Below are 53,821 nucleotides of genomic sequence, written 5' to 3'. Positions count from 1 at the left end.
GTGTTCATCGGCAACGGCGTGTCCGAGATGATCACGATGGTCCTGCAGGCCCTGGTCGACGACGGCGACGAGATCCTCGTCCCCTCGCCCGACTACCCGCTGTGGACCGGCGCCACCACCCTGGCCGGGGGCCGGGCGGTGCACTACCGCTGCGTCGAGGAGGAGGGCTGGGAGCCCGATCTCGAGCACATCGAGTCCCTCATCACGGAGCGCACCAAGGGCATCGTCCTGATCAACCCGAACAACCCCACCGGCGCGGTCTACTCCCGCGCCGTGCTGCAGGGCATCGTGGACGTGGCCCGCCGCCACAACCTCGTCCTCATGGCGGACGAGATCTACGAGAAGATCACCTACGACGGCGCCCGGCACATCAACGCCGCCGGCCTGTCCGACGACGTGCTCACCTTGACGTTCTCCGGCCTGTCCAAGGCGTACCGGGTGGCGGGCTACCGCTCCGGCTGGGTGGCCGTGTCCGGGCCGAAGCACCGGGCCGCCGACTTCCTCGAGGGCCTGACCCTGCTGGCCAACATGCGGATGTGCGCCAACGTGCCGGCGCAGCACGCCATCCAGGTGGCACTGGGCGGCTACCAGTCCATCAACGACCTCGTCCTGCCCGGCGGTCGACTGCTCGAGCAGCGCAACCTCGCCCAGGACCGCCTGAACGCCATCCCCGGCGTGTCCGTGCAGCCGGCTCACGGCGCCCTCTACCTGTTCCCGCGGCTGGACCCGGAGGTCTACGCGATCGACGACGACGAGGCGTTCGTCATCGAGCTGCTGCGGGCGAAGAAGATCCTCGTCTCGCACGGCGGGGCGTTCAACTACCCGCACAGCGACCACTTCCGGCTCGTCACGCTGCCCAGCGTGAAGGACCTGAGCGTGGCCCTGGACCGCCTCGAGGACTTCCTCGAGGACTGGAGGGAGCGCCATGGCTGACACCCCGGCCACCGCGGCGGGCCGGCCCGCCCGCGCCACCGACGACGACGGCGTCTTCGACGCCCCCGCGCGGGAGCTGTTCGCCGCCCGCCGCGGGGACGAGGTCCGGGGCCCGGCCGACGTCGACGCCGCCGCGACGCCCGGCTACGGCGGGGACAAGGCGAAGGGCAAGAAGGACCTGGCCGCGCGCGGCCGGGCGCTCGCCGACCTGCAGGAGCTGCTGTTCGCCCAGTCGGTGCGCGACGCGCCCGTGGGAGAGGTGCCGTCCCTGCTGGTGATCCTGCAGGGCATGGACACCGCCGGCAAGGGCGGGATCATGCGCCACGTGATCGGGGCGATGGACCCGCAGGGCGTCCACCTGCACGCGTTCAAGGTGCCGACCCCGGAGGAGCGCGCCCACGACTTCCTGTGGCGCATCCGACCGCATCTGCCGCGGCCCGGCCTGGTCTCCGTGTTCGACCGCTCGCACTACGAGGACGTGCTCGTGCACCGCGTGCGCGGGCTCTCCCCGCTGGCCGAGGTGGAGGAGCGCTACGGGGCGATCCGCGAGTTCGAGGCGGCCGTGCGCGCCGCGGGGACGCGGATCGTCAAGGTGATGCTGCGGATCTCGCCGGAGGAGCAGGCCGAGCGCCTGCTGGCCCGCCTGGACGACCCCACGAAGCACTGGAAGTTCAGCGAGGGCGACCTCGACGACCGCGCGTACTGGGACCAGTACACGGACGCGTACCGGATCGCGATCGAGCGGACGGACACCGAGGACGCGCCGTGGTTCATCGTGCCGGCGGACCGCAAGTGGTTCGCGCGGCTGGCGGTGCAGCAGCTGATCATCGAGACCCTGCAGGGGATGGGGCTGGACTGGCCGGAGGCCGACTTCGACGTCGCGGCGGCCCGCCGTCGCCTGCTGGCGGGCTGAGCGCCGCCGTCGTCGCGGTGGGCGGTGCAGTGGTGGTCGGACCTTGCCAAGCCCGGGGCCGCGGTGAGTGGATGGAGGAACACCGGGCGCCGCAGAGGCGCGCCGGACCCGATCCGAAAGGTGCACTCATGACTGAGAACGCTGTCCAGAACGCCCCGCTGTCCGGCAAGACCGTCGCGTTCCTCGCGACCGACGGTGTCGAGCAGGTCGAGCTGACCTCCCCGTGGGAGGCCGTGATCGCCGCGGGTGCGACCCCCGTGCTCGTCTCCCCGAAGTCCGGCACCATCACCGCGATGAAGTCCGACTGGGAGCACGGCGAGTCCTTCGAGGTGAACACCACGGTGAAGGACGCCAAGGCCGAGGACTTCCACGGCCTCGTGATGCCGGGCGGCACCCTGAACGCGGACGCCCTGCGCATCGACACGGACGCCCAGGCATTCGTGCGTGCCTTCTTCGAGCAGCACAAGCCGGTGGCGGCCATCTGCCACGCCCCGTGGACCCTGATCGAGGCCGGCGTCGTGGACGGCCGCCGTCTGACCAGCTACGCGTCCCTGGAGTCTGACCTGAAGAACGCGGGCGCCCAGTGGGTGGACGAGGAGGTCGTCGTGGACAGCGGGCTGACCACCTCGCGCACCCCGGACGACCTCGACGCCTTCAACGCCAAGCTCGTGGAGGAGCTGGGCGAGGGCAAGCACGAGGACCAGACCGCCTGACCGACGTCGGGAGCAAGCCGCGTGGGCGGGGGCCGTTGGCCCCCGCCCCCGCCGTTTCTCGAACGAAAGCGCCGCGGAGGCCGCCGTTTCTCGAACGAAAGCGCCGCGGAGGCCGCCGTTTCCCGAACGAAAGTGGGGGGCGGGATCAGTCGGCGTCGGGGGCGGCCTCGCCGCGCACCTGGTCGAGGCGGGCGCGGGCGCCGTCGAGCCAGGCCTGGCAGCGGTCGGCCAGCGCCTCCCCGCGCTCCCACAGGGCCAGGGACTCCTCGAGGCCGGCGCCACCGGCCTCCAGCCTCCCCACGGTCTCCACCAGCTCGGCGCGCGCCTGCTCGTAGCTCATGCGGGCCACGTCCGAGACGTCCGCGGAGGTGAAGCCCTCCACACCGCTGGGGCGGCCCGCGTCCTGCGTCTGCTCCATGCCCTGTTCACTCATGCCTGTCGTGTCCTCTCGTGGGATGGGGTCGGGGTGGTCCGATGCGTCGCGACGACGTCCGCGGCGATCCGCCCGGCCGCCACGAGGATGTCGAGCCGGTCGTCCGGGGCGACCTGGTCCGCGTCGCGCACGACCTGCCCGGCGTGCTGGACCACGGCGTAGCCGCGGTCGAGAGTGCGCTGCGGGGACAGGGCGCGGACGCGGGCGCGCAGCTGCGTGAGGGCGTCCTCCTCGCGGACGAGCCGGTGGCCCAGGGCGGACCGGCCGCGCTCGCGCCACCGGTCCGTCTCCTCCTGCCGCGTGTCCACCATCACGTGCGGGCGGGCCAGCACGGGCCGGGAGCGCAGGGCCGCGAGCCCCTCGGCCTCGGCGTGCACGCGGCGCTCGACGGCCGAGGCCAGCCGCAGGCGCGCGTCGGCGAGCCCGGCGGCCTCCTGGGCCGCGTCCGGGACGATCCGTTTGGCCGCGTCCGTGGGCGTGGAGGCGCGCAGGTCGGCGACGTCGTCGAGGACCGGGCGGTCCGCCTCGTGGCCGATCGCCGAGACGACGGGCGTGCGCGCCGCCGCCACGGCGCGCACCAGTGCCTCGTCCGAGAAGGGGAGCACGACCTCCTCGAGCGCGCCGCCGCCGCGGGCGATGACGATGACGTCCACGGCCGGGTCGGCGTCGAGCTCGGCGAGCGCGGCGGCCACCTGTCGAGGGGCCTCGGCGCCCTGCACGGCGACCTCGCGGATCTCGAACTCGGCGGCGGGCCAGCGCAGCAGGGTGTTGCGCAGCACGTCCTGCTTCGCGTCCGAGTCGCGGCCGGTGATGAGCCCGATCCGGTGGGGGAGCAGGGGCAGGGGCCGTTTGCGCGCGGGGGAGGTCAGCCCCTCCTCGGCGAGGGCCCGGCGCAGCAGCTCCACGCGGGCCAGCAGATCGCCGAGGCCGACCGGGCGCATCTCCTGCACGTTCATGGACAGGCGCCCGGCCTTGAGCCAGAAGTTCGGCTTCACGCGCGCCACCACGCGGGAGCCCTGCTGGACGGTCCCGTCCAGGGTCATGGCGACGTTCCGCCAGGCGGTGAGCGGCAGGGAGACCTCCTCCTCGAGGTCCCGCATGGTCATGTAGACGTTGCCGCGGTTGTTCTTGAACTCGATGAGCTGGCCCTCGATCCACGTGGCGGGGGCACGCTCGATGTGGGCCTTGAGGTTCTCGGAGAGCCGGCGCAGGGGCCACGGCCGCTCAGCGGAGGTCTCGCCCGCGCGGGCGGGTGCCGAGACGGGCACGTCCGACGTCGCCGAGGCGCCCTCGGTCACGGGCTGGTCCATCCGGGTCCCTCCTGTCCGCGCCCGGTCCGCCCGGGCACGGGCCCACCGTACCGCCCTCGCCGGACGCGCAAGACGGTGCCCCGGTGTCCCCCCGGGGCCGCCGCCGACCCGGTCGGGTGCTCAGACCGGGGAACCTCCGGCCAGGATCGGTACGCTCGACGGGGTCGGAACGGAATGGAAAGGACCCCATGCGCACCACCCTCAGCCTCCTCGTCGCAGCCCTGGCGGGCCTGCTGGCGGTGCTCGCGACGGCCGGCGCCCTCGTCGACGAGGCGACGCACCGCCCGGAGCTGCTGCGCGGGGTGACGGAGCAGGTCGCCGTGGACCCCGAGGTCCGCGCCGCCGTGCCGGGGGTGATCGACGACGTCGTGCACGACGCCGTCCCCGAGCAGGTGCCGGGCCCGCTGGCCCAGACGGCCGAGGACCTGCTGCGCCCGCTGGCCCAGCGCGTGGCGGACGACCCGCAGGTGGTGCAGGGCTGGTCCGACACCGCCGACGAGGCCCGGCGCGCCTGGCTCGCCCAGCTCGAGGACCCGGAGGGCGCGGACGAGCCCGGCTCGGGCGCGGACGTGACCATCCCGTTCGGTCCCGTCGCGCAGTCCGGGATCACCGCCGCCCTGGGCGACATCGAACGTGACCTGCGCGAGGACCGGTTCGACCTGCCCGGGCAGGCGCTGCTGGAGACGATCATGGGCGCGGACGTCGGCGACTGGGCCGCGGACACCCTGCTGGCGCCCCTGTACGACCGCGCCGCGGAGCTGCGGGACAGCACCGCGCTGCGCATGGACGCGCGCATCGACGCCCTGGCCGGCACGGACCGGGCCACCGTGCACCGCTGGGTGGACGCCTCCACGCACTGGCGCTGGGCCGCCGCCGCCTCCGTGCTGGCGCTCGTGGGCGCCCTGCTGCTCGCCCCCCGACGACGGCGGGGCCTCGCCCTGGCCGTGGCGGGTGCGGTCGCCCTGGCCGGCGGGCTGATCGGCGGCGCCCGCCTGGGTCCGGACGCGGTCCACCTCACGGCGCCCGAGGGGGCCTCCCCCGGGGTGGCCGCGTTCGTCCAGCAGATGGAGGACGCCGCGCGCCCGGCGTTCGCGGCCGCCGTCGCCCCCTACCCCCAGACCCTGACCACCCTGGGCTGGATCGTGCTGGCCGCGGGCCTGCTGCTGGCCCTGGCGGAGCTGTGGGTCGCTCGGCGTGGGCGGGTCCGCGCGGCCCGGGCGGACGGTTCCCCCGTGGTGGGCCGCTCCCACACCGCGGCCGACGTCACGTCGCGCTGAGCCCGCGGCGAAGCCCGGGCCCGGTCGGCGTCCCGGCCGATAGCATGGAGGGCATGTCCGCTCCCTCCGTCTCCGCCCGTCCGTCCGCCGTCGGCCTCGGGATGCCGCAGGTCCCGCGCGTCCGTCGTCCCCGTGAGGAGGTCGAGGCGGCCGCGCCCGTGTCCGGCGAGAAGCGCGTGCTGCTGGCCGCCCCCCGTGGCTACTGCGCCGGCGTGGACCGCGCCGTCGTCGCCGTCGAGAAGGCCCTCGAGCACCACGGCGCCCCCGTGTACGTGCGCAAGGAGATCGTCCACAACCGGCACGTCGTGGACACCCTGACCGAGCGTGGCGTGGTGTTCGTCGACGAGCTGGACGAGGTGCCCGAGGGCGCCCTGACCGTGTTCTCCGCGCACGGCGTGTCCCCGGCCGTCGTCGAGGAGGCCGCCCAGCGCAACCTGCGCACCATCGACGCCACGTGCCCGCTCGTGACCAAGGTGCACCGCGAGGCCGTGCGCTTCGCGAAGCAGGACAAGCAGATCCTGCTGATCGGCCACGAGGGCCACGAGGAGGTCGAGGGCACGTTCGGCGAGGCGCCCGAGCACACCACGGTGATCAACGACGTCGCCGAGGCCCAGACCATCCAGGTGGAGGACCCGGACAACCTGATCTGGCTCTCCCAGACCACGCTCTCCGTGGACGAGACCCTCGAGATCGTCTCCGTGCTGCGCGAGCGGTTCCCGAACCTGCAGGACCCGCCCTCGGACGACATCTGCTACGCCACCTCCAACCGGCAGGCGGCCATCAAGTCGATCTCGCCGGAGTGCGACCTGGTGATCATCGTGGGCTCGGCGAACTCCTCGAACTCGGTGCGCCTCAAGGAGGTCGCCGCGGAGTACGGGGCCTCCCGCGCCGAGCGCGTGGACTTCGCCAACCAGGTGGACGAGTCCTGGTTCGAGGGCGTGGCCACCGTGGGCCTGTCCTCGGGCGCGTCCGTGCCCGAGGTGCTGGTCCAGGAGGTGCTCGCGCTGCTGGCCGAGTACGGCTACGGGCAGGTGGACGAGGTGGTGACCGCCGAGGAGGACATCATCTTCTCCCTGCCCAAGGAGGTGCGCGCCGAACTCAAGCGGGTGGGTGACGAGTCCCGCTCGCTCGGCGGACGCCGTCGCGACGCCGAGGCCTGACCGCGCCCCTCGTCTCCTCGCTGAGGCCCGCAGACTCGCCGTCACGACGCCGGCGAAGCGGCGCGTCTGCGGGCCTCGGCGTGCCGGGCCTCGGCGTTCCGGGCCGGCGGGTGGTCAGGGACTCAGAGCCCGAAGACCCAGACGAGCAGGGTCATCGACGCGATGGAGATCAGCACGGCGGCGATGATGTTCAGCCACACGCCGCCCTTCACCATCTGGCCGATGGACACGTAGCCGGAGCCGTACGCGATGGCGTTCGGCGGGGTGGCCACGGGCAACATGAACGCGCAGGTCGCGGCGAGGGCGACGGGTGCGGCCAGCATGAGCGGGGCGACGCCGGTGCCCAGGGCCACGCCGGAGGCGACGGGCAGGAACGTGGCCGCGGTGGCCGTGTTCGAGGTCATCTCGGTCAGCAGCAGGATGCCGACGGCGGCGATCACCACGAGCACCCACACGGGGATGTCGCCGAGGCCCTTGACCTGCTCACCGAGCCACGTGGACAGGCCCGACTTGGAGAACTGACCGGACAGGGCCAGGCCGCCGCCGAACAGCAGGAGCACGCCCCACGGCAGCTCCTTCGCGGCCTCCCAGTCGAGCAGGCGCACGCCGCGCCCGGCCCCGCCACCGGCCGGCAGGAGGAACAGGATGAGTCCGACGACCATGGCGATGGCCGCGTCCGAGAGCAGCGGGGACGTCAGGTCCAGGACGTACTCGGAGATCAGCGGCACGGTGATCCAGGCCAGCGCGGCGAGGACGAAGACGGCGAGGACCTTGGCCTCGGGGGCGCTCATGCGGCCGAGGCGGGCCAGCTCGGTGGCGATCAGGTCGCGGCCGCCGGGGACCTCGTCGATCTCCGGGCGGAACAGCACGCGGGTGAGCAGGAACCAGCACGCGAAGAGCAGGACGACGGCGATCGGCACGCCGACCAGCATCCACTGGCCGAAGCCGATCTCCACGCCGTGCTCGGCGGCCATGTGGCCCGCGAGCAGGGTGTTGGGCGGGGTGCCGATGATGGTGCCGAGCGAACCGATGGACGCGGCGTAGGCGATGCCGAGCATGAGCGCGGTGCCGAAGTTCGTCTTCGTGAGGGAGCGGATCTCGGCCTGCGTGGGGGCCTCGCCGGGCGCGGATGCGGGCGCGGCGGGGCGGTCGGCCTGGCCCGCTGCCTCGTCCGCGGTCAGGGCGCCGTCCGTGCCGTAGCGCTGGACGAGCACGAGGATGGACACGCCGATGGGGAGCATCATCACGGCAGTGGCGGTGTTGGACACCCACATGGAGATGAACCCGGTGGCGATCATGAAGCCCAGGACGAGGTTCACGGTCCTGGCGCCCATGAACTTCAGGACGCCGAGCGCGATGCGCCGGTGCAGGTTCCACCGCTGCATGGCCAGGGCGAGCATGAAACCGCCCATGAACAGGAAGATGATGTTGTTGCCGTAGCTCGCGCCGACGGCGTCGAAGGTGATGCCGCCGTCGGACTCCTCGGCGGGCACGCCGAGCGGGAAGACGACGAGCGGCAGCAGGGCGGTGGCGGGGATGGGCAGGGCCTCGGTCATCCACCACACGGCCATGAGCACGGCGGTGGCGGCGACGAGGCGGGGCCAGACGCCGAGGTCGCCCGGCATCAGCAGGAACAGGGCGACGGCGAGCAGGGGGCCGGCCACGAGGCCGATGATGCGCTTGACGTTCTCGCCGCCGGACAGCGGCTCGTCACGCATGCCCGGGGAGAGCTCGTGCTCGAACTCCTGGGCGGCCGCCCGGGGGTCGAAGCGGGAGACGTGCTCGTTGACGTTGCTCGGCGGGGGGAGTGGACGGGACTCCATGGGGCCTCCTCATCAGGTCAGGCCCTTGGCATGGCCTGGCAATTCTCTGTGAGTTTCACGGTAGCAAGTGGCCCGGGGCGCGGAAAGACGACGTCGGGGCCGCGACGGCCCACCCGCCCGGCCCCCGCTCACGCCTCCCGCGCCGACTCCGCCCGACGACGGCGCAGCTCGTCCTCCTCCACGCCCGCGACCAGTTCCGGGGCGGCCAGGGGCCGGGGCGCGGACTCGAGCGTGCGGATGTCCGGCGTGGGGGCCAGGCCCGGGTCGGCGTCGCGGAGGCGCCGGGCGGCGGGGAGCACGCGCGACTCGACGTTGCCGACGAGCTGGTTGTAGCGGTCGACGGCGGTCTTGAGGGAGCCGCCCATGCGGTCCAGGTGGGTGCCGAGCGTGCCGAGGCGCTCGTAGAGGTCCTTCGCGCTGGCCACCACGGTGTGGGCGTTCTCGGCCAGGGTGTCCTGCCGCCACGCGTAGGCCACGGACTTCAGGGCGGTCAGGAGGGAGACGGGGGCGACGAGCGCGACGTTCCGGGAGAACGCGTGGTCCAGCAGCCCGGGGTCTGCGTCCAGGGCCGCGGCCAGGAGCGACTCGGCGGGCAGGAAGCACAGGACCAGCTCGGGGGAGTGCTCGAGGCCGGCCCAGTAGGACTTCGCGGAGAGCTGGTCCACGTGGCGGCGCACGGCCGCGGCGTGCTGGGCGGCCAGCGCCTGGCGCCGCTCGTACGCCTCCTCGCCGGGCTCGTCCGCGAGGGCCTCGGCGGCCAGCGCGTCCCCGATGGGGGCCTTGGCGTCCACGGCCATGGCCTTGCCGCCGGGCAGGGACACCACGAGGTCCGGGCGGAGTCGCTCGCCGTCCTTGCCGGACAGCGTGGCCTGCTCCGTGAAGTCCACGTGGTGGAGCATGCCCGCCGCCTCGACGACCCGCCGCAGCTGCGCCTCGCCCCAGTGGCCCCGCGCGGAGGTGGACTTGAGGGTGGCCATGAGCGACGTGGTCTGGTTCAGCAGGTCACGGTCCGTGGCCGCGGCGGCGCGGAGCTGCTCCCCGAGCCGGCCGAACTGGGACGCCCGGTCCCGTTCCAGCACGCTCACCTGCTCCTGGAGCGCCGCCAGCCGCTGGCCCAGCGGCGCGAGCGTGGACATCACCTGGGACTCCGCGCGTTGGCGTTCGGCGTCCTCGGCGCGCGCGGCCGTGAGCGCGCGCTGCTCCGCCCGGGCGGCCGCGAGCTCTTCTCGTGCCCCCTGGTGCTCGGTGCGCAGCGCGGCCAGCTCGGCCTGGGCCCGGCGGGCCTCCTCACCGCCGCCGGCCGCCCGGCGCCACATGAGCCACGCGCCCACCAGGGCGCCCAGCACGAGTCCGAGGATGAGGGCGAGCAGCAGGCTGAGGATCTCCATGCCCCCACCCTCGCAGGCCGCAGGGACACGTTAGGCGGCGGCGCGCCGTCGTCGTGGTGGGCGGCTCAGCCGAAGAGCGGGTTGGGGCCGTTGGCCACGACCTGCGGGTCGCCGTCGACGCGGGCGGCGATGCCCGCCGCGGCGACGCCGGGCAGATACGGGAAGACCATGCGGGTCGAGGCCAGGGCGGCGGCGTCGAAGGCCTCCACCGCGACGGCCGGGCGGGGCCCGTCGGCCGTCTCGATCTCGCCGTCGAACACGGCCACCGCCCGCGTGGGGCGCGGGCTGATCTTCGCGACCGTGGCGGCCGCCTGCTCGGGCTCGAGGTCCGGGTGCTCCCACATGCCGCGCTGGCCGTCGGCGGCGACGGCGAGGATCGTGGGGGCGAACACGGACTGCCGGCCGAGCGTGTCGAACACGTGCTCCACCGCGAGGCTGATCAGCGGCAGCAGCTCGCCGCCGGGAGGCGTGGGGGTCGGTCCGGTGGGCGTCGGGGTGCTCATGGGGCCGAGGCTACCGGCCCTGTCCGACGGCGCCCACCCGCGCCTAGCGTGAACCCATGCAGCTCACCCTCGCTCCCGGGGACATCACGGCCACGCACGCGGACGCCGTCGTCAACGCCGCCAACTCCACCCTGCTCGGCGGCGGAGGAGTGGACGGCGCCATCCACCGGCGCGGCGGCCCCGAGATCCTGGCCGAGTGCCGCCGCCTGCGCGAGACCGACCTGCCGGAGGGGCTGCCCGCCGGGCAGGCCGTGGCGACGACGGCGGGGCGCCTGCCCGCGTGCTGGGTCATCCACACGGTGGGCCCGGTGTGGGCCAAGACGATCGACAAGTCCGACACCCTTGCCTCGTGCTACCGCGAGTCCCTGAAGGTGGCGGCCGGGCTCGGCGCCCGGACGGTCGCGTTCCCGGCGATCTCCGCGGGGATCTACGGCTGGCCCATGGAGGACGCGGCGCGGATCGCCGTCGAGACCTGCCACGCGATGGCGGACGAGGTGGGCGACACCGTGGACGAGGTGCTGTTCGTGCCCTACGGCGAGACGGCGGAGGCCGCGTTCCGGACCGCCCTGGACAGGGTTGAGCGGGGCTGACTCAACTCCGTGGAATACCCCGTGGGGGGACGGCGTTGCACAGGATAGTCGCCGCTCAACCGGAGCGGCCCGCCCTGCATGAGGAGTGATCGACCATGGCTCGTCCCATTGATCCGTTCCGCGAGATGGAGCGCCTGATGACCGGCTTCGCCCGCACCTCCGGCGCCGCCTCCATGCCCATGAACCTCTACCGCGAGGGCGACGTGTTCGTCGCCGAGGTGGAGCTGCCGGGCGTGGACCCGAGCTCGATCGACGTGGACGTCGAGGAGCGCACGCTCACCGTCCGCGCCGAGCGCAAGGAGGCCCCCGCCGGGGAGGACCGTCGCTGGCTCACCAAGGAGCGTCCGGCCGGCACCTTCGCCCGCCAGCTCAACCTCGGCCAGGGCCTGGCCCTGGACAAGATCGAGGCCGACTACAGCGACGGCGTGCTGCTGCTGACCATCCCGGTGGCCGAGCAGGCCAAGCCGCGCAAGATCCAGGTCAAGCACACCGGCTCCGCCGCCCAGGTGGAGGGCGAGGCCGTAGAGGGTGAGGCCGTGGAGGGCTCCGCCGCCGAGACCTCCGGCGAGTGATCGCCCTCTGACGGAGCCGCGCGTGACCGGCGCGCGGCCCGCCCCCGAACGCAGTTGCGGCGGGTCCCCACCGGGGGGCCCGCCGCATCTGCGTGGTGGTCAGGCGCGGTCGGCCAGGATCAGTTGTGCCGCCTTCTCGCCGATCATGAAGCACGTGATGTTGGGGTTCACGGTCACGTGCTCGGGCATCACGGAGGCGTCGGCCACGCGCAGACCCGTCACGCCCTTGACGCGCAGGCGGGCGTCCAGGGGGCTCATGGCGTCGTCGTCGGCGCCCATGCGCACCGAGCCCACCGGGTGGTACACGGTGTTGTGGGTGCGGCGCACGTAGTCGGCGATCTCCTCATCGGTCTGCACGTCCACGCCCGGGGCCAGCTCGCGCCCCGCCCACGCCGCCATGGCCGGCTGGGAGACGATCTCCCGGGCCAGCCGGATGCCGGCCACCGCGACGGCCATGTCATGGCCCTCCGGGTCGGTGAAGTAGCGCGGGTCCACGGCCGGCTTGTCCCGGTAGTCGTTGGAGCGCAGGCGCACGGTGCCGCGGGGACTTGGCGTGGGGTGGACCCGGTGGCCCTGCGGTCTCGGCTGTCGTCCTCTGGTCGGCAGACACAGGTGTGCTTCCTCTCGTCGGGGTCTGGGCGGCCCGCCCACCCTACGGATCGGTCATCTGGGCGGGGATGCGTGCTGGGTGGTGCGGGTCTCTGGGTTCCGTGGGCGCGTGGGGGCGGGGGGCTGGGCCTCTGGGTTCCGTGGGCAGGAGAGCGAAGGTTTCTGCCCCCGGGAGGGAAAACCCTGCCGGTTCTGCCCCCGAAACAGGGGAGAGCGCGCTTCCTGCCCACGGAGCGGGCGGGGATGCTGGTTCTGCCCACGGAGCGGGGCCGGTGCGGGACGCCTCCGCCGCGGCGGGCCCGCCGGTAGACTGCCGGACTGTGGCTTTGACAATCGGATTCGTGGGACTGCCCAACGTGGGCAAGTCGACCCTGTTCAACGCGCTGACGCGCCAGACCGTGCTCGCGGCGAACTACCCGTTCGCGACGATCGAGCCGAACGTGGGCGTGGTGAACCTGCCGGATGAGCGCCTGCCGCAGCTGGCTGAGATCTTCGGCTCCGAGCGCATCCTGCCGGCCACGGTGTCCTTCGTGGACATCGCCGGCATCGTGAAGGGCGCCTCCGAGGGGGAGGGCCTAGGCAACCAGTTCCTGGCGAACATCCGTGAGGCCCACGCGATCGCCCAGGTGGTGCGCGCGTTCGACGACGGCGACGTCGTCCACGTGGACGGCAAGGTGGACCCGGCCTCGGACATGGAGACCATCAACACCGAGCTGATCATCGCGGACATGCAGACCGTGGAGAAGGCGATCCCGCGCGTCGAGAAGGAGGTCAAGGGCAAGAAGAAGGAGCCCGCCGACCTCGAGGCGCTCCAGGCCGCGCTCGCGGTGCTGGAGCGGGGCGAGACGATCTTCGCCGCGAAGGACAAGGACAAGCTGGACATGGACCGGCTGCGGGAGCTGAGCCTGCTCACCGCCAAGCCGTTCATCTACGTGTTCAACTCGGACGAAGGTGTGCTGGGGGACGAGGCCAAGCAGCAGGAGCTGCGCGATCTGGTGGCCCCCGCCGACGCCGTGTTCCTGGACGCCAAGCTCGAGTCCGACCTCGTGGAGCTCTCCGAGGAGGAGGCCGCCGAGATGCTGGAGATGGCCGGGCAGGACGAGTCCGGGCTGGACCAGCTGGCCCGCGTCGGCTTCTCCACCCTGGGCCTTCAGACCTACCTGACGGCGGGGCCGAAGGAGACGCGAGCGTGGACCATCCCGGTCGGCGCGACCGCACCGGAGGCCGCCGGCGTGATCCACACCGACTTCCAGCGCGGCTTCATCAAGGCCGAGATCGTCTCCTTCGACGACCTCGTGGCCGCCGGCTCCATGGCCGACGCCAAGGCCGCCGGCAAGGTGCGCATGGAGGGCAAGGACTACGTGATGAAGGACGGCGACGTGGTGGAGTTCCGTAGCGGATTAACGTCTGGAGGTAAGAAATGAGCATCGACCCTCCGTCCCCTGGGGCGTCGACCGACGCAGAGCTTGAAGGCGACGGGGTGGGGCTTATGAGCGGTGGTCCCGAGGTGCTCGGGCAGCGACGATCTCCTCTTATTATCAACAGTGTCCGTATTCGAAATTTTAAGCGAATTGCGGACACTCGAATCGAGTTGGGGCCCATCACGTATTTGGTCGGAGGGAACAACTCTGGCAAGAGCAGCGTTCTGCAGGCCATCCATACCGCAGTCAGCTGTGCGCAGGCCTCGGTGGAGTTGGGCCAGCAGGTCATTGCCGAGGCTAGTTTACGGTATTCTCCCGTCGCTGAGTTTCCCTTCTTGGTCATGGGGCCCAGTACTCCAATCGCGGAGATGGCCTTCGGGGGTCGGTCTTGTTTGAGGGGGTGCCTGCTGATAGCGACTTAGCGTCAGAATTTCGGATCGAGATGTACAAGGCTCGGAATCACAATAATGTTGGCGTCGACCGTTCCGGTACTTCTCCAGGTTTTGGTCAAGTGATTAGCGACCCCAAGAAATTATTTAGCGTCTACGTTCCTGGCCTTGCGGGTGTGCCACATCGTGAGGAAATGAGCGGTTATGCTGCCGTCTTCCGCAAGGCCGCAAGTGGTGACGCCAACCTTGTCTTTCGCAATATTATTCGCCTGCTCTCGGAGCGGAATGAGCTGAGAGATCTAGAGACCCTTTTGGAGTCAGTACTGAAGACTCCGGTATCTTTCCTGGTTCGCTATGACCCAGATCGGGATCTTTACGTGGACGTTCGACTTGCGACGGGGGAGTCAACTACGGCTAAGGACCATCTCCCCGTGGACCTATGGGGAACGGGAATCTTGCAGATCACTCAGATTTTCGCCTACGTGCTCCTGTTCAAGCCGGCGCTTCTTCTGGTGGATGAGCCGGACAGCCATCTCCATCCGTCGCGCCAAAAGGCGCTCGGTGTTGCGCTAGAGAAGATTGCGACGGTTAAGAAGTGCAAAGTTATTGTCAGTACACACAGCCGTCATTTGATCACGGGCGCGTCTGATGCTGTCAAAGTCGTATGGATGAAGGATGGAGACGTCGAAACCGATGATCGACGGGATCTGACCGCGCTTTTGATGGACCTTGGTGCACTTGACCAGCTCGATCTGCGAAGTCAGGTGATCATCTGTACTGAGGACGAGGATCCTTGGGCGCTTCGACTTGCATTGCGCGAGTCGGGCTTTCATGATGAGAAAGTCAAGATTGCGTCATTCAATGGGCTTGGGAACAAGTATACAGCGGAGGCCTTCCGTGAGATGTCTGACATGATGGTCAGTTCTCCGCGCGTTATCGTTCATCGCGATCGGGACTTTCTTACCGATGACGAACTGGAAGAATGGTCACGGGTGTTTATCGAGCGAGGAATTGAGGTCTTTTGTCCGAAAATGTGCGATACGGAAGCATATCATGCCACGGTCGAACACATAGCTAAGGTCACTAATCTAGACGTGGAAACCGCTACCCAAGTTCGTTCTGATGTCGTTGCCGAATGGCTGCCTCAGCTTAGGGCGAAGCATCGCGAGAAGCGTAGAGCGATCAACAGGGTCCACCTGGATGGCGGCACCCCTCGCACCGATGAATTGTGGCCCGAGAGCGCGGGCCCAACCGATGACGTACTTTATGGCAAACTGCTGCTTACTCAGGTGGAGAAGCGCCTGAAGGAGCTCCGATATCTTGACAAGACGGAGTCCCTTCAAGATGAGGCCAGCGCGTCGCTTTCGCGCGAGTTGAAGGCGTTTTTGGATAGCGACGATGGTGTGGAGTTCAGTAGCGAATTTACCTCGGGTGCCGAGAAGTGACAGGTTGGCTGGCTGTTTCCTTGCCCCTTCTCTCCGCGGCCTTCGGCGCCATCGTCGGCGGTCTTCTTGTGCACCGGCTGACGCTCCAGCGCGAAGCCCTGGGTGCCAGGCGTACTCAGCGTGTGGACTTCCTGCTGAGCGCTTACCGGCGTCTCATCCGGGCGTCTAACCGAGAGCGTCTGACCAGAGAGCATCGGGACGACTTGGAAGCGGCCTTCTCAGACATCATGCTGCTGGGCGGCAAGGAAGAGATCGATGCGGCTTCGAAGTTCATGGTCCAGTTTGAGGAGACCACGGAAGGCTCGCTAGGACCCGTGATTTTCGCTCTGCGCAAGAGCCTCCGAAACGAAATTGGGCTGAATGACGTCCCGATGCCGCGCCCTTACAATTTGCGGCTCCACCTGAATGACGACTGAGGCCGCAGGTCTACCCGGCCACGCCTTGTGCCCGCCGCCCGGGGCGCCGACTTTCAGGCCACTCCTGACGGGGTGGCATAGGGCCCTGGCCGCTTCATCGCGCCGCTCATAAGGCTGCGACTCACCCCCGCTTCGCGGGCCACTCGCGAGAGCGGAACGCCTGCGGCCACCCGCTGGGGGGCCTCCTCCACCTGATCGAAGAGAGGCTGCGGCTTGGGCCTCGATAGACACCTTTGCCTCCGTCTGGGCGATGCCATCGGCCTGCCACTCCCGAATCAGCGAGCGCTCGAACTCCGCGACCGCTCCCAGTACGCCGAGAGGGAAGCGGCTCATGGAGGACGCGGAGCCCAGCTCGAAGGTCTGCCCCTCTTTGAGAAAGCGGACGGTCACCCCCCCCGGCCAGTTAAGCCGTCTACCAGCGCCAACAGGTCGGGGACTGACCGTGCGAGCCGATCCATCAAGGCAACCGCGACCTCGTCCCCCTCCCGCACGTGCGCGAGTAGGGCGTCCAGACAGGGGCGGTTGGTGCTGCCACCCGATCGGTGGCACACGCGATGCCCACACCGAGGTGCTCGGCGCTTGCGAGGATCGCTCCCGCCGCGGTCTCTGCGCGTCCCCCCCCCCCCCCCCCCCCCCCCGGAGCGCAGTTCGCGCCAGGGTCTTCCAGCCCCCGGTTCCTTCGGTCAACCACGCCTCCAGGACGCGGGAGGGCGTGCCTGAGTTCCCGGCCAGGGCGCGCGCGATGCGGAGGTCTCGCAGTCGGTCCAGTTCTCCAGCCATCGCCTCCAGCGCCACCGCCGGGGTGGCTGGGTGGCGAGCGACTGCTTCGCGTACACCCTGATCCTCATACGCGGTTAGCGCATCCAGCGTCCTGGGGGGGGGCTGCGGAGGATTGGCGGCTCCACCTGACATACTCCGAACATGGAAGGGAGAAGGCATGTCACGGACTGACCACCTCAGGAAAGAAATCACGAGTCTGGAAACAAAGGTTTCCCGGCTCCAGAAAGACCAGACGAAGGCGCAGAAAACCGTGGACGACGCGGCAGCGGCGGCCCGCAAGAAGAGAGACGAAGCCGGACGCACCAGGAGCGACTCGACCCGTCGCATGGCACTGTCCACCGCCGAGCGCAAGGAGAAGGAGGCGACCACCGCAAGCGCCAAGGTGGCGGATCTGTCTCGCAAGATCGCGGACGCGAACAAGTCGATTGCCTCTAAGCGTACTTCGCTTCGTAGTGCCGAGGAAACCGAGCAACGAGAACGCGATCGTGCAGAAGATCGTCGGCGTCAGAAGGAGCGGAGTGAGCAGCGCGCTCGGGACCGCGAGGATGATCGCCGTCGACAGAAGGAGAAGGACCACGCTCGCGAGGTCGCGCGTCTGAGTAGCTCCACCAATCAGATTCGCTACGTGGAGGTGCAGCCTCCGAAACCGGAGCCCCTCCGCGTGCTCTACCTCACCGCCAATCCTTACGCCATTGAGACGACCATCGAACTACCGGACGGCTCCGTCGAGACGCAGGGGGTGTGGCTTCGAGTCGACCAGGAGGTGCGGCAGGTCAAGCAGTCGCTCCGTGCCTCGAAGTGGCGTGATCTCGTAACCGTCGAGCACCTCCCCGCCGCTACCGGCATGGACCTGATCGACGGCCTGAACGACCACCGTCCGCACGTCGTCCACTTCTCTGGCCACGCCTCCGCATTGGGTCTCCTGCTGGAGGACGATGCGGGTTCGCAGGACGGGGCGGGGATCGAGTTTGCACTTCTTGCTCGCGTCCTGGGCGCGACGGACGAGCCGCCCAGGCTCGTCGTCCTCAATGCCTGCGAGAGTCTGGAAGGGGTCGAGGATCTGCTCCAGACGGTGCCCACGGTCATTGGCATGTCGGAGTCAATCACCGACTTGGCGGCGATCACGTTCGCGGCCAAGTTTTACGCCGCCATAGCCTCCGCACAGTCAGTCGGCATGGCGGTGGAGCAAGCGAGGGCCGCCATGCAGTTGGCCTCGCTGGAGGACTCCCATTTGCCAGAGGTCCGCACGCGTGACGATGTTGACGCCTCAACACTTGTGCTGGTGCAGGCGACTGGCTGAGGGTCCGATCTGGGAAAGGGCGGGACGCTCGACCGCTCCCAAACTCGGACATCCCGCCCCCAGCCTGCACCGTCGCGCCCGCAGCAAGCGTCTTCGGGGTTCCAGAAGCCTCGGCAGGCTCCAGCCAGCAGCTCCCAGCAGCCCTGCCCGGCGGCAACCACTCGGGTTCCCGGAGCCTGAAGACGACGCGGATGCCCTCGCCCGGCAGCCGACTGCTCGCCTTAGGTCGAGTAAGGCTTGACTGGCCAGCCGCGGCGCTCGGCCTCCGCGATGCAGTCTCCTCGCTGATCGTCGATGGCCAGGCCGTCCATCTCGCTGTTCTGGCTGACTCGCAAGGAGATGGCGGCGCGGACAGGAGGCGGAGTGCTCATGAGGCGAGTCTATTAGCGAAAGATTATTCGGCTACGGAAAGTAGTAGAGTTCCGGTTCAATGTGTGGATCGGATCCCGAATTTAATAGCTTCGTAGAACCAAAGGAACTCAAAAATATTGGAAACATCCCGCTTTTCCAAATACCCGGTCCGATAGATTTCATGGCGGATCATCCAGTGCTGATCGAGTCTTTCCGTCGTTTCCAAGTGTGTGGCAAGTTCATTCTCCAATTCGCAGAAGGCTCGGACATTATTGGCCGCCTGCAACCGTGGATCACACAGCAGCGCACCGTCTGCCGGTGTCGCGGTGCTCAGAATGATCTGGGCTCCCGCATAGAGTCCATCGGACTGGACCCGTCGATCTCCACGGAGGTGCACCGATGCTCACCGAATTCGCCCGCGACCATGCATTCACGATCGCGTGGTTCGGCGCCATGTCCTTCGTCTGGTTCGGATGGGGACAGGAGGACCCGCCGAGATCCGGCAGAGAGTGGCTGGGAGCGGGTTCCGCTGTCGGGCTCATCGTGGCCGGGATCTTCGGCTTCGCCGTCTTCACCCGCTGGAGCGACGGGTCAGCACTCGACGGTCAGTACGCCTGGTTCGGGGTCGTGGTCGGACTGGAGGTGCTGCTCGCGGCTGTCGGCTGCTTCGTCCTCGCGCGGCGGGGCCAGGGGCGCTGGATGGCGTGGTGGGTGGCAGTCGTGGTCGCGTTGCACTTCCTGCCATTGGCCGTCTTTCTCCGGGATCCGTCACTGGCGGGCCTGGGGGTCGTCCAAGCCATCGGCCTCGCTGTCCTGGTCGGCCGCCTGGGGAGAACGCAGGTACCGACAAGTCGGCACGTGGGGCCCTGGATGGGGGTGACCCTGCTCGTGTTCGCAGGGATCTCCATGGCGATCTTCCTGGCAACCATCGGGTCCCCCTGGTGAGGGGCGAGGTAAGACGCAGGTGCGAACAGCCCTGTTGATCTGGCGTCCATGCGTAGAGGTGCGCTCGGCTCATCGGGCGCGGTTCCTCGCGGCAATCACGCGTCCGGTCGGACTCACGCTGCCGTCTCTGTCGGGGCTGGCCACGCGCGACGGAAACGTACCGGCGAGCAGTGAGCTTTTCTGCGGCAGGGCCCGGCGCGCTCTTCGACCGCAACGCGGGTGACGGACTGCGCGCCGCACGGGCGTGTCAGATGGTCTGTGTAAGCCGTACCGAGAGGAACGGTAAGAATCATGACCATGATCGACGAGAAGAACCCAGGCGAGCCCTCGGGCCAGGACCTGGTCGAGCAGCTGAAAGCCTCAGGGCAGCTTGATGCCCTGTTCGCGCAGATCGACGCGGGCGGCGTCGAGCTCACCGGTGACGGCGGGTTCGTGCCCGCGCTGGTCAAGGCCGCGCTCGAGCGGGGCCTGCAGGCCGAGCTGACCAGCCATCTGGGCTACGAGAAGGGCTCGAGCGAGGCGCTGAAGCACGCCAACTCCCGCAACGGGACCACCCCGAAGACCGTGGAGTCCGAGGTCGGGCCGATCGAGCTGGACGTCCCGCGAGACCGGGGCGGGTCGTTCACCCCGCGCCTGGTGCCCAAGGGCCAGCGGCGCCTCGGGGGCCTGGATGACATGATCATCAGCCTCTATGCCGGCGGAATGACGATCCGGGACATCCAGCACCACCTGGCCTCCACGATCGGCACGGACTTGTCGCACGAGACGATCTCCAACATCACCGACGCCGTGAGCGAAGAGGTCCTGGCGTGGCAGTCGCGGCCGCTGGAGGAGTTCTATCCGGTGATCTATCTCGACGCAATCCGGATCAAGATCCGAGAGAACAGCCAGGTCCTCAACCGTGCCGCCTACATCGCCGTCGGCGTGGACCTCGAGGGCATCAAGCACGTGCTGGGGATCTGGGTCCAGGACACCGAGGGCTCGGCGTTCTGGGCCCACGTCTGCGCCGATCTCGCCAACCGGGGCGTGCAGGACGTGCTGATCGTGTGCTGCGACGGGCTCAAGGGCCTGCCGGAGGCGGTCGAGGCGACGTGGCCGGACTCGATGGTCCAGACCTGCGTGGTTCACCTGATCCGGGCCGCGATGCGGTTCGTGGCCTACCAGGACCGCAAGAAGGTCGCCGCCGCGCTGAAGCCGATCTACACCGCCCCCAACGAAGAGACCGCGAGGAAGGCGCTGGCCGAGTTCGAGGCCTCCGAGCTCGGCACGAAGTACCCGTCTGCAGCCGCGACCTGGGCGAACTCCTGGGAGCGGTTCATCCCGTTCCTGCAGTTCCCACCCATGCTCCGCAAGGTCATCTACACGACCAACAGCATCGAGTCGCTGAACTTCCAGCTACGGAAGGTGACCAAGAACCGCGGCCACTTCCCCTCGACCGAGGCGGCGGTGAAGCTGCTCTGGCTGGCGATCTGCAACATCGAAGACAAACGCGCCGCCGAACGCGCTCGGGACCGGGGCAAACCCGCCGGCCAGCGCAAAGCCCAGGGCCGGCTCGTCGAAGGTCAGGCCGTCACGAACTGGAAGCAGGCCCTCGCCCAGCTCGCCGCGGCCTACCCCGACCGGATCAACCCCTACCTGTGACCACCCCGCTTACACAGACAAGTTGACACGCCCCGCCGCACCCCGCCATGCAACACCAGGTGGGGACGCCGTGGCCGGGCCCCCGGCGTCGCCGTCGTCTCCGTCGTCGCCGCGCCCACGGACCACGAGGGCAAGAAGTTCTGCATCCGGCAGGGTGCCTCCTGAGTTCCACCTCACCGACTGGTACCATAAGCAGGTGCCACATCGCGCCCGAGGAGGCCCGCATGTCCATCAGTGCCAGTGAAGCCCGCAAGACCCTGTTCCCGCTCATCGAGCGAGTGAATGCGGACCGCGACGCCGTGGAGATCGTCTCCCGCAGGGGCAACGCCGTCCTCATGCCCGCGGACGAGTACGCCGCCTGGCAGGAGACCGCCTACCTGTTCCGCTCCCCGGCCAACGCCCGCCGGCTGCTGGACGCTTACGAGCGCGCCCGTGCAGGGAGCGTTGAGGAGCACGCACTGGACCGCCTGGACGGGGACGCCTGAGTGCGCCTCGTGTGGGACCGCTCCGCCTGGGAGGACTACATGCACTGGCAGACCACGGACCGCAAGGGCCTCACACGGATCAACACCCTCGTCGACGCCGCCCTGCGTGATCCCTTCGAGGGGATCGGCAAGCCCGGGCAGCTGAAGTACGGCGCGGCCGGGGCATGGTCCCGGCGCATCACGGAGGAGCACAGGCTCGTCTACCTCGTCGACGGCGAGGACCTGATCGTCCTCCAGGTGAGGTATCACTACTGACATGCGCTTCACCCAGGCCGAGCTCCAGCAGTTCCGCGACCGCACCGTCCCCGACCTGCTGCCGGACCCGCTGCGGCTGCTGTTCATCGGCATCAACCCCGGCCTGTGGACCGCCGCCACCGGTGCGCACTTCGCCCGCCGCGGCAACCGCTTCTACCCGGCCCTGCACCGCGCCGGGCTCACCCGGCACCTGATCGACGCCTCCGACGGCTACAAGGCCGAGGACCTCGCCGAGCTGCATGCCCGCGGCATCGGGATCTCCAACCTCGTCCCGCGTGCCTCCGCCCGCGCCGACGAGCTCACCGCGGAGGAGCTCGCCGCCGCCCCCGCCCGCCTGGACGCGCTCGTGGCAGCGCACGCGCCGGCTGTCGTCGCCGTGTTGGGGGTGACGGCCTACCGGCAGGCGTTCGGACGTCCGAAGGCCGCGCTGGGGGAGCAGCAGACGCCGTGGCCGGGCACGCGGCTGTTCGTGGCGCCGAACCCCAGCGGGCTCAACGCTCACGCCACCCTGGACTCGCTCGCCGCGGACTACCGCGCGGCCGGTGCCGCGGCGGGGCTCGTGGACTGAGTGCACCCGCCGTCCCTGCGGCCGCGCTGACGCCTCAGGCCCGTCAGAAGAGCGGCCAGGGCACGGCCGGCGTCAGCCCGCTCGGGGCAGGGAAGATCCCGTCGTCGAGCAACCGGGCACAGCGTTCGGCAAGGGCGTCGACTTCCTCGGCACTGAGCAACCCCGCCAGCCCCCGCCCCAGCTCGCCAGCAAGTCCCTCGAGAACCCGGCCGACGCCGTCGCGCTCCTCCTCGCTCAGCACCTCGCCCAACCAGCCCCACAGCACGGTCCGCAGCTTGTCCGCCACATGGAAGGTGAGCCCGTGGTCCACGCCGTGGCGGTGCCCGCCGGGCATGGCGAGGATGTGGGCGCCCTTGCGGTCGGCGTTGTTGACGATCACGTCGAACACCGTCATGCGGCGCAGCGCCGCCGAGTCCTCATGGGCCAGGGCCAGCCGATTCCCGTCCTCGTCCTCGCCCTCCAGGATGGTGAGCCACCCCGCGGCCGGCACCTCGTCCGCCGGGAACAGGTCCACAGCATCCTGCTCAGGGTCCTGCTCCTGCCAGAGCTGCACCATGCCCTCGCCGAAGGGCCCGTCGCGCAGCCAGGTGCGCGGCACGATGTCCCAGCCCAGCGCCTCGGACACCAGGTGCGCGGCCACCTCGCGGCGGGCCAAGGTTCCGGCAGGGAAGTCCCATAGCGGGGCCTCGCCGGCCACCGGCTTGTAGACCACCGGGGTGTCACCGATCGCGCCGAGGAACGTGGCGTTGGACGCCGTCGTGATGCGGCCGGTGAGCGTCAGCTCCCCGGCCATCAGCTCGTCGGCGGGCACGTCCGCGGCGCGCATCAGGAGTCGGGGAGAGTGCAGTCGTGGCCGTCGGGGTCGATGGGCTGGCCGCAGTCCGAGCAGATCGGACGCCCGGCGTCCACGACCTCCCGGGTGCGCCGGGCGAACGCCCGGGCGGCGCCGACGGGCATGCGCACGCGCACGGCCTCGGCGTCCGCCTCGAGCGCCGGGTCGGCGTCGTCGTCGGAGAGGGGGTGCGCGTCGATGAGCACCTGCGCGGTGGTGGGGTCCCAGCCCAGGCCGATAGCCCCCACCCGGAACCACTCCTGCACCGGGTCCAGCGGATCGTTGTCCACGAGTTCCACGGGCGTGCTGGCCGGGACGCTGTGCGGGTTGCCCTCCAGCGCCATGAGATCGTCGAGGATCTCGTCGATCATCTCCGCCATCAGGGCCGACTGCTGCTTCTCCAGCGCCAGGCTCACCAGCCGGGGCCCGGTGCGCACCTGCAGGTAGAACGTGCGGGCTCCGGGACGCCCGAGCGTCCCGATCACGACCCGATCCGGCCAGTCGAACTCATGGGCGGGGGCAGGTGCATCAGTCATGCCACGATCCTAGGCGTCTGCTCGTCGACCGCGCCGGGGCCGGTGCCCGCGCCGCCGCCCACCGGGGCGTCGTCGGACGGGCGGAGGGTCGCCAGCCAGGACAGGTCCCCGGCGTCGGTGTTCATCGCCCAGACCCGCGGGCGGCTCGGACCGTAGCTCACGATGGAGACGGAGGCGGGCCCCACCTCGATCCGCTGGAACAGATCCAGGTGCGTGCCGAGCGCGTCGGCCAGGATCGACTTGATGACGTCCCCGTGGCTCACCGCCACCCACACCGCCCCGGACCCGTGTTCGGCCTCCACGGCGGCGTCGTGCCGGCGGATCGCCGCCACCGCGCGGGCCTGCATGCCCGCCATGGACTCCCCGCCGGGGAAGACGACGGCGGACGGCTGGGTCTGCACCGTCGCCCACAGGGGCTCGGTGGCCAGGTCGCTGAGCGCGCGCCCCTGCCAGTGGCCGTAGTCGCACTCGGTGAGGTCGTCGTCGACCAGCGAGGGCACCGTCCCCGGCTGGCGATCGAGGAGGGCGCGTGCCGTCTGCGCGCACCGCTCCAGGGGACTGGCCACCACCGCGGCCACGGGCACGGCCGCGATCCGGTCCCCGGTGCGGGCCGCCTGCTCCCGTCCGTGGTCGTCCAGGCTGACCCCGGGGGTGCGGCCCGCCAGCAGTCCGGTCGCGTTGGCCGTGGTGCGGCCGTGCCGCACGAGAAGTACCGTCGCCATCACTCCAGCCTACTGACGGGGTGGACGTGCCTCAGAGGGACGGATCACGGGGCAGGGGAGTCCACCGCAGGGTGAGGCCCCCGACGGCGGCCAGCGCCGCGTGGGCGTCGTCGGCGGCGTCCTCCAGCCCGTCCGCCACGTCTTCACCGGCCGAGGTGAGCAGCAGGACGGCGTGGTCGTCCGCGTCGGGCTGCTCGCCCGGGTCGGCGCGCCAGCCGCCCCTGCCCCGCACGCCGTCCTCGTCCCCGGGCAGGGAGCCCAGCCATGCGGCGGCCGCCCGGGCCGCCCCGGGGCCGACGACGTCCAGCCGCAGGGTCGCGGGGGAGCCGTCGTTGCCCGGCGGGGTGCCCCACAGCCAGTCGAGGTCCACCTGCCACGGCTGGGCGCCCGCGGGGCCGCCCGGGGACGGGGGCTGCATCACGCGTCGGCGTCCGACTGCTCGGAGGTCCAGCCCGCCTCACCGATCCACCGCAGGGCGCTGAGCGAGGGCATGAAGAGGTACTCGCCCCCGGCCATCCGGTTGAAGGTGGTGATGCCGTCGATGCGCTTGCGGGCCGGCTCGGCGGGGATGGTGAACCGTCCCTGCGTCGGGTCGTCCTCGTGCAGACCGACGATCGGATCCCGCTCGGAGCCGAGGTCGACGAAGTTGCCCCCGTTGATCCACTCCTGCTGCATGAACTCGATCGTGTCGAAGGCCCGGGCGCTGATGAAGATGAAGTAGATCCCGCGATCCTCCTTCGCGTCGTCGGCCGAGGTCACCTCCGGCGACCACCCGGGACCGTAGGTCGAGGAGCGCCGGATGATCCGCTTGATGTTCACGTCCGTCATGATCGACAGATCGCTGTCCCGCGGGTTGAGGCGACGCATGTGGCTGGAGTGCGGGCACATCAGGCCCTTCGGGTCGTCCTCGAAGGTGAAGTCGTTGCGCCGCTGCGGGTCGTTGCCCAGCTCCTCGTCGTCGTGGTCCGGGGAGAGCACGAGCGGGGCGCCGCTGCGCCAGCGGCCGAACATCTTCGCGGCGATCCGGTGCTGCTCCTCCGGGTCCGGGCTCTGCGAGGCCAGGTACTCGTTGAAGGCGCCCACCCGACTGGCGAACTTGCGCAGCACCACGTAGGTCCCGTTGCGGCCCAGCACATCCGGCTGCGGCACGGCCAGCGGGGAGCCGGTCTCGCTGTTCTCGCCCAGGATGAACTCGCCGGCGGAGATGGAGCGCTCCTGGCCCGGCTGGGGCCGCACCCCGCTGCCGGCCACCGTCGGCTGCGAGATGGAGTCCCGGAAACCGAAGGGGTTCTTGTTCAGCTCGTCGACCCCGAACCGGTGGGTGGCCACCAGGGTCACTCCGGTGGAGTGCTCCAGCACCTCCTCCGCCTGGTCCAGGGCCGCGTCCAGGGCGTCGGCGTCGGCCGCGTAGATCGTCAGCGCGATGTGGCAGGCGTCCTGGGTGAACGCCTCGTCCCAGTGCTCCGGGGCGTTCGGCCCGGTGTCCATGAGCTGCTGAGCGCGGGCCGCCATCCCCTGCTGGTAGGGCAGCGGGAAGCTGGCCAGAGAGTCCTCGGGCAGCCCCAGGGCGCGCAGGCCGGCATAGCTGATCGCCACGCCGGTCCAGGACTGCAGGTCGTCGGCCCAGTCCTGCGCGGAGGTCACGTGCTCGGCCAGGCGACGGACGAAGTCCCGGCCGCCTTCGGCCTCCTCCACGGTCAGCATGGCGTGGGCGCCGACGTAGGGCTCAGGCCGCGACCGCAGCACCAGGCCCTGGATGTCGTCCAGGCGCAGCTCGACCCGCTCCCGATCGAAACGTTCCTTCAGGTCCTTGAGCACGCCCATCTCAGTAATCCACCGCCTCGGGGGTGGAGATCGTGTCGGTGAGCTGCTTCAGGGCGGCCGCAGTGTCCTCGTCCAGGTCGGTGCGCCCGGCCATCTGGTCCAGGAAGGTGTTCACCGCGTCCTCGGTGCGCTGCAGTCGGCGCGTGTCCACCACGGTGACCTGCGGGTTCGCCACGAACCACCCGGAGGCGGTGATCTGGTGGTCGGCGATGAAGTCCTTCACGGTCGGGCTGTCGATGCCCGGCCACCCCTCCACGTTCTGGAAGAGGAGGTCCATCAGCTCGGGGATCTTGGTGGCGAAGTCGTTGATGTACGCGTCCCAGTCGCCGTCGTAGGCCGTGGCGAAGAGGATGCGGGTGTTGTCGTCGAAGAAGACGAAGCGCATGTCGTGGAGCGTGGACACGCGCTGGGCGCCGTCCATGTTGCCGCGAGTCAGGTCGAAGATGCGCTGCAGCCGTTCGGCGCCGCCCGGCTTGAGGCGGGCGATCGCGGTCAGCTCCGAGACCTTGCCCGAGCGCATCCCCACGCGGCCGGCGGAGTCGGCGGTGCCGGACAGGTCCGGGTTGTGCTCACGGATCATCGCCTCGAGGGCGATCTTGGCCAGCGTGGGGGCGTCCTGGGCGACGTCCTCGACGGCGCGTTTGACGGCGTCGAGACGGCTCTCGTCCTGGAGCCGGGGGTCTGAGCGGTCAGTCATGAGGTCCTCCTTCGAGAATCCTTTGGGGTGAATGGTGAGGGGTGGGGCCGGGATCAGTCCGGGATGTCGTCGAGCGACGACGGCTCGGGGGCCGGGCGGTCGTTGAACTCGTGGCGGAAGCGAGTGGACTGCTCATAGGCGCGCTTGCGGACGCGCATGATGGAGCCCAACGGCTGGTGCTCGACCACGCCGTTCCAGGGGTTGAAGGTGAGGGCGTCGTCGCCGTAGACGCGGCGGGGATGGCTGTAGCTCTCCTGCGCCTCGATGCGCAGGGTGGCGACGGGCTGGTGCGGGGCCTCCTCCTCGTCCCACAGGACGGAGGCGTCCTCCACCGGCATGCGCTCCGGGTCGGTCGCCAGCTGCGCCCGCAGGACGTACTCTGCGCTCTCACGCGAGAAGAAGTCGGCGACGATCTCGCTGATCGAGGAGAAGTCCTCCACCTTCATGTCCTGACCGGTCAGGGCGCGCACGTTCTCGGACGCCGGGGCCAGCGAGATCTTCGCGACGTGGTCCCCGTAGCGCAGGGCGCCCTGGGTGAAGTACGTCTCGCCGAGGACGTGGGCGTTGTCCCGCCCCAGGCCCTCCAGGGTGGCGCTGGGGGTCCCCCCGACGGTCTCCACCGCACCCCGGACCACGCGCGCGGCGCCCGTCGTCAGGCGCTGCAGCAGCTCGGGGGACTGGGAGTTCTTCTCCAGCAGGCTCAGCATCTCCTTGTAGCGGGCCACGGTGCCGAAGGCGAGCGTCGGGAAGTTCACCATGAGGAAGTCCTGATTGTGGCTGTCCAGGTCCGGCAGCAGCCGCTTGCCCTCCACCCCCAGCACCTTCAAGGCCCAGCCCCGCGGGGCGGGAGTGCGGTCGGTGTGGATGTCCCCGGGTGCGGAGGAGAGCCGCGCCACCGCCTCGTAGGTGCCCGGACGGGCGAAGATGCCCTGCGCCAACTCGGGAGCCAGGCCCTCATGGACCTCCAGCGTGGCCTTGAGGACGGCGTGGCTCTTGGCGTGGGCATCGCGGTGGGCGTGCTTGTGCTCTCCCGCCGCGCGGCGCTGTGACGCGCCCATCTGGGCCAGGATCTCGCGGGTCAGGTCCTCCTCGCGGTCGACCGAATGCTCGATGTCGGGCGTGTACTTCACCGGTTCAGTCATCAGTGCTCTGCCTTCTCTCTGGAGCGCCGTGTGCGCCGCGCGGAGCCGCGCACCTGACCCTGGCGACGCTATGACTCTTCCCATGTCAGGGCAAGGAAGGAAACGCGCCGCAGGTCTGGGAGTCGGTGCCCGGGGGCGGTGCCCCGGGGGATCTGTGACAGTGTGGCGGTGACCCGCCCCAGGGAAGCGCACTCGAGCCAGGAGAAGCATGACCGCCACCCTCGTCGCCTCCGGCCTGGCCGGCGGCCACGGCCATCGCACGCTGTTCGACGCGCTCGACCTCACCGTCGCGCCGGGGGACGTCGTCGGCGTCGTGGGGGCCAACGGCGCGGGCAAGTCCACGCTGCTGCGCATCCTCGGCGGGGACCTGGCCCCGCAGGCCGGCACGGTCAGCCTGGCCCCGGCCGACGCCTTCGTCGGCTGGCTCCCGCAGGAGCACGAGCGCGTGCCGGGGGAGACGGTGGCCGGGTACATCGCCCGCCGCACCGGCTGCGCCGAGGCCACCCGCGAGATGGACGAGGCCGCCGAGGCCCTGGCGGACCCGGACGTCACCGACGCCGCCGCGGACCGCTACAACACCGCCCTCACCCGCTGGCTGACCTCCGGCGCCGCGGACCTGGAGGAGCGCATCCCCGCCGTCCTCGCCGACCTCGGCCTGGACCTCTCCGCCTCCCCGGAACAGGTCCTCATGACCTCCCTCTCCGGTGGGCAGGCCGCCCGCGTCGGCCTCGCCGCGCTGCTGCTCTCCCGCTTCGACGTCGTGCTCCTGGACGAGCCCACCAACGACCTGGACCTCGACGGCCTGACCCGCCTGGAGGCCTTCGTGCAGGAGCTGCGCGGCGGCGTCGTGCTGGTGAGCCACGACCGCGAGTTCCTGGCCCGCTGCGTCACCCGCGTCCTGGAGCTCGACCTCGCCCAGCGCACCAACCGCGTCTACGGCGGCGGCTACGAGGCCTACCTCGAGGAGCGGGCCACCCTGCGCCGCCAGGCCCGGGAGAGGTACGAGGAGTTCGCCGAGCAGAAGCAGGACCTCGTCTCCCGCGCCCGCACCCAGCGGGAGTGGTCCAGCCAGGGCGTGCGCAACGCGATGAAGAAGTCCCCGGACAACGACAAGCTGCGCCGCAAGGCCAACAGTGAGTCGAGCGAGAAGCAGGCCCAGAAGGTCCGGCAGATGGAGAGCCGCATCGCGCGCCTGGAGGAGGTGGAGGAGCCGCGCAAGGAGTGGAGGCTGGAGTTCACCATCGGTGCGGCGCCGCGCTCCAGCTCGGTGGTCGCCACCCTCAACGACGCCGTGTTCCGGCAGGGCGGCTTCACGCTCGGCCCGGTGTCCCTCCAGGTGAACGCGGGGGAGCGGATCGGCATCACCGGGCCCAACGGGGCCGGCAAGTCCACCCTGCTGCGCGGGCTGCTGGGCCGCCAGGCCCCGGACGAGGGCATGGCCGCCCTGGGGTCCAGCGTGCAGATCGGGGAGATCGACCAGGCGCGCTCGCTGCTGGTCGGGACCGTCCCGCTCGCCGCGGCCGTCGAGGCGCTCGTGCCCGAGATGGCCTCCGGGGAGGTGCGCACCCTGCTGGCCAAGTTCGGCCTCAGGGCCGACCACGTGAACCGCCCTGTGGACGAGCTCTCGCCCGGCGAGCGCACCCGGGCATCCCTGGCCCTGCTCCAGGCCCGCGGGGTGAACGTCCTGGTGCTCGACGAGCCCACCAACCACCTGGACCTGGAGGCCATCGAGCAGCTCGAACAGGCCTTGGAGACCTATGAGGGCGCCCTGCTGCTCGTCACCCACGACCGCCGCATGCTGGACACCGTCCGCACCGACCGCCGCTGGCAGGTCCAGGACGGGCGGGTGACGGAGCGCTGATGTCCTGGGCGCGGCGGCCGCGGCGTGAGGCCGGTGGGCACCGTCACCCTTGCCCGAGATTCGGTTGCGTACGACCATGAGAGTGCAGTCCCCACCGACGAAAGGCCCCCAGACATGTCCCGCATCCTGATGATCCTCACCTCGCACGACCAGCTGGGCGACACCGGCCGCAAGACCGGGTTCTGGCTCGAGGAGTTCGCCTCGCCCTACTACGTCTTCACGGACGCCGGCCACGAGGTCACCCTCGCCTCGCCCCGCGGCGGCCAGCCGCCCATCGACCCGACGAGCTCGCAGCCGGAGATGCAGACCGAGGCCACCCGCCGGTTCGACCAGGACGAGGAGGCCAAGGCCGCCCTGGCCCACACCACGCCCCTGGCCCAGGTGGACGTGGACGGGTTCGACGCCGTCTTCTACCCGGGTGGTCACGGCCCGCTGTGGGACCTGGTGTCCGACGCCGACTCCACGCGGATCATCCTCGACAGCGACGCGGCCGGGCGCCCGCTCGGCCTCGTCTGCCACGCGCCCGGGATCCTGCACCCGATCACCGCCGCCGACGGCACCCCGTTCGTGCGCGGCCGTCAGGTCACCGGGTTCACCAACGGCGAGGAGGAGGCCGCCCAGCTGACGGACGTCGTCCCGTTCCTCGTCGAGGACTCGCTGATCGCCGCCGGCGCGGACTACCGCAAGGGCCCGGACGGGGAGAGCTTCGTGGTCACGGACGGCACCCTGGTGACCGGCCAGAACCCGGCCTCCTCCGCCGACGCCGCCCGCCGCCTCCTGGACCTGCTCGCGCGCTGATCCTCCACCGAGCCCGCCGCCCCGACCCCGAGGAGACCACCATGAGCACCCCCACCCGCACGCGCGAGATCCACCTCGCCTCCCGCCCCCACGGCGCCCCGACGCCGGAGAACTTCCGCCTCACCGAGGTCGAGCTCCCCGAGCTCACCGAGGGCCAGGTCCTCGTGCGCAACACCGTGATGTCCGTGGACCCGTACATGCGCGGCCGCATGAACGACGTCGAGTCCTATGTGCCTCCGTTCCAGCTCGACGCCCCCCTCGACGGCGGCGCGGTGGGCACCGTGATCGCCTCGCGCCACGCGGACGTGCCGGAGGGCACGTCCGTGCTCCACGGCCTCGGCTGGCGCGAGCACGCCGTCCTCGACGGCGACACCGTCCAGGCCGTGGACACCTCCCAGTTCTCGGACAGCACCTACCTGGGCGTGCTGGGCATGACGGGTCTGACCGCCTACACCGGCCTCGTGCACGTGGCCGAGATGCAGGAGGGCGACGCCGTCTTCATCTCGGGCGCCGCGGGGGCCGTCGGCTCGGTCGCCGGCCAGATCGCCCGCCTCCTGGGCGCCTCGCGCGTCGTCGGCTCGGCCGGCACGCCCGAGAAGGTGGCGTGGGTGAAGGAGCTGGGCTTCGACGCCGCGTTCGACTACCACGACGGCTCGCCCACGGACCTGCTGGCCGAGGCCGCGCCGGAGGGGATCGACGTCTACTTCGACAACGTGGGCGGCGACCACCTCGAGGCCGCCATCGCCGCGCTGCGGGTCGACGGCCGCGTGGCGATGTGCGGTGCGATCGCCCAGTACAACTCGACGGAGCCGCCGGCGGCCCCGCGCAACCTCGCCCTGGCGATCGGCAAGTGCCTGACCCTGCGCGGCTTCGTCCTGCAGAAGTACGCGGCGCAGGTCCGTCCCGAGTTCCTCGAGCGCGTGGGCCCGTGGGTCGCCGACGGAAAGATCCAGTGGGACGAGACCGTCCGGGAGGGTCTGGAGAACGCGCCCCAGGCGTTCATCGACCTGCTCGAGGGCGCCAACACGGGGAAGATGGTCGTCCGGCTGTGACGAGCGACGGCGCACTCGGGGGCGGCATGGACACCTTCCGGCATCAGGGCCTGACCTTCGATGTCCGCGACGGCGGGCCGGCCGAGGGGGAGGTGGTCCTGCTGCTGCACGGCTTCCCGCAGGACGCCACGTCCTGGAGGCACGTCGAGCCGCTGCTGCACGCCGCGGGGCTGCGCACCCTCGCGCCGGACCAGCGCGGCTACTCCCCGGGGGCCGCGCCGCGGGCGACGGCGGCCTACCGCCTCCCGGCGCTCGTGGGGGACGCCGTCGCGCTGGCGGACGCGGCGGGGGCGCGGCGCGTCCACGTCGTCGGCCATGACTGGGGCGGCGCCGTCGCCTGGGCGCTGGCCGCCGCCCACCCCGAGCGCGTCGCGTCCCTGACCGTCCTGTCCACGCCGCACCCGGCCGCCCTGGCCCGCGCCCTGCGCGGCCCGGACCAGCTGCGCCGCAGCTGGTACATCGCCGCCTTCCAGGCACCGGCCCTCCCCGAACGGATCCTCTCGCGACGGCTGGGCTCCCTGCTGCAGCGGGGGCAGGTCCCCGGGGCGGAGCACTACGCCCGCCGGTTCTCCACCCCGCAGAGCCTGCGCGGCCCGGTGAACTGGTATCGGGCGAACCCGGATCTGGTGACCACCACGAGCAGCGCGCCCGTGTCGGTCCCCACCACGTATGTGTGGGGCACCCGGGACGCGGCCCTGGGGCCGCGGGCCGCCGAGCTCACGGCGGGGCAGGTGGCGGGGGAGTACCGGTTCGTGGCGCTCGACGCGGACCACTGGCTGCCCGAGCGCGAGGCGGACGCCGTCGCCCGGGCGATCCTGGACCGGGTGCGCTGACCCGCGCTCCGCGCGGGCCGCTCCCGCCGTTTCAGCGCGGCCCGGCGGCCTCGGTGATCCGGTTCAGCAGGTCCATGAGGACCTGGCGCTCGGTGGTGTCGAGGGGGATCCGGGTGAGGGCGTCCACCGGGACCGTCCGGGCGGACGCCCGCAGCGCTCGTCCCTCGTCCGTCAGCCGGACCAGCACGCGTCGCTCGTCGTGGACGTCGCGCTCCCGCGTGACGAGCCCCATGCCGGCCAGGCGCCGCACCAGGGGTGTGATCGTCCCGTTGTCCATGCCGAGCCGGTCCCGCAGCGCGCCGACCCCCAGCGCGCCGGCGGCGTCCGACGTCGACGCCTCCGTCTCAGCCGAGGCGTCACTCTCCACCTGCCACAGGGTGAGCATCACGAGGTACTGCGGGTAGGTGAGGCCGAGGCGGGAGAGCAGGGGGCCGTAGCCGCGCGTGACGGCGCGCGCCGCCCGGTGCAGGGCGAAGCAGAGCTGGTCCTCGAGGGCGAGGCTGGGGGTCGGCGCGGCATCCATGGGAGCGATTCTAGTGGTCGCTGGGGAGCGACTTGGTTGCGCGCGACCTAACCGGGTGGCAGGCTGGAGCCGACTCGTCCCGCACGGGGCGGGCGGATGAAAGGACCTCTCATGGAGACCATCTACACCGCCGAGGCGCTCAGCACCGGCGCCGGCCGCGACGGCCATGTCCGCACCACCGACGGGCGGGTCGACCTCGACCTCGCGGTGCCCACCGAGATGGGCGGCTCCGGCCAGGGCACCAACCCCGAGCAGCTGTTCGCCGCCGGCTACGCCGCGTGCTTTCACTCGGCCCTGCAGATGGTCGCCCGGGCCTCCCGTGCCGACATCACCGACTCCTCCGTCGGCGCGCGCGTGGGCATCGGCCGCCAGGGTGAGGGCTTCGGCCTGGAGGTCACCCTCGAGGTCGTGCTGCCCAACGTCCCCGCGGACCAGGCCCGCGCCCTCATGGAGCAGGCGCATCAGGTGTGCCCCTATTCGAACGCCACCCGGGGCAACATCGACGTCGTCCTCGAGCTCGGGGAGGCGTGATGACGAAGCGCCGGCAGTCCGCCCCCCTCTCCCAGACCGCCGCCCGCCTCGGCCTCGGCGGGTTCATGACCGCCGCGGGGCTGTCCCACCTCACCGTGGCGCGCCGTGAGTTCCGCGCCCAGGTGCCCTCGTGGGTCCCGCTCCCGGCGGACCTCGTGGTGCTCGGATCCGGCGTGGCCGAGATCGGCCTCGGGGCCGCTCTGCTGGCGCTCCCCGGGCAGCGCCGCCTGACCGGCACCGCCCTGGCGGCCTTCTACACCGCGATCTACCCCGGGAACATCGGGCAGTACGCCGAGCGCAAGGACGGCTTCGGGCTGGACACGGACGGTCGCCGCCTGGCGCGGCTGTTCGGCCAGCCCGCCCTCATCGCGGCCGCCCTGTGGGCCGCGGGAATCCCCGAGCGGGAGCAGGGCGGGCGCGGCTGACGCCGTCGCCGGCCCCGCGGGCCTGGGCCGGCTCCGGGCACGTGCCCGGAGCCGGCGTGATCTCACCCTGCCGCGAGGCGCGGCCCACTGTAGGGTGCCCCGTCGCAGGTGTCCCGCAGGTGTCCGGTCCGGCGGGCCGTCAGCCTTGACGCATCGTCCCGGTCTCGAGGAAGCGCTGGTGCCAGGACAGGGCCTCGCCCAACAGGTGCGGGGTGTGCAGGCCGTCCGACCCGCGCATCGCGCGGTCGAAGTAGTCCCGCAGCTGCTCCCTGTAGTCCGGGTGCGCGCACGTGTCGATGATCGTGCGGGCGCGCTGCTTGGGGGAGAGGCCGCGCAGGTCGGCCAGCCCCTGCTCGGTGACCACCACGTGCACGTCGTGCTCGGTGTGGTCCACGTGCGAGACCATCGGCACGATGCAGGAGATGTCCCCGCCCTTGGCCGTGGACGGGGTGAGGAAGAACGAGGTGAACGCGTTGCGGGCGAAGTCGCCGGAGCCGCCGAGACCGTTCATCATCTTCGTGCCCATCAGGTGCGTGGAGTTCACGTTGCCGTACAGGTCGGCCTCGAGCATGCCGTTCATGGCGAGGATGCCGAGCCGGCGCACGAGCTCGGGGTGGTTGGAGATCTCCTGGGTGCGCAGGATCAGCTTGTCCCGATACTTCGCGGCGTTGTCGTTGAACCGTTCGGCGGCCTCGGTGGACAGGGAGAACGCGGTCGCGGACGCGGTCGCCAGGGTGCCGGAGTCCAGGGCGTCGAGCATGCCGTCCTGCACCACCTCGGTGAACGCGGACAGGCCCGTGAACCGGGACTTCACGAGCTCGGACATCACCGCGTTCGCGATGTTGCCCACGCCCGACTGCAGCGGCAGCAGCCGCTCGTCGTACCGGCCCTGGGCCACCTCGTGCTCGAAGAACTCCACGAGGTGCTGGGCGATCGCGATCGAGTCCGCGTCGGCGGGCTTGAACGGGGAGTTGCGGTCCGGGGCGTGGGTCTCGACGACGGCCACCACCTTGGCCGGATCGCACCGCAGGTACGTCTCACCGATGCGGTCTGCGGGGTGGGTGAGCATGATCGGCGAGCGGTGCGGGGGCAGCGCGGTGCCGTAGTAGACGTCATGCAGACCCTCGAGGTCCTCGCTCTGCCACGAGTTGACCTCGAGGATCACCTGATCCGCCAGGTCGATCCAGGACTTGTTGTTGCCCACGGAGGAGCTGGGGACGAGACGGCCGTCCTCGCGGATCCCGGACACCTCGATCACCGCCGTGGTCATGGGCCCGTAGAAGCCGTTCCACACGGCCTGCGCCAGGTGGGACAGGTGCGTGTCGATGTACTCGATCGCGCCAGCGTTGATCTTGGCGCGCATCGTCGGGTCCGACTGGAACGGGGTGCGCAGCGCGACGGCGTCCGCCTCGGCCAGCGCGCCGTCCATCTCCGCGGAGGTGGACGCCCCCGTGTGGAGGTTGATGCGGAACTCCTCGCCGCGCGCGTGCAGCGCCTTCGCCCGCTCGGCCAGCGCCATCGGCACAGCCTTCGGGTAGCCGGACCCCGTGAACCCGCTCATGCCCACGGTGGTGCCGTGCTGGATGAACGCCGCCGCCTCCGCGGCGGACATCACCTTCGACCGGAGGCCGGGGTGGTGGATGCGGGACGACATGGGTGAGGCCTCCGTGCGGGTGAGACGAGTCGAGCGAGAGCGCTGTGACGTGGAACAGCGATCAGCGTACCCGCGTCACGGGTGGCCGTGGGGATGATCACGCCGGAGGTCACGGGGCCCGCCCTGCGTGATCGACGACGGCGAACAGGGCTCGGCACACCGGGTCGGCACCGCCTCGTATCCTGGCCTCGTGCACCCGTCTGTGAGCGAGCCCCTCACCCGACTGCCGGACGGCACCGTCAAGCAGCGCAACCCCTTCACCGGCACCGAGGTCTGGACCGTGCCCGGCCGCGGCCACCGCCCGCTCGGCCTCGTCCGGCCCGCCCCGCAGCCGCTCGACCCCGCCCAGCAGGGTCGGCACTGTGCCTTCTGCGAGCACCGCCTGCTGGAGACGCCGCCGGAGAAGTCACGCATCGTCTCCACGAGGGCCGACGACGGCGCCCCGGCTTGGCAGATCCTGCGGCATCCGGCCGCGGAGCGGCTCGGGGAGACGACCCCGGCCTTCCGCCGGGTCCCCAACCTCTTCGAGATCCTCAGCTACGACTACTGGCGTCTCAACCACGGCTACGAACTCCCCCCGGACGCGCGCCGCCGCCGTGACGAGTACCTGGCCACCGAGGCCGGCCGCGCCCACGTGCGCGCCGTCGTCGCCGCGAAGCTGCGCGCCTCCGGCCGCTCCGCCGAGGAGGCGGCGGCGATGTCCGAGGCGGAGCTGATCGCGGCGTCGGCCGCATTCTTCGGCGGCACGCACGACGTGGTGATCGCCCGGCGGCACTTCGTCTACGACGCCGTGGACGACCACCAGCTGGCCTCCTCGGGCACCCTCACCCCGGACGAGCACCACGCCTTCCTGGCCCTCACCGCCGACGCGATGCGGGACCTCTACGCGACCACGCCCGCCGTGCGGTACGTCTCCGTGTTCCAGAACTGGCTCAAGCCCGCCGGTGCCTCCTTCGACCACCTGCACAAGCAGCTCGTGGCCATCGACGAGGTCGGCGCGCAGAACGCCGCCGTCCTGGACCGGCTGCGCGAGGACCCGCAGGTGTTCAACCACGCCGCGCTGGACGTGGCTGTGGCGCACGACCTCGTGATCGCCGAGAACGAGCACGCCGTGATGTTCGCCGGCTTCGGCCACCGGTACCCGACGGTCGAGGTCTACTCCACGAGCCCGGTGGGGCAGCCGTGGCGGCAGTCCGCGGCCGAGCTGCGCGCCGTCTCCGACCTGCTGCATGCCGCCCACGCGGCCACCGGCCCGGACGTCCCCTCCAACGAGGAGTGGCACACCCGCCCGCCCGGCGTCGCGGACCCGATGCCGTGGCGTGTGATGCTCAAGTGGCGCGTCTCCACGCTCGCCGGCTTCGAGGGCGCCACCAAGATCAACGTCAACACCCTCAGCCCGTGGGACGTGCGGGACCGGGTGCTGGCGAGGCTGCGGGAGCTGCGGGCGGCGGGCGCGCTCGCGGACGGGATGCGGATCGGGGCCGACGCGCGGGTCCGGCCGGGCATGCTCCGGTACGCGGACTGAGCGGCGGGGCCCGTCCCTCCGCGCGGTCGGTAGCGTGGGCGTCATGGCCCTCCACCTGCAGCGCTACCGCGAGATCGCCCACGTCATGGCCCGCAACGGCCTCATGGCCACGGCCGTGCAGGCCGGGCTCTCCCGGTGGCTGCCCCTCGAGGAGGGGGAGCCGCACCTGGGCATCGACGCCGAGGCCCGCCCCGAGCTGTTCGTGCGCACGTTCGAGGAGCTGGGCGTCACCTTCGTGAAGCTCGGGCAGCTGATCTCGGCGCGCCCGGACGTGTTCCCCGAGGCCTACTGCGCGGCGTTCGCCCGCCTCACGGACAGCACGTCGGCGGTGCCCTTCGAGGCCGTCGCCCGGACGGTCGAGGAGGACCTCGGCGCCGACGTCGACACCCTGTTCGCCTGGTTCGACCGGGCGCCCCTGGCCACCGCCTCCATCGGTCAGGCCCACCGCGCGCGCCTGCATGACGGGCGCGCCGTCGTCGTGAAGGTCCGCAAGCCCGGTGTGGTGGAGCAGGTCCAGGCGGACCTGGAGATCCTGCGGACGCTGGCGGCCACGTGGTCGCGGGCCTCACGGACCTTCGCCGACCTGGACGTGCCGGCCATGGTGGACGAGTTCGACCGCTCGCTGCGCGCCGAGCTCGACTACGTGGTGGAGGCGCGGGCCTGCGAGGAGATCGCCGCCGGCTTCCGGGACACCCCGGGCGTGCGGTTCCCGTGGATCGAGTGGGACCTGACCACCTCGCGCGTGCTGACCATGCAGGAGCTCTCCGGGCTGCGCGTGGACGACCTGGCCGGACTCGACGCCGCCGGCATCGACCGGGAGGAGCTGGCGTACCGGGCCGCCGACGTGCTGCTGGCCATGGTGTTCGAGCACGGCGTGTTCCATGCGGACCCGCACCCGGGCAACCTGTTCATCGAGCCGGACGGGACCGTCGGGTTCATCGACTTCGGCTCCGTGGGGCGGATCTCCCCGTCCCTCCGGCGCCGGTTCGCGGGCCTGGCCATGGCGCTGGCCCGGCAGGACACCGACGGGCTGGTGCGGGCCCTGCTGGACATCGCCCCGCCGCGCGGCCCGGTGGACCGCCGTCGGCTCCGGCTGGAGGTGGCCCGGATCGTCGGCCGCCTCGAGGGGCGCGAGCTCGAGGACATCCGCGTGGCGCAGCTGATCTCGGAGATCTTCGCCCTGGTGCGGCGCCACCGGCTGTCCCTGCCGCCCGAGCTCGTGCAGCTGCTGCGGATGCTGATCATCGTGGACGGCATCGGCCGCCGCCTGCACCCCGGCTTCGACTACACCCGCGTGCTCGACCCGTTCGCCCTGCGCCTCGTGGGGGAGCACCTCGACCCCCGGCGGGTGGCGGGCCGGATCGGCCGGGCCACGATCGCGGCGGCCGAGCTCGGCATCGACCTGCCGGAGTACGCCCGCAAGGTGATGGAACGCATCGACGACGGCGGGATCGACGTCACCGTCCGCGCGAGCGAGCTCGAGCCGCTCGTGACGCGCCTCGAGCGGACGGGCGACCGGGTGGTGGCCGCCATGGTGGTGGCCGCGATGATCACCGGCGGCACGAACGTGCTCGTGGCGTACAAGGACCGGCTCGGCCGCTTCGCCGGGCCGGTGGTGGCCGCCGGCGGCGCCGCCCTGACCGGCGGCAGCGCCTATCTGGCCTGGATCAGCCGCCCGCGGCGTCGCCCCCGCTGAGGGCCACGGGCGGGGTCAGTCGTCGGGATCATGCCCGCACCAGGCCGACCGCGGCGCAGGCCGTCTCGAAGTCGTCGAGGCCGAACGCCTGGATCGGGCTGACGACGCCGGCCTCGCGGGCCCGGCCTGCGGCGAGCTGACGGGCGCCCCAGGCCATGAGGTCCCCGGTCAACGTGTAGGCGTTGGGGCCGCGCAGGTGCACGTCCGCCACGACGCGGCCGGCCGCGTCCCGCGCGATCGCCCCGACTCGGGAGCCCGTGCGGGCCCGGTCTGCGGCGTCGGGGCCACCCGGGTCCCCGGCCAAGGGCCGCAGCAGGGCCTGCACGCCGCGGGCGACGCCGGGGAGCCACCCCACCGCGCCGAGGGCGGCGGCGCCGATCTGCGTGGGCCGGGCCGGGAACCAGCCGTTGAAGACCTCGACCTCATCCAGGCCGGGCTGCATCCGCGGCAGGAACAGGGACTCCGTGCCGCCGAACAGCACGCCGCGGCGATCCTGCCCGTCGACCCGGAAGACGGCCGACCGGCTGGCCGGGCCCGTCGTCGCCAGCCGCCCGCCGCGCCACGTGATCGTCCGCTCGGTGAGGGCGTCCACCATCGTCTGGCGCGTCCCGTGGCTGAGGTCGACGCGCGGGTCCAGCTCGCCGTCGGCGAAGTAGCCGATCTGCAGGGACCGTGCGCGTCCACCGGCCTGCGCCAGCGCGAGCCCGCCCGCGAGCATGCCCGGCGCGTAGTCGAAGCCGAGGGCGGGCAGCAGGGTGGCGCCCGTGCGTCGGGCGGTGGCGTCCAGGTCCGCCTTGAGGTCCTTCACGAAGCCGATCTCACCGGTCGAGTCCACGTAGTGCGCGCCCCTCTCCGCGGCGGCGCGGGCGACGGGCCGGCCGTAGCGTTCGAAGGGGCCGACCGTGGAGACCAGCACATCGCCCTCCGTGACCAGGGCCCTCAGCGAGGCGGGGTCCCCGGCGTCGGCGACGGCGACCTCCAGCCCGTCGTGCCGCCTCGCCGCGTGCTGGAGCGAGTCCCGGTTCCGGCCCGCCAGCACGGGCCGTGCGCCCTGGGCCACGAGGGCGTCCACGACGAGGGATCCGGCGTAGCCCGTCGCGCCGAGCACGATGATGCGGGGGGCGTCGGGGCGGTCGAGGTGCAGGGGAGAATCCGTCATGGTCCCACGCTAGGCCGCGCACGCGGAGACCTCACGGGCTCGGCGACGCCGATCCGCGTGGACCCCCTCTCGCGCTCCCGGACCGGCGGACCCGGACATGGCGAGCCTGGCCCGGCACCCGCCTGCAGGGGCAGACTCGGGGGATGACCCGTACCCCGCCCGCCGTCGCCCCGCCCGCCGCCGAGACCGGCGGCGAGAGCCTGCTGACCGTCCTGATCGCCCTCGGCGTGAACGCGGTGATCGCCGTCGTCAAGTCGATCGTGGGCGCGGTCACCGGCTCAGCCGCGATGGTGGCGGAGGCCGCGCACTCCTGGGCCGACGCCGGCAATGAGGTCTTCCTGCTGCTGGCGGAGCGTCGGGCCGGCCGAGCCCCCGACGCGCGGCACCCGCTGGGCTACGGGCGCGCGGCCTACGTGTGGTCGATGGTCGCGGCCTTCGGCCTGTTCGCGGTGGGCTCGGCGGTCTCGGTCTGGCACGGGATCACGGCCTGGTCCGCCCCCGAGGAGGAGGCGGAGTACACGATCGCGTACATCGTGCTCGCCGTCGCGTTCGTGCTCGAGGGCATCTCGTTCCTGAACGCGCATCGGCGCGTCCGCCGCGACGCGGAGCGGCGGCACATCAGCGATGCCACGTTCCTGCGCCAGACCTCGGACCCCACCCTGCGCGCCGTGTGGGTGGAGGACGCCTCGGCCCTGATCGGCCTGGCCATCGCGGCCGCCGCCCTCGCCCTGCACCAGCTCACCGGGGACCCCCGGTGGGACGCCGCCGGCTCGATCCTCGTGGGCGTGCTGCTCGGGGTCGTCGCGATCTTCCTGCTCTCGCGGAACATGGCGTTCCTCGTCGGCGAGGTCGCCGACCCGGTGATCCGGACCCGGGTGCTGCGCTGGCTGCTGGAGCGGCCCGAGGTGCTCTCCGTGAGCTACCTGCACCTCGAGTACGTCGGCCCGGAGAAGCTCTTCGTCGTCGGGGCCGTGGACCTGGCCGGGGACGAGCGGGAGAGCGAGGCCGCGGTCCTGCTCCAGCGCGTGGAGGACGCCCTCCTCGAACACCCGCGCGTGGCCGCCGTCGTGCTCTCCCTGTCCAACCCCGCCCACGCGCCCCTGGCCCCGGAATCGCAGAACACCCGCGTCTGAGCCCGCGCGGCCGGCGGGCGAGCGGCCTCAGTCGAGGCCGGGGCGGCGGCGCGTGCGCTTCACCTCGGAGCGACGGTGTTTGGCCTCCAGGCGGCGCCGCCGAGAGCCGCGCGTCGGCTTGGTAGCCCGCCGCGGCGTCGGCGGGGCCAGGGCCTCGCGCAGCAGCGCCGCGAGCCGCTCGCGGGCGGCCACCCGGTTGCGCCGCTGGGCCCGGTGCTCCGCCACGCTGACGGTGAGCACCGTGCCGGCCAGCCGGGGCGCCAGCCGTGCGAGGACGCGGGCGCGCTGGACGTCGTCGAGGGCGGAGGTGGCCGCCAGGTCCAGACTGAGCTGGACCCGCGAGTCCGCCGTGTTCACGCCTTGACCGCCCGGGCCGGAGGCGTGGGAGAAGCGCTCGACGAGTTCGCCCGCGGGGATGACCAGCCCGCGGGGTGCGCCGGGGCCGGGGGTGACGCGCACGTCGCCGGGGCGGGGCTCAGCCACGGGGCGCCGCCGTCCGTGGTCCGCGCAGGTCCGCGAGTGCGACGAGGAGCGCGAGCGCCATGCACCCCGCCACCAGGGTGAAGGCGGCCATGAACGCCCCGTCCCAGTCGGCACCGGAGGCGACGCCCAGGAACACCCCCACGATCACGGCGGTGCCGACGGCCGTGCCGACGCGCTGGCCGGTCTGCAGGACGCCGCCGGCCGTGCCGGAGTGCCGCGGCGGGACCTCGGCCAGGCTGAGGGTCTGGTTGGGGGAGACCACCAGCCCCTGCCCGGCACCCAAGATGGCGAGGGTGAGCAGCAGCCACCACGGGCTCAGGCCGAACTCCCGGTTGGCCCACGCCACCCCGATGGAGCCCACGACGGCGAGCAGCGCCAGCGCGATGCCGAGGACGACGATCTTCCGGCCCGTGCGCAGCACCACGCGACCGGCCACGGTGGACATCACGCTCGACATGACCGCCGAGGGAAGGCCGATGAGTGCGGCGTGCAGCGCCGGGTAGCCCAGCCCGTTCTGCATGAACATGGCGATCACCACGAACATGCTGGTCGAGCCGGTGAAGTAGATGGCGATCAGCAGGGCGCCGCACGCGAAGCTGCGGGTCTGGAACAGGCGCAGGTCCACCATCGGGGCGCGGCCCCGTCGGGCGTAGCGGGCCTCCCAGCGTGTCCAGAGGGCGGCCAGGCCGATGCCGACGGGCACGAGCACGAACCGCCACGGCCCGAGCTCACGGTCCAGGAACGGGAGCATGACGGCCACGAGGGCGCCGGCCAGCAGGACGACGCCGACCGGGTCCAGGTCCGGGCGCCGCGCCCGCTCGGGGGCGGTGCGCGGCAGCCAGTGGCGGGCCACGACGAGGGCGCCGAGGGCGATCGGCACGTTCACCAGGAAGGTCGCGCGCCAGCCGAGGTCGCCGCCGAGCCACGCGATGAGCCCGCCGCTGAGCAGCGGCCCCACCGCCACGGACACCCCGACGACGGCACCGAGCGCCCCGAACGCCCGGGCGCGGGAGGTGCCGGAGAACTCGCTTTGGATGAAGCCGGTGACCTGCGGGTTGAGCAGGCCCGCGCCCACGCCCATGACCAGGCGCGCGAGCACGAGCAGGACGCCCGTGGGCGCCAGGCCGGACAGGAGCGCACCGAGCGCGAACACGCCGAGGCCCACCATGAACAGCCGGCGTCGTCCGAAGAGGTCACCCGCCCGGCCCGCCGGCACGAGCACCATGCCGAACACGAGGGTGTAGCCGGAGATGGCCCACTGCAGCTCCGCGTCACTGGCGTCCAGGCCCCGCTGCAGGGCGGGCAGGGCCACGTTGATGCTGGACACGGCCAGCAGGGACATGAAGATCGGGATGAGGAGCACCGCGAGGATGCGCTGCTGGTGCGGGGTGAAGACCGAGGACGCGGCGCCGTCGGACGGACGCGGGGCGACGGGCATGCGGTCTCCTTCACAAGGGTGTCTCGGGCGCTCTCCAGGATCGGCCCTCGTCCCGCATCGTGCCAGGTCCGAGGGTCCTCGGCCCGGTGCGGCGCACGGAGGCCATGACCGCGACCGTCGCCCTGCCGCCCCGTCGCTCACTTCGCGTCCGCGTACGACCCCACGCTGGAGACGGTGAGCGGGAAGTCCACGGGGGCGGGACCGAACAGCAGGCGGCCGGCGGCGCTCGCGGACTCCGCCACGACCGTCCGCACGGCCTCGACCTCCGTGGCCGGGCCGTGCAGGACGACCTCGTCGTGGACGAAGAACACGAGTTCCGTGCGCATGCCGGCCGAGCGCAGTCGACGGCGGATCTCGCCCATCCAGCACAGCGCCCACTCGGCCGCGGTGCCCTGCACCACGAAGTTCCGGGTGAAGCGGCCCTGGGAGCGCCGCCGTCGCCGGGCCGCGGACTCGGCGGCCTGGGTGCCGACGTCGGACACGGACTCCTGCCACTTCCGCCCCGGCGCGGGGGACCAGCGGCCCAGCCACGTGGACACCTGGCCGCCTCCCTCGCCGACGGAGGCCGCCCGCTCGAGCAGGCCGATCGCTCGGGGGTAGAGCCGGCGCAGGTGCGGCATGAGCGCCGCGGAGTCGCCCGTCGTCGAGCCGTACATCGCACCCAGCAGGGCGATCTTCGCGCGCCCGCGGTCGGCCAGCGCGGTGCCGGCCGCCCGGCCCTGCTCCGCCACCTCCCGGTACAGGTCGGGCGTGGTCCCGGCACGGGCCAGCGCCTCGTCGGCGGCCATCGCGGCGAGGATGCGCGGCTCCACCTGGGAGGCGTCGGCCACGGTCAGCGTCCACCCGGGGTCTGCGCGGACGGCGTCGCGCACCCCGGCCGGGACCTGCATGGCCCCACCGCCGTGGGCGGCCCACCGCCCGGTCACCACGCCGCCGACCAGGTAGGCGGCGTGGAACCGGCCGTCGTCGCCGATCCACTGGTCCAGCCAGTGCCAGCCGTTGGCCGTCCACAGCCGGGCCAGGGCCTTGTACTCCAGCAGCGGCGCGAGCAGCGCGGCCCGCGCCTCGCGTTCCGCGCCGCCGGCGTCGATCCAGTGCTTCAGGTCCCACTGCCGTGTGGACTCCACGGCCACGCCCGCCGTCTGCAGCGCCCGCAGCAGGCTCGGCTGCGAGTCGGGGCTCAGCCCGGGGGAGCCCAGGACGTCGGCGATGCGTTCGGCCAGGGTCTGCAGGCGGGCGGGACGCTCGCCCGGTGCAGGCCGGGGGCCGAGCTGCTCGGCGAGGAGCGCCTCGTGCACGCCCCGGTCCCACGGCAGACCCGCCGCCCGGATCTCTGCGGCCACGAGTGCGCCCTGCGACTCCGCCGCCGCGAGCAGCCGCAGCCGGTGCGGGTGGGCCGAGCCCTCGACGGCCGCCCGCTGCGCGGCCAGCTCCGCCGCGAGCACGGTGACGTCCGGAGCGGGGCCGGCCTCGTCCGGCAGGTCGAAGAAGGACTCCTGACCGGCGGGCACCCGCGCCGGGCGCACGGGCTCCGTCGGGTCGGCGACCTCGAGCTGCGCCACGGGCGTGTAACGCACCCCGCTGCCCGGCGCCGTTGCCGCGTGCCGCAGGATCCGCTGGACGAGGGCCAGGTCCCAGCACCGATCCACCCGCACCCCCGCCACCAGCCAGGCGGCGTACTCCGTCCCGACGTCGGCGAGCACCCAGCGGACCGTGCTCGGGTCCACGCCCAGGCGGGCGGGCAGACCGGCCACGAGCCCGGCCACGGACCCGGCGGCGCAGGATCCCAGGGGAGAGGCGCCGTCGCCTTCCCCGTCCAGGGCCCACCAGGCGCCGGGGCTGCCGACGGAGGCGGGGGCGGGGCCCAGGACGACGAACATGGCCCTCATTCTGCCCCGTGACCCGAGGCGCCGTCTGCCGCAGCCCTGTGCGGCAGACCTCCCGGCACGGCGGCGACCACGGCGGGCGCAGCGGGCACGGTTCCCCCTGATGTCCCGCCGCCTCCTCGGGGGGCGGGGAGAAGGGCTGTGCGACTTGCACGCTCGCTGAGCGGAGAACACACTGTGCGGACGCACCGGCGCGCAGCGGGCCGTCGGGCGCCACCCAGAGAGGACCCACCATGACAGCGACCCGGTCCGGCGGCGCCGCGACGTCTCGCCTCAACGCCAAGGTGGTCGGCATCTCGGTCGCCGCCGCGCTCGGCGGTTTCCTGTTCGGCTTCGACACCTCTGTCATCAACGGTGCCGTGGACGCCCTCGCCGGGGAGTTCGGCCTCGGCGCCGGTCTGACGGGCTTCGCCGTCTCCTCGGCGCTGATCGGCTGCGCGCTCGGCGCCTGGTTCGCCGGGCCGATCGCCAACCGCCGCGGCCGCGTGCCCGTGATGGTGATCGCCGCGATCCTGTTCCTGGTCTCCGCCATCGGCTCGGGCCTGGCGTTCGGCGTGGTCGACCTGATCTTCTGGCGCGTGGTCGGCGGCCTGGGCGTGGGCGCCGCGTCCGTGATCGCTCCGGCGTACATCGCGGAGGTCAGCCCGGCCCATGTGCGCGGTCGCCTCGGCTCGCTCCAGCAGCTGGCGATCGTCCTCGGCATCTTCGCCGCGCTCCTCACGGACGCGCTCTTCGCGACGATGGCCGGGGGAGCGGCGCAGCCGTTCTGGCTCGGCGTCGACGCCTGGCGCTGGATGTTCCTGGCCGAGGCCGTCCCGGCGGTGCTGTACGGCCTGTTCGCCCTGAAGCTGCCGGAGTCCCCGCGCTACCTGGTCGCCCGCGGCCGCACGGACGAGGCGGCCGAGGTCCTGCACGAGTTCACCGGTGTGGACCGGGTGAACCTGATGATCGAGGACATCCGGCGCTCGCTGGACTCGGAGCGCCGCGAGTCGCTGGCGGACCTGCGCGGACCGTCGGCGGGCCTGCAGCCGATCGTGTGGATCGGCATCCTGCTCTCCGTCTTCCAGCAGGCCGTGGGCATCAACGTGATCTTCTACTACTCCACCACCCTGTGGCGTTCGGTGGGCTTCGGGGAGTCGGACGCCCTCACGGTCACCGTGATCACCTCGGTCACGAACATCGCCGTCACCCTCATCGCGATCGCCCTGGTGGACCGCGTCGGCCGTCGCCCCATGCTGATCGCCGGCTCCGCCGGCATGACGGTCAGCCTCGGCCTGATGGCACTGGCCTTCTCCTTCGCGCAGACCGGCGGCGCCGAGTCCGTCTCCCTGCCGCAGCCGTGGTCCACGGTGGCGCTGGTGGCCGCGAACGCCTTCGTGGTGTTCTTCGGCGCCACCTGGGGTCCGCTGGTCTGGGTGCTGCTGGGCGAGATGTTCCCGAACCGCATCCGCGCCGGCGCGCTCGCCGTGGCCGCCGCCGCGCAGTGGGCGGCGAACTTCACCGTCTCCACCACGTTCCCGTGGTTGGCGGACATCGGCCTGACCCTCGCCTACGGTCTGTACGCGGTCATGGCGGCGCTGTCCCTGGCCTTCGTGGCGGCCTTCGTCCCCGAGACCAAGGGCAAGACGCTCGAGGAGATGAGCGACGTCGTCGTGCGTTCCCCGGGGCAGCGGCGCGCGGTGCGCGCCGAGGCGGAGCGGGATCTGCGCGGCTGACACCGCCCGTCCCGACGACGGCCCCCTCCCTGAGCTGCAGACAGGGAGGGGGCCGTGGTGTGTGCGGGGCGGGTCAGCCGGCGTCGGCGCCGGTCGCGGCCCCCTCGTCGTCGAGGCGCTCCAGGCCCTCGTCCTCGGAGTCCTCGATGAGACGGTCTCCGGCGATCTTGTCGACGATCATCGCGATGGCGGCGTCGCCGGTCACGTTGGTGGCGGTGCCGAAGGAGTCGATGGCGATGTACGTGGCGACCATGAGCGCGACCTGCGGCTCGGTGAAGCCGAGCATCGAGGTCAGCAGGCCCGAGGCCGCCACGATCGCGCCGCCGGGCACGCCGGGCGCCGCGATCATGGTGACGCCCAGCATGAAGATGAAGCCCACGAACACCGGGACGTCGATCGACTGGCCCGAGAGGAACAGCACCGCGATGGAGAACGAGACGATCTTCACGGTGGAGCCGGCCAGGTGGATCGTCGCGCACAGCGGCACGACGAACGAGGCGATCGGCCGGCGCACGCCGAGCAGCAGGGTCTGGCGCAGGGTCACCGGGATGGTCGCCGCCGAGGACGAGGTGCCCAGGGCCGTCGCGTAGGCCGGCAGCATCGTCTTCAGTGCCGTGAACGGGTTGCGGCCCGCGATCGTGCCCGCGACGACGTACTGGAGGAGCAGCAGCACCACGGTGAGGCCGAAGACCAGCAGGATCACGCCGAGGAACGTGGTGATGACCTTGAAGACCTCGCCGGCGGCGGTCATGTTCAGGAACACGCCGAAGATGTAGACGGGCAGCAGCGGCACGATCAGGCCCATGACGACCCGCTCGATGATCGATCGCAGCTGGTCGAAGCTCTCGTGCAGGGCGCCGCGCGGCAGCATCGTCAGGCCGATGCCGAGCACGAACGCGAGCAGCAGGGCCGTCATCACGCCGAAGGGCGGGTCCATCTGCACCTCGAACAGCGGGCCGAGCAGCGCGTCCTCAGGGTTGGCCATCCCCTCGAAGGACCCGGGCGTGAGGATCAGCGGGAAGACGAGCAGGCAGACCAGCAGGGCGCCGAAGCCGCCGACCAGGGTGGAGCCGTAGGCGATGCCGCCGGTCAGGGCCAGCAGCTTCCCCGCGCCCCGGCCGATGTCGCCGATGGCGGGGGCGACGAGCGCCAGGATCAGCACCGGGACGATGAAACCCAGGAAGTTCGAGAACAGCCCGTTGAAGGTGGCGAAGGCCTGCACGAGCCAGGTCGGCGCGACCAGGCCGACGAGGACGCCGGCCACGATCGCGACGAGGATGCGGGGCAGCAGGCCGAAGCGGCGGCGGGGCACGGCGACGGCGCCCCCGGAGTCGGGGCCGGACGCGTCGAGGGCATCGGAGTGGGAGCGAGACATGGCCGACACGCTAGCGCAGGCCGTCCTGCCCGTCGCCCGGTCGGTAGGCCATCCTTGGCGGTGCCGGTGACCCCCTTCGTGGCGCAGAACACAGGGAGCGCCACCATCTCGGGGAGCGTGCAAGAGCACGCCCGACCCACCCGGACCGAAGGAGACGACGATGACGGTCCTGCCCCGCCCCGCAGACGCCCGGGCCGCCCAGGGGTGCGCTGCCGGCGTGGAGGCCGCATGAGCGAGTTCCTCGCCTCACGCTGGCCCGACATCCTCTTCCGGGCGTGGCAGCACGGGTGGCTCGTGCTGCAGGCGCTGGCCATCGCCACCGTGCTCGCCATCGCGCTGGCCGTGATCGCCACGCGGATCAAGGCCCTGACCCCGATCGCGAACGCCTTCACGGCCGTCGGGCTGACCCTGCCCTCCTTCGCGCTCATCGGCGTCCTGATCCCCCTGGTGGGCATCGGGACCGTCCCCGCCGTCGTGGTGGTGGTCTTCTATGCCCTGCTGCCCATCCTCCGCAACGCGCTCGTGGGTCTGCGCGGCGTGGACCCGGAGGTGCTGGAGGCCGCCCGGGGGATGGGCATGGGGCCGGTGGCGCTGTTCACCCGGGTGCGTCTCCCGCTGGCCTGGCCCGTGATCCTCACCGGCATCCGGGTCGCGGGCCAGCTCGGCATGGGCGTGGCCGCGGTCGCGGCCTACGTCCTGGGGCCCGGACTGGGCTCGTACATCTTCACGGGGCTGGTCTCCCTGGGCGGCGCCAACGCGTTGAACTACGCCCTCGTGGGCACCCTCGGCATCGTCGTCGTCGCCCTCGTCCTGGACGGGCTGCTCGTGCTGCTCGGCCGGCTCACCATCTCGAAGGGACTGCGCGCATGAGCACCGACCGTGACGCCGGGGCCGAGATCCGTCTCGAGTCCCTGACGAAGCTCTATCCGGGGCAGGACCGTCCCGCCGTGGACGCCCTGGACCTCATCATCCCCGCGGGGGAGACCGTGGTGTTCGTCGGCCCGTCCGGCTGCGGCAAGACCACCTCGCTGAAGATGATCAACCGCCTCATCGAGCCCACCTCCGGGCGGATCCTGATCGGTGGGGAGGACATCACACGCCGCGACCCCACCCGGCTGCGCCGTCAGATCGGCTACGTCGTGCAGGGTGGCGGGATGATGCCCCACCTGTCCGTCGCCGAGAACGTCGGCCTGGTGCCGCGCCTGCTCAAGTGGGACCGCCGGCGCATCGCCGACCGCGTGGACGAGCTGCTCGACCTCGTCGGCCTGGACCCGGCGATCTACCGAGACCGTTTCCCGCGCGAGCTGTCCGGCGGACAGCAGCAGCGCGTCGGCGTGGCGCGGGGCCTCGCGGCGGATCCACCCGTGCTGCTCATGGACGAGCCCTTCGGCGCCGTGGACCCCCTCACCCGCCAGCGCCTGCAGAAGGAGATGCTCGACATCCAGGCCAGGGTGGGCAAGACCATCGTGATGGTCACCCACGACGTGGACGAGGCCGTGCTCCTGGGCGACCGGATCCTGGTGCTCGAACCCGGCGCGCACGTGGCCCAGTACGCCACCCCCGAAGAGGTCCTGGCTCGGCCGGCCACCGAGTTCGTGGCCGACTTCGTGGGGTCGGGGGCGGGGCTCAAGCGGCTGGGGCTGCGGTCGGTCGACTCGCTGCCGCTGCGCCCGATCGCACAGCACCCGACGGGCACGCTGCCGGGCGAGCCCGTGCTCGACGCGGCCACCCCGATCAGCGAGGCCCTCGCCGCGCTGGTCATGGCCCCGACGGAGGAGATCGCCGTGGTCCGTGATGGCACGGTCATCGGTCTGCTCGACTATCCGACACTGCGCGCGCACGCCCGCGCCAGCGACGAGCAGGCTCGGCCATGATCGCCCGGCTGCGTGCGGCCTCCGCCGAGGACCGCCTGCTCCTGATCGGCCTGCCGCTGCTCGTGGCCGCCCTGCTGATCGGGTGGACCGTCTGGGTGCGCGGAGCCGCCCTCGACGACGTCGAGGCCCGGCTGCTGACCTGGCCCACCGTCCTGCGCCTCACCGCCGAGCACCTGGCCCTCGTCGGCGTGTCCACCGTTCTGGTCGTGGCGACGGCCGTCCCGCTCGGCGTGCTGCTGAGCCGCCCCGCCGCCCGGCGGTTCACCCCCGTCGCCATGGGGCTGGCCAACGCCGGCCAGGCCGCTCCCGTGATCGGCGTGATCGTCCTGCTCGCCATGGCGTGGGGGTTCGGCTTCCGGGTCGCCGTCCTGGCCCTGTCCCTCTACGCGTTCCTGCCCGTGCTGGCCAACACGCTGGCCGGGCTGCGGGGTGTCGACCCCACCGTCGTCGAGGCGGCCCGCGGCATGGGCATGTCGCCGCTGCAGACCCTGCTCCGGGTGGAGCTGCCCTTGGCCCTGCCCGTGATCATGGCGGGTCTGCGGACCGCCCTGGTGCTGCTGGTGGGCACCGGGGCGTTCGCGACGTTCATCGACGCCGGCGGCCTCGGCCTGCTCATCCAGACCGGGATCGTCCTGTTCCGCTTCCCGCTGCTCGTCTCGGGGGCGATCCTCGTGGCCGCCCTCGCCCTGATGATCGAGTGGATCGGCCGCCTCGTCGAGACGCTGGCCACGCCGAGGGGGCTCGCATGACCACCCCGCGCGCGACCCTCCCGTCCCGCCGCCGCGGCCGGACCCCCGCTCGTGCCGCGCTCGCCGCGCTCGGCCTGGCGGCCTCCCTGGTCCTGTCCGGGTGCGGGCTGAGCACCGCCGGCGGCTACCTGCCCTCGGGCACGCCCGCCGGCGACGTCGCCGGGATCGACCTCGAGGGCGCCCACGTGGCGGTGGGCTCCAAGAACTTCAACGAGGGCGTCGTGCTCGGCAAGATCACCGCGATCCTGCTGCGCTCCGCGGGGGCCGACGTCGAGGATTTGACCAACATGCCGGGTTCGCTCAGTGCGCGCCAGGCCCAGGTCGCAGGCGTCGTGGACGTCGAGTGGGACTACACGGGGACGGCCTGGATCACGTACCTGGGCCACACCGATCCGATCCCGGACGCCCAGGCGCAGTGGGCCGCGGTCCGGGACGAGGACGCGCAGCAGGGCCTGGTGTGGCTGCCGCCTGCCGAACTCGACAACACCTACACCCTCTCCGTGCGCCAGGACCGGGCGGAGGAGCTCGGCCTGGAGACCCTGGCGGACATCAAGGACCTCCCCACGGAGGACCAGTCCTTCTGCGTGAGCGCCGAATTCGCCGCCCGCAACGACGGGTTCCTGCCCATGCTCGAGGCCTACGGGATCGAACGGCCCACCGGATCCCGGCTGCGCCAGATGGACATCGGGGCGGTGTTCGCCGCGGTGGCGGACGGGTCGTGCACCTTCGGGGAGGCGTACGCCACGGACGGGCGGATCGCCGCGCTGGACCTGACGACCCTGCAGGACCCGCTGAGCTTCTTCCCGAAGTACAACGCGGCCCCCATCGTGCGCGAGGAGGTCCTGGCCGAGCACCCCGAGATCGCCGACCTGCTGGCGCCCGTGACCGCGCGCCTGGACAACGCGACGGCCGCGCGCCTGAACGCCCGGGTGGACGTCGACGGCGAGGAGCCCACCCAGGTCGCGTGGGACTGGCTCCGCGAGGAGGGCCTGATCACCGACTGACGGTCACCCGCCGCGTGGCACGGCGGATCAGGCCGCCGTCAGCGTGCGCGAGTAGACCGTCCGGCCGGCGGCGTTGATCAGACGCACCCGGAACTCGCGGCCGTCCTCGGGGATCTCGACGTGGCCGAAGTACTGGTGCTCGCCGGAGCGCGGCGAGCCCATGACCGGCCCGTGCGCCTCGAAGTCCAGGCGCGGGCCGAAGGTGCCGTCCAGCGTGTTCGGGCGGAACGATCCGGCGTTGATGGGGCCGGCCACGAACTCCCAGAACGGCTCGAAGTCGGTGAACGCCGCGCGGTCGGGGGAGTAGTGGTGCGCCGCGCAGTAGTGGACGTCGCCGGTGAGGAACACGACGTTCTTCACGCCGTGGTCCTTGATCGCCTTCAGGAGGCGGGCGATCTCCAGCTCGCGGCCCAGCGGGGCGCCGTCGTCGCCGTTGGACAGGGACTCCTGCCCCGTGCCGTCGGGGACGATCAGGCCCAGAGGCAGGTCGTTGGCGATGACCTTCCACGTGGCGGTCGACGCGCGCAGCCCACGGATGAGCCACTGCAGCTGCTCGTCGCCCAGGATCGGGGTCTCGTGGGTCTCGAGCCCCGGGGTGTTCTCGCCCTTGTGGGTGCGCATGTCCAGGGCGAACACGTCGAGGGTCGCGCCGCGGGGGATCCTGCGGTAGATGCGGGCGGGCTCGAAGCCCGAGCCGCGGCGCAGGGCTGTGGAGTCGGCGATCGGCATGTACTCCTGCCACGCGCGGCGGGCGCGGGCGGCCAGCGTGTCCACGTCACGGACCTGGGTGTAGCGCGGGTCTTCGAGGACCTCACCCGGCCACCAGTTGTTGGTCGTCTCGTGGTCGTCCCACTGGGCGATGACGGGGACGTCCGCGTACAGGGCGCGGAGGTTGTCGTCCATCATGTTGTAGCGGTGGCGGCCGCGGAACTCGTTCAGCGTCTCGGCGACCTTGGACGTCTCCTCCGTGACGAGGTTGCGCCAGGTGGGCTCGCCGGCCACCTCGAGGGTCTCCGGGATGGGGTTGTCCGCGTAGATCGTGTCGCCGGAGTGCAGGAAGAAGTCGGGCATCGTGGCGTGCATCGCCGCGTAGCCGCGCATGCCGCCGATCTCCGGGTTGATGCCGTAGCCCTGCCCCGCGGTGTCCGCGGTCCACACGAAGGACTGGGCGGCGGAGGTCTTCCGGCCGAACCGCGCGCCGGGCGCCGTCGTGAAGCGGGCCACGGCCGACTCGCCCAGGCGGCCGGCCTCGTCCTCGAACGCGTACGTCACCTCGAAGCGGGTGTCGGAGGGCAGCGTGTCCGCGAGGATCTTCGCGGTGTGGTCGGTGGCCCCGTCGACCCAGCCGGAGCGCAGGGTCAGCCCGCGGGCGAAGCGGCCGCGCAGCACCTTCCCGTCCTCGTCGACCGCGCGCAGCGTGGCGTGCAGGCGCGAACGGCCGGACGAGCGCGCCCACAGCACGGCCGAGTTCGAGGTGACGTCGCCGGTGGCGACGCCGGACGGCAGCGTCAGACGGGACGCGACCAGGCCACCGGGGGTGTGGCGGGCCGGACGGGCGGCGGCGGGGCCGGCGAGGGCGGCGGGGGCGAGTACGGCGGCGGACGCCGCGGCGAGCACCGAACGGCGGGAGGCGGAGTGGGACAGGGGTGCGGTGGTCTGCTTCACGGGGCCAGGGTGGGGCACGCAGGCGAGGGACATGTGGCCTCGGGCTGACCCCCGGGTGAACGTCCGACGCCGGCCCCCGGCGGCATCGGGGTCGACCGGCCCGGGGCCGCTCAGCGCAGGGCGGTGACCGTCCGGACGGCGTCGACGATCGCGTCCGCCGCGGCGTCGAGCAGCGGGGCGTCGGCGTCCGGGCCGAACGTGCAGCGCAGGGCCGTGCGGGCCTCGTCCTCGCTGAGGCCCAGCGCGAGCAGGGCCGGGGACGGCTCGGCGTCGTGGGCCGAGCACGCGGACCCCGCCGAGGCCAGCACGCCCCGGCGGGCCGCCTCCTCCAGCACCGACTCGCCGTTCACGCCGGGCAGCACGAACGAGGCGTGACGCGGCAGCCGCCGCGCGGGATGGCCGGTCAGCCGCGCGTCGGGCACGAGCGCCCGGACGCCGTCGAGCACGCGCGCCGCGAACCGGTCCCGCA

At 71.8% G+C, this 53,821-nt stretch carries 54 protein-coding genes and 1 pseudogene (2 of these 55 running past the window's edge); 31 read left to right on the top strand and 24 right to left on the bottom strand.

Annotated elements, in window-relative coordinates; genetic code table 11:
• From AC3RJ9_RS07725 to AC3RJ9_RS07715, 3 genes are all read left to right on the top strand, one after another.
• On the top strand, window positions 1-933 hold the 3' portion of the coding sequence (locus AC3RJ9_RS07725) for a pyridoxal phosphate-dependent aminotransferase (protein ID WP_159833379.1). The gene continues 306 nt to the left of window position 1, outside the view; the window shows 933 of its 1,239 coding nt (coding positions 307-1,239); its start codon lies beyond the left edge, outside the window; its stop codon occupies window positions 931-933.
• The gene (locus tag AC3RJ9_RS07720; RefSeq protein WP_049145656.1) at window positions 926-1,846 is read left to right on the top strand and encodes a PPK2 family polyphosphate kinase; all 921 of its coding nucleotides are present in this window, start codon (window positions 926-928) and stop codon (window positions 1,844-1,846) included. The genes AC3RJ9_RS07725 and AC3RJ9_RS07720 overlap by 8 nt, the downstream gene beginning before the upstream one ends.
• Before the next feature lie 128 nt (window positions 1,847-1,974).
• Window positions 1,975-2,559, top strand: coding sequence for a type 1 glutamine amidotransferase domain-containing protein (locus tag AC3RJ9_RS07715; protein WP_036383850.1), 585 nt, complete (start codon window positions 1,975-1,977; stop codon window positions 2,557-2,559).
• 145 nt (window positions 2,560-2,704) lie between these two features.
• Here AC3RJ9_RS07715 and AC3RJ9_RS07710 read toward each other — a convergent pair whose 3' ends face one another.
• Together AC3RJ9_RS07710 and xseA are read right to left on the bottom strand one after the other, a co-directional pair.
• Window positions 2,705-2,992, bottom strand: coding sequence for an exodeoxyribonuclease VII small subunit (locus tag AC3RJ9_RS07710; protein WP_036316619.1), 288 nt, complete (start codon window positions 2,990-2,992; stop codon window positions 2,705-2,707).
• Window positions 2,989-4,302, bottom strand: coding sequence for an exodeoxyribonuclease VII large subunit (xseA, locus tag AC3RJ9_RS07705; RefSeq protein WP_134377064.1), 1,314 nt, complete (start codon window positions 4,300-4,302; stop codon window positions 2,989-2,991). Before xseA ends, AC3RJ9_RS07710 begins: the two co-directional genes overlap by 4 nt.
• A 188-nt stretch (window positions 4,303-4,490) precedes the next feature.
• Between xseA and AC3RJ9_RS07700 the strand changes: the two genes are divergently transcribed.
• Window positions 4,491-5,579, top strand: coding sequence for a hypothetical protein (locus AC3RJ9_RS07700; RefSeq protein WP_135101161.1), 1,089 nt, complete (start codon window positions 4,491-4,493; stop codon window positions 5,577-5,579).
• A 53-nt stretch (window positions 5,580-5,632) separates the two neighbouring features.
• The gene (locus AC3RJ9_RS07695) at window positions 5,633-6,739 is read left to right on the top strand and encodes a 4-hydroxy-3-methylbut-2-enyl diphosphate reductase (protein ID WP_488763794.1); all 1,107 of its coding nucleotides are present in this window, start codon (window positions 5,633-5,635) and stop codon (window positions 6,737-6,739) included.
• A gap of 122 nt (window positions 6,740-6,861) precedes the next feature.
• Here the strand turns inward: AC3RJ9_RS07695 and AC3RJ9_RS07690 are convergent, their stop codons facing one another.
• The 3 genes from AC3RJ9_RS07690 to AC3RJ9_RS07680 all read right to left on the bottom strand — a co-directional run bounded on the left by AC3RJ9_RS07690 (window position 6,862) and on the right by AC3RJ9_RS07680 (window position 10,453).
• A complete protein-coding gene (locus AC3RJ9_RS07690; RefSeq protein ID WP_041104351.1) occupies window positions 6,862-8,562 on the bottom strand; it encodes an SLC13 family permease in 1,701 nt (566 codons plus the stop codon).
• A gap of 128 nt (window positions 8,563-8,690) precedes the next feature.
• A complete protein-coding gene (locus AC3RJ9_RS07685) occupies window positions 8,691-9,950 on the bottom strand; it encodes a DNA recombination protein RmuC (RefSeq protein ID WP_041104349.1) in 1,260 nt (419 codons plus the stop codon).
• Between the two features lie 65 nt (window positions 9,951-10,015).
• Entirely contained in the window at window positions 10,016-10,453 is a 438-nt protein-coding gene (locus tag AC3RJ9_RS07680) for a hypothetical protein (RefSeq protein WP_051995311.1), read from the bottom strand.
• A 56-nt stretch (window positions 10,454-10,509) separates the two neighbouring features.
• Between AC3RJ9_RS07680 and AC3RJ9_RS07675 the strand changes: the two genes are divergently transcribed.
• Window positions 10,510-11,043 (top strand): O-acetyl-ADP-ribose deacetylase, encoded by a 534-nt coding sequence (locus tag AC3RJ9_RS07675; protein ID WP_041104347.1) that lies wholly within the window; start codon window positions 10,510-10,512, stop codon window positions 11,041-11,043.
• A 95-nt stretch (window positions 11,044-11,138) separates the two neighbouring features.
• Window positions 11,139-11,615 carry an Hsp20/alpha crystallin family protein gene (locus AC3RJ9_RS07670; protein WP_248086567.1) on the top strand — a complete coding sequence of 159 codons (477 nt, stop codon included), beginning with the start codon at window positions 11,139-11,141 and terminating at the stop codon, window positions 11,613-11,615.
• Between the two features lie 99 nt (window positions 11,616-11,714).
• Here AC3RJ9_RS07670 and AC3RJ9_RS07665 read toward each other — a convergent pair.
• Window positions 11,715-12,158, bottom strand: a pseudogene (locus tag AC3RJ9_RS07665) (GMC oxidoreductase); the annotation flags it as partial.
• A 386-nt stretch (window positions 12,159-12,544) separates the two neighbouring features.
• Here AC3RJ9_RS07665 and ychF point away from each other — a divergent pair.
• Genes ychF through AC3RJ9_RS07645 form a run of 4 tightly spaced genes read left to right on the top strand, consistent with a single transcriptional unit; the run spans window position 12,545 to window position 15,895 of the window.
• Window positions 12,545-13,648: a redox-regulated ATPase YchF gene (ychF, locus tag AC3RJ9_RS07660; RefSeq protein ID WP_141844199.1), complete on the top strand. Its 1,104-nt coding sequence runs from the start codon at window positions 12,545-12,547 to the stop codon at window positions 13,646-13,648.
• Window positions 13,645-14,067, top strand: a complete 423-nt coding sequence (locus AC3RJ9_RS07655) for an AAA family ATPase (RefSeq protein WP_489727626.1) — start codon at window positions 13,645-13,647, stop codon at window positions 14,065-14,067. The genes ychF and AC3RJ9_RS07655 overlap by 4 nt, the downstream gene beginning before the upstream one ends.
• Window positions 14,068-14,087: 20 nt before the next feature.
• Window positions 14,088-15,479, top strand: a complete 1,392-nt coding sequence (locus AC3RJ9_RS07650) for an ATP-dependent nuclease (RefSeq protein ID WP_489727625.1) — start codon at window positions 14,088-14,090, stop codon at window positions 15,477-15,479.
• A gap of 20 nt (window positions 15,480-15,499) precedes the next feature.
• Window positions 15,500-15,895, top strand: coding sequence for a hypothetical protein (locus AC3RJ9_RS07645; RefSeq protein WP_248086568.1), 396 nt, complete (start codon window positions 15,500-15,502; stop codon window positions 15,893-15,895).
• Between the two features lie 386 nt (window positions 15,896-16,281).
• On the opposite strand, the gene AC3RJ9_RS07640 is transcribed toward AC3RJ9_RS07645, so the two are convergent.
• The gene (locus AC3RJ9_RS07640) at window positions 16,282-16,446 is read right to left on the bottom strand and encodes a recombinase family protein (RefSeq protein ID WP_489727624.1); all 165 of its coding nucleotides are present in this window, start codon (window positions 16,444-16,446) and stop codon (window positions 16,282-16,284) included.
• 386 nt (window positions 16,447-16,832) lie between these two features.
• Between AC3RJ9_RS07640 and AC3RJ9_RS07635 the strand changes: the two genes are divergently transcribed.
• Window positions 16,833-17,975, top strand: a complete 1,143-nt coding sequence (locus tag AC3RJ9_RS07635) for a CHAT domain-containing protein (RefSeq protein ID WP_141844278.1) — start codon at window positions 16,833-16,835, stop codon at window positions 17,973-17,975.
• Window positions 17,976-18,196: 221 nt separating this feature from the next.
• Here AC3RJ9_RS07635 and AC3RJ9_RS07630 read toward each other — a convergent pair whose 3' ends face one another.
• Window positions 18,197-18,346 (bottom strand): recombinase family protein, encoded by a 150-nt coding sequence (locus AC3RJ9_RS07630; RefSeq protein ID WP_181743517.1) that lies wholly within the window; start codon window positions 18,344-18,346, stop codon window positions 18,197-18,199.
• A gap of 379 nt (window positions 18,347-18,725) precedes the next feature.
• On the opposite strand from AC3RJ9_RS07630, the gene AC3RJ9_RS07625 reads away from it, so the two are divergent.
• From AC3RJ9_RS07625 to AC3RJ9_RS07605, 5 genes are all read left to right on the top strand, one after another.
• Entirely contained in the window at window positions 18,726-19,271 is a 546-nt protein-coding gene (locus tag AC3RJ9_RS07625) for a hypothetical protein (protein WP_141844277.1), read from the top strand.
• A gap of 297 nt (window positions 19,272-19,568) precedes the next feature.
• A complete protein-coding gene (locus tag AC3RJ9_RS07620; protein WP_044658726.1) occupies window positions 19,569-20,912 on the top strand; it encodes an IS256-like element ISMlu11 family transposase in 1,344 nt (447 codons plus the stop codon).
• A 224-nt stretch (window positions 20,913-21,136) separates the two neighbouring features.
• The gene (locus tag AC3RJ9_RS07615; protein ID WP_141843594.1) at window positions 21,137-21,397 is read left to right on the top strand and encodes a type II toxin-antitoxin system Phd/YefM family antitoxin; all 261 of its coding nucleotides are present in this window, start codon (window positions 21,137-21,139) and stop codon (window positions 21,395-21,397) included.
• Window positions 21,398-21,652, top strand: a complete 255-nt coding sequence (locus AC3RJ9_RS07610; protein WP_141843596.1) for a Txe/YoeB family addiction module toxin — start codon at window positions 21,398-21,400, stop codon at window positions 21,650-21,652.
• A 1-nt stretch (window position 21,653) separates the two neighbouring features.
• Window positions 21,654-22,220 (top strand): mismatch-specific DNA-glycosylase, encoded by a 567-nt coding sequence (locus AC3RJ9_RS07605; RefSeq protein WP_141843598.1) that lies wholly within the window; start codon window positions 21,654-21,656, stop codon window positions 22,218-22,220.
• A gap of 43 nt (window positions 22,221-22,263) precedes the next feature.
• On the opposite strand, the gene AC3RJ9_RS07600 is transcribed toward AC3RJ9_RS07605, so the two are convergent.
• The 7 genes from AC3RJ9_RS07600 to AC3RJ9_RS07570 are packed head-to-tail and all read right to left on the bottom strand — an operon-like array spanning window position 22,264 to window position 27,973.
• Window positions 22,264-23,046 (bottom strand): SCO1664 family protein, encoded by a 783-nt coding sequence (locus tag AC3RJ9_RS07600; RefSeq protein WP_141843600.1) that lies wholly within the window; start codon window positions 23,044-23,046, stop codon window positions 22,264-22,266.
• The gene (locus tag AC3RJ9_RS07595) at window positions 23,046-23,588 is read right to left on the bottom strand and encodes a DUF3090 domain-containing protein (RefSeq protein WP_101967565.1); all 543 of its coding nucleotides are present in this window, start codon (window positions 23,586-23,588) and stop codon (window positions 23,046-23,048) included. The genes AC3RJ9_RS07600 and AC3RJ9_RS07595 overlap by 1 nt, the downstream gene beginning before the upstream one ends.
• On the bottom strand, window positions 23,585-24,310 hold the full coding sequence (locus AC3RJ9_RS07590) for a histidine phosphatase family protein (protein WP_181743493.1): 726 nt from the start codon (window positions 24,308-24,310) through the stop codon (window positions 23,585-23,587). Before AC3RJ9_RS07590 ends, AC3RJ9_RS07595 begins: the two co-directional genes overlap by 4 nt.
• A gap of 31 nt (window positions 24,311-24,341) precedes the next feature.
• Window positions 24,342-24,731, bottom strand: coding sequence for a hypothetical protein (locus AC3RJ9_RS07585; protein WP_141843602.1), 390 nt, complete (start codon window positions 24,729-24,731; stop codon window positions 24,342-24,344).
• A complete protein-coding gene (locus AC3RJ9_RS07580; RefSeq protein ID WP_119217901.1) occupies window positions 24,728-26,134 on the bottom strand; it encodes a Dyp-type peroxidase in 1,407 nt (468 codons plus the stop codon). The genes AC3RJ9_RS07585 and AC3RJ9_RS07580 overlap by 4 nt, the downstream gene beginning before the upstream one ends.
• A gap of 1 nt (window position 26,135) precedes the next feature.
• Window positions 26,136-26,831 (bottom strand): hypothetical protein, encoded by a 696-nt coding sequence (locus AC3RJ9_RS07575; protein WP_044659971.1) that lies wholly within the window; start codon window positions 26,829-26,831, stop codon window positions 26,136-26,138.
• Between the two features lie 53 nt (window positions 26,832-26,884).
• The gene (locus AC3RJ9_RS07570; protein WP_181743494.1) at window positions 26,885-27,973 is read right to left on the bottom strand and encodes a catalase family protein; all 1,089 of its coding nucleotides are present in this window, start codon (window positions 27,971-27,973) and stop codon (window positions 26,885-26,887) included.
• Window positions 27,974-28,181: 208 nt separating this feature from the next.
• Between AC3RJ9_RS07570 and AC3RJ9_RS07565 the strand changes: the two genes are divergently transcribed.
• The 4 genes from AC3RJ9_RS07565 (at window position 28,182) to AC3RJ9_RS07550 (ending at window position 32,517) form a co-directional block, all read left to right on the top strand.
• Window positions 28,182-29,834: an ABC-F family ATP-binding cassette domain-containing protein gene (locus tag AC3RJ9_RS07565; protein ID WP_141843604.1), complete on the top strand. Its 1,653-nt coding sequence runs from the start codon at window positions 28,182-28,184 to the stop codon at window positions 29,832-29,834.
• A 114-nt stretch (window positions 29,835-29,948) separates the two neighbouring features.
• On the top strand, window positions 29,949-30,632 hold the full coding sequence (locus AC3RJ9_RS07560; protein WP_141843606.1) for a type 1 glutamine amidotransferase domain-containing protein: 684 nt from the start codon (window positions 29,949-29,951) through the stop codon (window positions 30,630-30,632).
• Between the two features lie 41 nt (window positions 30,633-30,673).
• Window positions 30,674-31,684: an NADP-dependent oxidoreductase gene (locus tag AC3RJ9_RS07555; protein ID WP_141843608.1), complete on the top strand. Its 1,011-nt coding sequence runs from the start codon at window positions 30,674-30,676 to the stop codon at window positions 31,682-31,684.
• 26 nt (window positions 31,685-31,710) lie between these two features.
• Window positions 31,711-32,517, top strand: coding sequence for an alpha/beta fold hydrolase (locus AC3RJ9_RS07550; protein WP_237068965.1), 807 nt, complete (start codon window positions 31,711-31,713; stop codon window positions 32,515-32,517).
• Between the two features lie 31 nt (window positions 32,518-32,548).
• Here AC3RJ9_RS07550 and AC3RJ9_RS07545 read toward each other — a convergent pair whose 3' ends face one another.
• A complete protein-coding gene (locus AC3RJ9_RS07545; protein ID WP_036382885.1) occupies window positions 32,549-33,040 on the bottom strand; it encodes a MarR family winged helix-turn-helix transcriptional regulator in 492 nt (163 codons plus the stop codon).
• Between the two features lie 111 nt (window positions 33,041-33,151).
• Here AC3RJ9_RS07545 and AC3RJ9_RS07540 point away from each other — a divergent pair, with 111 nt between their 5' ends.
• Window positions 33,152-33,571 carry an organic hydroperoxide resistance protein gene (locus AC3RJ9_RS07540; RefSeq protein ID WP_002855232.1) on the top strand — a complete coding sequence of 140 codons (420 nt, stop codon included), beginning with the start codon at window positions 33,152-33,154 and terminating at the stop codon, window positions 33,569-33,571.
• Window positions 33,571-33,996, top strand: coding sequence for a DoxX family protein (locus AC3RJ9_RS07535; protein WP_095694796.1), 426 nt, complete (start codon window positions 33,571-33,573; stop codon window positions 33,994-33,996). Before AC3RJ9_RS07540 ends, AC3RJ9_RS07535 begins: the two co-directional genes overlap by 1 nt.
• Before the next feature lie 139 nt (window positions 33,997-34,135).
• Here AC3RJ9_RS07535 and scpC read toward each other — a convergent pair whose 3' ends face one another.
• A complete protein-coding gene (scpC, locus tag AC3RJ9_RS07530; protein WP_134416734.1) occupies window positions 34,136-35,650 on the bottom strand; it encodes a succinyl-CoA:acetate CoA-transferase ScpC in 1,515 nt (504 codons plus the stop codon).
• 190 nt (window positions 35,651-35,840) lie between these two features.
• On the opposite strand from scpC, the gene AC3RJ9_RS07525 reads away from it, so the two are divergent.
• Window positions 35,841-37,175: a DUF4921 family protein gene (locus AC3RJ9_RS07525; RefSeq protein ID WP_370510498.1), complete on the top strand. Its 1,335-nt coding sequence runs from the start codon at window positions 35,841-35,843 to the stop codon at window positions 37,173-37,175.
• A 43-nt stretch (window positions 37,176-37,218) separates the two neighbouring features.
• The gene (locus AC3RJ9_RS07520) at window positions 37,219-38,871 is read left to right on the top strand and encodes an ABC1 kinase family protein (RefSeq protein ID WP_036338696.1); all 1,653 of its coding nucleotides are present in this window, start codon (window positions 37,219-37,221) and stop codon (window positions 38,869-38,871) included.
• A gap of 28 nt (window positions 38,872-38,899) precedes the next feature.
• Here the strand turns inward: AC3RJ9_RS07520 and AC3RJ9_RS07515 are convergent, their stop codons facing one another.
• A complete protein-coding gene (locus AC3RJ9_RS07515; RefSeq protein WP_141843612.1) occupies window positions 38,900-40,030 on the bottom strand; it encodes a saccharopine dehydrogenase family protein in 1,131 nt (376 codons plus the stop codon).
• A 143-nt stretch (window positions 40,031-40,173) separates the two neighbouring features.
• Between AC3RJ9_RS07515 and AC3RJ9_RS07510 the strand changes: the two genes are divergently transcribed.
• Complete coding sequence (locus AC3RJ9_RS07510) at window positions 40,174-41,163, top strand: cation diffusion facilitator family transporter (RefSeq protein WP_036338702.1); 990 nt, start codon at window positions 40,174-40,176, stop codon at window positions 41,161-41,163.
• A gap of 27 nt (window positions 41,164-41,190) precedes the next feature.
• Here AC3RJ9_RS07510 and arfB read toward each other — a convergent pair whose 3' ends face one another.
• From arfB to AC3RJ9_RS07495, 3 genes are all read right to left on the bottom strand, one after another.
• Complete coding sequence (arfB, locus tag AC3RJ9_RS07505) at window positions 41,191-41,646, bottom strand: alternative ribosome rescue aminoacyl-tRNA hydrolase ArfB (RefSeq protein ID WP_036338705.1); 456 nt, start codon at window positions 41,644-41,646, stop codon at window positions 41,191-41,193.
• Complete coding sequence (locus tag AC3RJ9_RS07500) at window positions 41,639-43,084, bottom strand: MFS transporter (RefSeq protein ID WP_078025875.1); 1,446 nt, start codon at window positions 43,082-43,084, stop codon at window positions 41,639-41,641. Before AC3RJ9_RS07500 ends, arfB begins: the two co-directional genes overlap by 8 nt.
• 137 nt (window positions 43,085-43,221) lie before the next feature.
• Entirely contained in the window at window positions 43,222-44,964 is a 1,743-nt protein-coding gene (locus AC3RJ9_RS07495; protein ID WP_078025874.1) for a bifunctional 3'-5' exonuclease/DNA polymerase, read from the bottom strand.
• Window positions 44,965-45,203: 239 nt separating this feature from the next.
• Between AC3RJ9_RS07495 and AC3RJ9_RS07490 the strand changes: the two genes are divergently transcribed.
• Window positions 45,204-46,685, top strand: coding sequence for a sugar porter family MFS transporter (locus AC3RJ9_RS07490; protein ID WP_078025873.1), 1,482 nt, complete (start codon window positions 45,204-45,206; stop codon window positions 46,683-46,685).
• A gap of 73 nt (window positions 46,686-46,758) precedes the next feature.
• Here AC3RJ9_RS07490 and AC3RJ9_RS07485 read toward each other — a convergent pair whose 3' ends face one another.
• Window positions 46,759-48,060: a dicarboxylate/amino acid:cation symporter gene (locus AC3RJ9_RS07485; RefSeq protein ID WP_078025872.1), complete on the bottom strand. Its 1,302-nt coding sequence runs from the start codon at window positions 48,058-48,060 to the stop codon at window positions 46,759-46,761.
• A 228-nt stretch (window positions 48,061-48,288) separates the two neighbouring features.
• Here AC3RJ9_RS07485 and AC3RJ9_RS07480 point away from each other — a divergent pair, with 228 nt between their 5' ends.
• From AC3RJ9_RS07480 to AC3RJ9_RS07465, 4 genes are read left to right on the top strand one after another with little or no spacing between them, the layout of a single operon-like run.
• Complete coding sequence (locus AC3RJ9_RS07480; RefSeq protein WP_002855197.1) at window positions 48,289-48,930, top strand: ABC transporter permease; 642 nt, start codon at window positions 48,289-48,291, stop codon at window positions 48,928-48,930.
• A complete protein-coding gene (locus AC3RJ9_RS07475) occupies window positions 48,927-49,934 on the top strand; it encodes an ABC transporter ATP-binding protein (protein WP_036338721.1) in 1,008 nt (335 codons plus the stop codon). Before AC3RJ9_RS07480 ends, AC3RJ9_RS07475 begins: the two co-directional genes overlap by 4 nt.
• Window positions 49,931-50,683: an ABC transporter permease gene (locus tag AC3RJ9_RS07470; protein WP_036316433.1), complete on the top strand. Its 753-nt coding sequence runs from the start codon at window positions 49,931-49,933 to the stop codon at window positions 50,681-50,683. Before AC3RJ9_RS07475 ends, AC3RJ9_RS07470 begins: the two co-directional genes overlap by 4 nt.
• Complete coding sequence (locus AC3RJ9_RS07465; protein ID WP_123244025.1) at window positions 50,680-51,687, top strand: glycine betaine ABC transporter substrate-binding protein; 1,008 nt, start codon at window positions 50,680-50,682, stop codon at window positions 51,685-51,687. Before AC3RJ9_RS07470 ends, AC3RJ9_RS07465 begins: the two co-directional genes overlap by 4 nt.
• 27 nt (window positions 51,688-51,714) lie before the next feature.
• On the opposite strand, the gene AC3RJ9_RS07460 is transcribed toward AC3RJ9_RS07465, so the two are convergent.
• Both AC3RJ9_RS07460 and AC3RJ9_RS07455 read right to left on the bottom strand, forming a co-directional pair.
• Window positions 51,715-53,352, bottom strand: a complete 1,638-nt coding sequence (locus AC3RJ9_RS07460; RefSeq protein ID WP_489727623.1) for an alkaline phosphatase D family protein — start codon at window positions 53,350-53,352, stop codon at window positions 51,715-51,717.
• Between the two features lie 110 nt (window positions 53,353-53,462).
• Window positions 53,463-53,821, bottom strand: partial view of a cysteine desulfurase family protein gene (locus AC3RJ9_RS07455; RefSeq protein WP_041104960.1) — the 3' portion only. 814 nt of this gene lie beyond the right edge of the window; only the last 359 of its 1,173 coding nucleotides appear in the window; its start codon lies beyond the right edge, outside the window; its stop codon occupies window positions 53,463-53,465.

The organism is Micrococcus sp. 63XJN7_6_ISO-PGPR-S23-444, from assembly GCF_058072765.1.
Note: the sequence above shows the minus strand (reverse complement) of the source record. Positions and strands in the feature narration are given on the sequence as shown.

What these genes read in the sequence shown, in the direction of transcription:
- AC3RJ9_RS07635 (WP_141844278.1), top strand. Translation starts at nt 16,833, where the DNA reads ATGTCACGGACTGACCACCTCAGGAAAGAAATCACGAGTCTGGAAACA.
- AC3RJ9_RS07475 (WP_036338721.1), top strand. Translation starts at nt 48,927, where the DNA reads ATGAGCACCGACCGTGACGCCGGGGCCGAGATCCGTCTCGAGTCCCTG.
- xseA (WP_134377064.1), bottom strand. Translation starts at nt 4,302, where the DNA reads ATGGACCAGCCCGTGACCGAGGGCGCCTCGGCGACGTCGGACGTGCCC.
- AC3RJ9_RS07575 (WP_044659971.1), bottom strand. Translation starts at nt 26,831, where the DNA reads ATGACTGACCGCTCAGACCCCCGGCTCCAGGACGAGAGCCGTCTCGAC.
- AC3RJ9_RS07695 (WP_488763794.1), top strand. Translation starts at nt 5,633, where the DNA reads ATGTCCGCTCCCTCCGTCTCCGCCCGTCCGTCCGCCGTCGGCCTCGGG.
- AC3RJ9_RS07565 (WP_141843604.1), top strand. Translation starts at nt 28,182, where the DNA reads ATGACCGCCACCCTCGTCGCCTCCGGCCTGGCCGGCGGCCACGGCCAT.
- AC3RJ9_RS07630 (WP_181743517.1), bottom strand. Translation starts at nt 18,346, where the DNA reads ATGAGCACTCCGCCTCCTGTCCGCGCCGCCATCTCCTTGCGAGTCAGC.
- AC3RJ9_RS07720 (WP_049145656.1), top strand. Translation starts at nt 926, where the DNA reads ATGGCTGACACCCCGGCCACCGCGGCGGGCCGGCCCGCCCGCGCCACC.
- AC3RJ9_RS07515 (WP_141843612.1), bottom strand. Translation starts at nt 40,030, where the DNA reads ATGACGGATTCTCCCCTGCACCTCGACCGCCCCGACGCCCCCCGCATC.
- AC3RJ9_RS07545 (WP_036382885.1), bottom strand. Translation starts at nt 33,040, where the DNA reads ATGGATGCCGCGCCGACCCCCAGCCTCGCCCTCGAGGACCAGCTCTGC.
- AC3RJ9_RS07690 (WP_041104351.1), bottom strand. Translation starts at nt 8,562, where the DNA reads ATGGAGTCCCGTCCACTCCCCCCGCCGAGCAACGTCAACGAGCACGTC.
- AC3RJ9_RS07535 (WP_095694796.1), top strand. Translation starts at nt 33,571, where the DNA reads ATGACGAAGCGCCGGCAGTCCGCCCCCCTCTCCCAGACCGCCGCCCGC.
- AC3RJ9_RS07715 (WP_036383850.1), top strand. Translation starts at nt 1,975, where the DNA reads ATGACTGAGAACGCTGTCCAGAACGCCCCGCTGTCCGGCAAGACCGTC.
- AC3RJ9_RS07580 (WP_119217901.1), bottom strand. Translation starts at nt 26,134, where the DNA reads ATGGGCGTGCTCAAGGACCTGAAGGAACGTTTCGATCGGGAGCGGGTC.
- AC3RJ9_RS07590 (WP_181743493.1), bottom strand. Translation starts at nt 24,310, where the DNA reads ATGGCGACGGTACTTCTCGTGCGGCACGGCCGCACCACGGCCAACGCG.
- AC3RJ9_RS07615 (WP_141843594.1), top strand. Translation starts at nt 21,137, where the DNA reads ATGTCCATCAGTGCCAGTGAAGCCCGCAAGACCCTGTTCCCGCTCATC.
- AC3RJ9_RS07710 (WP_036316619.1), bottom strand. Translation starts at nt 2,992, where the DNA reads ATGAGTGAACAGGGCATGGAGCAGACGCAGGACGCGGGCCGCCCCAGC.
- AC3RJ9_RS07675 (WP_041104347.1), top strand. Translation starts at nt 10,510, where the DNA reads ATGCAGCTCACCCTCGCTCCCGGGGACATCACGGCCACGCACGCGGAC.
- AC3RJ9_RS07670 (WP_248086567.1), top strand. Translation starts at nt 11,139, where the DNA reads ATGGCTCGTCCCATTGATCCGTTCCGCGAGATGGAGCGCCTGATGACC.
- AC3RJ9_RS07620 (WP_044658726.1), top strand. Translation starts at nt 19,569, where the DNA reads ATGATCGACGAGAAGAACCCAGGCGAGCCCTCGGGCCAGGACCTGGTC.
- scpC (WP_134416734.1), bottom strand. Translation starts at nt 35,650, where the DNA reads ATGTCGTCCCGCATCCACCACCCCGGCCTCCGGTCGAAGGTGATGTCC.
- AC3RJ9_RS07600 (WP_141843600.1), bottom strand. Translation starts at nt 23,046, where the DNA reads ATGCGCGCCGCGGACGTGCCCGCCGACGAGCTGATGGCCGGGGAGCTG.
- AC3RJ9_RS07540 (WP_002855232.1), top strand. Translation starts at nt 33,152, where the DNA reads ATGGAGACCATCTACACCGCCGAGGCGCTCAGCACCGGCGCCGGCCGC.
- AC3RJ9_RS07570 (WP_181743494.1), bottom strand. Translation starts at nt 27,973, where the DNA reads ATGACTGAACCGGTGAAGTACACGCCCGACATCGAGCATTCGGTCGAC.
- AC3RJ9_RS07650 (WP_489727625.1), top strand. Translation starts at nt 14,088, where the DNA reads ATGTACAAGGCTCGGAATCACAATAATGTTGGCGTCGACCGTTCCGGT.
- AC3RJ9_RS07490 (WP_078025873.1), top strand. Translation starts at nt 45,204, where the DNA reads ATGACAGCGACCCGGTCCGGCGGCGCCGCGACGTCTCGCCTCAACGCC.
- AC3RJ9_RS07560 (WP_141843606.1), top strand. Translation starts at nt 29,949, where the DNA reads ATGTCCCGCATCCTGATGATCCTCACCTCGCACGACCAGCTGGGCGAC.
- AC3RJ9_RS07470 (WP_036316433.1), top strand. Translation starts at nt 49,931, where the DNA reads ATGATCGCCCGGCTGCGTGCGGCCTCCGCCGAGGACCGCCTGCTCCTG.
- AC3RJ9_RS07500 (WP_078025875.1), bottom strand. Translation starts at nt 43,084, where the DNA reads ATGCCCGTCGCCCCGCGTCCGTCCGACGGCGCCGCGTCCTCGGTCTTC.
- AC3RJ9_RS07680 (WP_051995311.1), bottom strand. Translation starts at nt 10,453, where the DNA reads ATGAGCACCCCGACGCCCACCGGACCGACCCCCACGCCTCCCGGCGGC.
- AC3RJ9_RS07605 (WP_141843598.1), top strand. Translation starts at nt 21,654, where the DNA reads ATGCGCTTCACCCAGGCCGAGCTCCAGCAGTTCCGCGACCGCACCGTC.
- AC3RJ9_RS07625 (WP_141844277.1), top strand. Translation starts at nt 18,726, where the DNA reads ATGCTCACCGAATTCGCCCGCGACCATGCATTCACGATCGCGTGGTTC.
- AC3RJ9_RS07465 (WP_123244025.1), top strand. Translation starts at nt 50,680, where the DNA reads ATGACCACCCCGCGCGCGACCCTCCCGTCCCGCCGCCGCGGCCGGACC.
- AC3RJ9_RS07555 (WP_141843608.1), top strand. Translation starts at nt 30,674, where the DNA reads ATGAGCACCCCCACCCGCACGCGCGAGATCCACCTCGCCTCCCGCCCC.
- AC3RJ9_RS07655 (WP_489727626.1), top strand. Translation starts at nt 13,645, where the DNA reads ATGAGCATCGACCCTCCGTCCCCTGGGGCGTCGACCGACGCAGAGCTT.
- AC3RJ9_RS07685 (WP_041104349.1), bottom strand. Translation starts at nt 9,950, where the DNA reads ATGGAGATCCTCAGCCTGCTGCTCGCCCTCATCCTCGGACTCGTGCTG.
- AC3RJ9_RS07480 (WP_002855197.1), top strand. Translation starts at nt 48,289, where the DNA reads ATGAGCGAGTTCCTCGCCTCACGCTGGCCCGACATCCTCTTCCGGGCG.
- AC3RJ9_RS07520 (WP_036338696.1), top strand. Translation starts at nt 37,219, where the DNA reads ATGGCCCTCCACCTGCAGCGCTACCGCGAGATCGCCCACGTCATGGCC.
- AC3RJ9_RS07510 (WP_036338702.1), top strand. Translation starts at nt 40,174, where the DNA reads ATGACCCGTACCCCGCCCGCCGTCGCCCCGCCCGCCGCCGAGACCGGC.
- AC3RJ9_RS07485 (WP_078025872.1), bottom strand. Translation starts at nt 48,060, where the DNA reads ATGTCTCGCTCCCACTCCGATGCCCTCGACGCGTCCGGCCCCGACTCC.
- AC3RJ9_RS07495 (WP_078025874.1), bottom strand. Translation starts at nt 44,964, where the DNA reads ATGTTCGTCGTCCTGGGCCCCGCCCCCGCCTCCGTCGGCAGCCCCGGC.
- AC3RJ9_RS07700 (WP_135101161.1), top strand. Translation starts at nt 4,491, where the DNA reads ATGCGCACCACCCTCAGCCTCCTCGTCGCAGCCCTGGCGGGCCTGCTG.
- AC3RJ9_RS07595 (WP_101967565.1), bottom strand. Translation starts at nt 23,588, where the DNA reads ATGACTGATGCACCTGCCCCCGCCCATGAGTTCGACTGGCCGGATCGG.
- AC3RJ9_RS07550 (WP_237068965.1), top strand. Translation starts at nt 31,711, where the DNA reads ATGGACACCTTCCGGCATCAGGGCCTGACCTTCGATGTCCGCGACGGC.